The 57,671-nt window shown below is 58.8% G+C and carries 45 protein-coding genes, 6 tRNA genes and 1 rRNA gene (1 of these 52 running past the window's edge); 46 read left to right on the forward strand and 6 right to left on the reverse strand.

The genetic code is table 11. From position 1 onward, the window contains the following. Positions 1 to 208: 208 nt before the first annotated feature. The 4 genes from rrf to uvrB all read left to right on the forward strand — a co-directional run bounded on the left by rrf (position 209) and on the right by uvrB (position 4,021). A 5S ribosomal RNA gene (gene rrf, locus AAAX31_RS05010) occupies positions 209 to 324 on the forward strand. Between the two features lie 189 nt (positions 325 to 513). Further along, positions 514 to 1,155 (forward strand): dephospho-CoA kinase, encoded by a 642-nt coding sequence (gene coaE / locus AAAX31_RS05015; protein WP_117746700.1) that lies wholly within the window; start codon positions 514 to 516, stop codon positions 1,153 to 1,155. Further along, positions 1,148 to 1,729 (forward strand): lytic transglycosylase domain-containing protein, encoded by a 582-nt coding sequence (locus AAAX31_RS05020; protein ID WP_349076386.1) that lies wholly within the window; start codon positions 1,148 to 1,150, stop codon positions 1,727 to 1,729. The genes coaE and AAAX31_RS05020 overlap by 8 nt, the downstream gene beginning before the upstream one ends. Before the next feature lie 51 nt (positions 1,730 to 1,780). After that, on the forward strand, positions 1,781 to 4,021 hold the full coding sequence (uvrB, locus tag AAAX31_RS05025; RefSeq protein ID WP_117746698.1) for an excinuclease ABC subunit UvrB: 2,241 nt from the start codon (positions 1,781 to 1,783) through the stop codon (positions 4,019 to 4,021). A gap of 65 nt (positions 4,022 to 4,086) precedes the next feature. On the opposite strand, the gene AAAX31_RS05030 is transcribed toward uvrB, so the two are convergent. The 4 genes from AAAX31_RS05030 to AAAX31_RS05045 all read right to left on the reverse strand — a co-directional run bounded on the left by AAAX31_RS05030 (position 4,087) and on the right by AAAX31_RS05045 (position 10,209). Continuing rightward, the gene (locus AAAX31_RS05030) at positions 4,087 to 5,727 is read right to left on the reverse strand and encodes an FAD-dependent protein (RefSeq protein WP_349076387.1); all 1,641 of its coding nucleotides are present in this window, start codon (positions 5,725 to 5,727) and stop codon (positions 4,087 to 4,089) included. An 80-nt stretch (positions 5,728 to 5,807) separates the two neighbouring features. Next, complete coding sequence (locus AAAX31_RS05035; RefSeq protein WP_349076388.1) at positions 5,808 to 7,079, reverse strand: NAD(P)/FAD-dependent oxidoreductase; 1,272 nt, start codon at positions 7,077 to 7,079, stop codon at positions 5,808 to 5,810. Continuing rightward, positions 7,080 to 7,910, reverse strand: a complete 831-nt coding sequence (locus AAAX31_RS05040; protein ID WP_006236172.1) for an Mrp/NBP35 family ATP-binding protein — start codon at positions 7,908 to 7,910, stop codon at positions 7,080 to 7,082. It abuts the gene before it with no gap. Positions 7,911 to 8,055: 145 nt separating this feature from the next. Continuing rightward, entirely contained in the window at positions 8,056 to 10,209 is a 2,154-nt protein-coding gene (locus tag AAAX31_RS05045; RefSeq protein ID WP_349076390.1) for an LTA synthase family protein, read from the reverse strand. 193 nt (positions 10,210 to 10,402) lie between these two features. Here AAAX31_RS05045 and uvrA point away from each other — a divergent pair, with 193 nt between their 5' ends. The 39 genes from uvrA (at position 10,403) to folB (ending at position 54,102) form a co-directional block, all read left to right on the forward strand. Then, a complete protein-coding gene (gene uvrA / locus AAAX31_RS05050; protein WP_349076392.1) occupies positions 10,403 to 13,282 on the forward strand; it encodes an excinuclease ABC subunit UvrA in 2,880 nt (959 codons plus the stop codon). Between the two features lie 132 nt (positions 13,283 to 13,414). Next, positions 13,415 to 13,915: a Cys-tRNA(Pro) deacylase gene (gene ybaK / locus AAAX31_RS05055; protein WP_349076393.1), complete on the forward strand. Its 501-nt coding sequence runs from the start codon at positions 13,415 to 13,417 to the stop codon at positions 13,913 to 13,915. A gap of 105 nt (positions 13,916 to 14,020) precedes the next feature. After that, positions 14,021 to 15,601 carry a murein biosynthesis integral membrane protein MurJ gene (gene murJ, locus AAAX31_RS05060; RefSeq protein ID WP_349076395.1) on the forward strand — a complete coding sequence of 527 codons (1,581 nt, stop codon included), beginning with the start codon at positions 14,021 to 14,023 and terminating at the stop codon, positions 15,599 to 15,601. Between the two features lie 6 nt (positions 15,602 to 15,607). Beyond that, positions 15,608 to 17,548, forward strand: coding sequence for an excinuclease ABC subunit UvrC (gene uvrC / locus AAAX31_RS05065; protein WP_349076396.1), 1,941 nt, complete (start codon positions 15,608 to 15,610; stop codon positions 17,546 to 17,548). A 365-nt stretch (positions 17,549 to 17,913) separates the two neighbouring features. Beyond that, entirely contained in the window at positions 17,914 to 19,527 is a 1,614-nt protein-coding gene (locus tag AAAX31_RS05070; protein WP_099431431.1) for an ABC transporter substrate-binding protein, read from the forward strand. 157 nt (positions 19,528 to 19,684) lie between these two features. Next, positions 19,685 to 20,641 carry an ABC transporter permease gene (locus AAAX31_RS05075; protein WP_035138896.1) on the forward strand — a complete coding sequence of 319 codons (957 nt, stop codon included), beginning with the start codon at positions 19,685 to 19,687 and terminating at the stop codon, positions 20,639 to 20,641. Between the two features lie 3 nt (positions 20,642 to 20,644). Beyond that, positions 20,645 to 22,660, forward strand: a complete 2,016-nt coding sequence (locus AAAX31_RS05080) for a dipeptide/oligopeptide/nickel ABC transporter permease/ATP-binding protein (RefSeq protein WP_035138893.1) — start codon at positions 20,645 to 20,647, stop codon at positions 22,658 to 22,660. Continuing rightward, positions 22,661 to 23,488, forward strand: coding sequence for an ABC transporter ATP-binding protein (locus AAAX31_RS05085; protein WP_006236159.1), 828 nt, complete (start codon positions 22,661 to 22,663; stop codon positions 23,486 to 23,488). Between the two features lie 80 nt (positions 23,489 to 23,568). Beyond that, on the forward strand, positions 23,569 to 24,546 hold the full coding sequence (locus AAAX31_RS05090; RefSeq protein WP_117855075.1) for an acetylxylan esterase: 978 nt from the start codon (positions 23,569 to 23,571) through the stop codon (positions 24,544 to 24,546). Next, positions 24,539 to 25,390: an acetylxylan esterase gene (locus tag AAAX31_RS05095; protein ID WP_349076399.1), complete on the forward strand. Its 852-nt coding sequence runs from the start codon at positions 24,539 to 24,541 to the stop codon at positions 25,388 to 25,390. Before AAAX31_RS05090 ends, AAAX31_RS05095 begins: the two co-directional genes overlap by 8 nt. Positions 25,391 to 25,458: 68 nt before the next feature. Then, on the forward strand, positions 25,459 to 26,379 hold the full coding sequence (locus tag AAAX31_RS05100; protein ID WP_035138887.1) for a dihydrodipicolinate synthase family protein: 921 nt from the start codon (positions 25,459 to 25,461) through the stop codon (positions 26,377 to 26,379). A gap of 172 nt (positions 26,380 to 26,551) precedes the next feature. Further along, a complete protein-coding gene (locus AAAX31_RS05105) occupies positions 26,552 to 27,517 on the forward strand; it encodes an ROK family protein (protein ID WP_055286945.1) in 966 nt (321 codons plus the stop codon). 141 nt (positions 27,518 to 27,658) lie between these two features. Next, positions 27,659 to 28,345, forward strand: a complete 687-nt coding sequence (locus AAAX31_RS05110; protein WP_349076403.1) for an N-acetylmannosamine-6-phosphate 2-epimerase — start codon at positions 27,659 to 27,661, stop codon at positions 28,343 to 28,345. 102 nt (positions 28,346 to 28,447) lie between these two features. Then, positions 28,448 to 29,368, forward strand: coding sequence for an RNase adapter RapZ (rapZ, locus tag AAAX31_RS05115; protein ID WP_022094878.1), 921 nt, complete (start codon positions 28,448 to 28,450; stop codon positions 29,366 to 29,368). Positions 29,369 to 29,374: 6 nt separating this feature from the next. Beyond that, positions 29,375 to 30,304, forward strand: coding sequence for a DNA-binding protein WhiA (gene whiA, locus AAAX31_RS05120; protein ID WP_117800625.1), 930 nt, complete (start codon positions 29,375 to 29,377; stop codon positions 30,302 to 30,304). Between the two features lie 193 nt (positions 30,305 to 30,497). Then, on the forward strand, positions 30,498 to 31,523 hold the full coding sequence (gene gap, locus AAAX31_RS05125) for a type I glyceraldehyde-3-phosphate dehydrogenase (protein ID WP_006236151.1): 1,026 nt from the start codon (positions 30,498 to 30,500) through the stop codon (positions 31,521 to 31,523). A gap of 140 nt (positions 31,524 to 31,663) precedes the next feature. Then, positions 31,664 to 32,854 (forward strand): phosphoglycerate kinase, encoded by a 1,191-nt coding sequence (locus tag AAAX31_RS05130; protein ID WP_117848745.1) that lies wholly within the window; start codon positions 31,664 to 31,666, stop codon positions 32,852 to 32,854. Then, entirely contained in the window at positions 32,847 to 33,614 is a 768-nt protein-coding gene (gene tpiA / locus AAAX31_RS05135; protein WP_022094882.1) for a triose-phosphate isomerase, read from the forward strand. The genes AAAX31_RS05130 and tpiA overlap by 8 nt, the downstream gene beginning before the upstream one ends. A 5-nt stretch (positions 33,615 to 33,619) precedes the next feature. Continuing rightward, positions 33,620 to 35,173, forward strand: a complete 1,554-nt coding sequence (gpmI, locus tag AAAX31_RS05140) for a 2,3-bisphosphoglycerate-independent phosphoglycerate mutase (protein WP_349076405.1) — start codon at positions 33,620 to 33,622, stop codon at positions 35,171 to 35,173. 164 nt (positions 35,174 to 35,337) lie between these two features. Next, complete coding sequence (secG, locus tag AAAX31_RS05145) at positions 35,338 to 35,592, forward strand: preprotein translocase subunit SecG (protein ID WP_006236144.1); 255 nt, start codon at positions 35,338 to 35,340, stop codon at positions 35,590 to 35,592. Positions 35,593 to 35,885: 293 nt separating this feature from the next. Next, positions 35,886 to 37,562: an ABC transporter substrate-binding protein gene (locus AAAX31_RS05150; RefSeq protein ID WP_349076408.1), complete on the forward strand. Its 1,677-nt coding sequence runs from the start codon at positions 35,886 to 35,888 to the stop codon at positions 37,560 to 37,562. 156 nt (positions 37,563 to 37,718) lie between these two features. Then, a complete protein-coding gene (locus tag AAAX31_RS05155) occupies positions 37,719 to 38,756 on the forward strand; it encodes an ABC transporter permease (RefSeq protein WP_117877270.1) in 1,038 nt (345 codons plus the stop codon). A gap of 14 nt (positions 38,757 to 38,770) precedes the next feature. Then, entirely contained in the window at positions 38,771 to 39,706 is a 936-nt protein-coding gene (locus tag AAAX31_RS05160) for an ABC transporter permease (protein WP_055310513.1), read from the forward strand. 2 nt (positions 39,707 to 39,708) lie between these two features. After that, positions 39,709 to 40,800 (forward strand): ABC transporter ATP-binding protein, encoded by a 1,092-nt coding sequence (locus AAAX31_RS05165; RefSeq protein ID WP_022094887.1) that lies wholly within the window; start codon positions 39,709 to 39,711, stop codon positions 40,798 to 40,800. Continuing rightward, positions 40,800 to 41,828, forward strand: coding sequence for a dipeptide ABC transporter ATP-binding protein (locus AAAX31_RS05170; RefSeq protein ID WP_022094888.1), 1,029 nt, complete (start codon positions 40,800 to 40,802; stop codon positions 41,826 to 41,828). The genes AAAX31_RS05165 and AAAX31_RS05170 overlap by 1 nt, the downstream gene beginning before the upstream one ends. Positions 41,829 to 42,420: 592 nt before the next feature. Then, a tRNA-Leu gene (locus AAAX31_RS05175) sits at positions 42,421 to 42,510 on the forward strand. A gap of 59 nt (positions 42,511 to 42,569) precedes the next feature. Then, entirely contained in the window at positions 42,570 to 44,915 is a 2,346-nt protein-coding gene (locus AAAX31_RS05180) for a SpoIIE family protein phosphatase (protein WP_349076410.1), read from the forward strand. A gap of 78 nt (positions 44,916 to 44,993) precedes the next feature. Next, positions 44,994 to 45,740 (forward strand): anti-sigma factor antagonist, encoded by a 747-nt coding sequence (locus tag AAAX31_RS05185; protein WP_055286928.1) that lies wholly within the window; start codon positions 44,994 to 44,996, stop codon positions 45,738 to 45,740. A gap of 105 nt (positions 45,741 to 45,845) precedes the next feature. Next, positions 45,846 to 45,921: transfer RNA gene (locus AAAX31_RS05190), tRNA-Gly, on the forward strand. 34 nt (positions 45,922 to 45,955) lie between these two features. Continuing rightward, positions 45,956 to 46,029 (forward strand) — tRNA-Cys (locus AAAX31_RS05195). Positions 46,030 to 46,071: 42 nt separating this feature from the next. After that, a tRNA-Gly gene (locus AAAX31_RS05200) sits at positions 46,072 to 46,147 on the forward strand. Positions 46,148 to 46,483: 336 nt separating this feature from the next. Continuing rightward, on the forward strand, positions 46,484 to 48,217 hold the full coding sequence (locus AAAX31_RS05205; RefSeq protein WP_349076411.1) for a glycoside hydrolase family 13 protein: 1,734 nt from the start codon (positions 46,484 to 46,486) through the stop codon (positions 48,215 to 48,217). Positions 48,218 to 48,349: 132 nt separating this feature from the next. Then, a tRNA-Gly gene (locus AAAX31_RS05210) sits at positions 48,350 to 48,425 on the forward strand. 3 nt (positions 48,426 to 48,428) lie between these two features. Then, a tRNA-Val gene (locus AAAX31_RS05215) sits at positions 48,429 to 48,503 on the forward strand. A gap of 632 nt (positions 48,504 to 49,135) precedes the next feature. Further along, a complete protein-coding gene (gene nrdD / locus AAAX31_RS05220; RefSeq protein ID WP_055309732.1) occupies positions 49,136 to 51,358 on the forward strand; it encodes an anaerobic ribonucleoside-triphosphate reductase in 2,223 nt (740 codons plus the stop codon). A gap of 426 nt (positions 51,359 to 51,784) precedes the next feature. Further along, complete coding sequence (gene nrdG, locus AAAX31_RS05225) at positions 51,785 to 52,366, forward strand: anaerobic ribonucleoside-triphosphate reductase activating protein (protein WP_349076412.1); 582 nt, start codon at positions 51,785 to 51,787, stop codon at positions 52,364 to 52,366. Positions 52,367 to 52,432: 66 nt separating this feature from the next. Then, on the forward strand, positions 52,433 to 52,990 hold the full coding sequence (gene folE, locus AAAX31_RS05230; RefSeq protein ID WP_022094399.1) for a GTP cyclohydrolase I FolE: 558 nt from the start codon (positions 52,433 to 52,435) through the stop codon (positions 52,988 to 52,990). Position 52,991: 1 nt separating this feature from the next. Beyond that, a complete protein-coding gene (locus AAAX31_RS05235; protein WP_171021502.1) occupies positions 52,992 to 53,573 on the forward strand; it encodes an HD domain-containing protein in 582 nt (193 codons plus the stop codon). A 43-nt stretch (positions 53,574 to 53,616) separates the two neighbouring features. Then, positions 53,617 to 54,102 carry a dihydroneopterin aldolase gene (gene folB / locus AAAX31_RS05240; RefSeq protein WP_349076413.1) on the forward strand — a complete coding sequence of 162 codons (486 nt, stop codon included), beginning with the start codon at positions 53,617 to 53,619 and terminating at the stop codon, positions 54,100 to 54,102. Positions 54,103 to 54,108: 6 nt separating this feature from the next. On the opposite strand, the gene AAAX31_RS05245 is transcribed toward folB, so the two are convergent. Beyond that, entirely contained in the window at positions 54,109 to 54,885 is a 777-nt protein-coding gene (locus AAAX31_RS05245; protein WP_195521736.1) for a SprT family zinc-dependent metalloprotease, read from the reverse strand. 74 nt (positions 54,886 to 54,959) lie between these two features. Continuing rightward, positions 54,960 to 55,973 (reverse strand): membrane dipeptidase, encoded by a 1,014-nt coding sequence (locus AAAX31_RS05250; RefSeq protein ID WP_117640822.1) that lies wholly within the window; start codon positions 55,971 to 55,973, stop codon positions 54,960 to 54,962. Between the two features lie 120 nt (positions 55,974 to 56,093). On the opposite strand from AAAX31_RS05250, the gene AAAX31_RS05255 reads away from it, so the two are divergent. From AAAX31_RS05255 to AAAX31_RS05265, 3 genes are all read left to right on the forward strand, one after another. Continuing rightward, a complete protein-coding gene (locus tag AAAX31_RS05255; RefSeq protein WP_022094404.1) occupies positions 56,094 to 56,522 on the forward strand; it encodes a peptidylprolyl isomerase in 429 nt (142 codons plus the stop codon). A 3-nt stretch (positions 56,523 to 56,525) separates the two neighbouring features. Continuing rightward, positions 56,526 to 57,104: an urease accessory protein UreE gene (locus tag AAAX31_RS05260; protein WP_022094405.1), complete on the forward strand. Its 579-nt coding sequence runs from the start codon at positions 56,526 to 56,528 to the stop codon at positions 57,102 to 57,104. Between the two features lie 81 nt (positions 57,105 to 57,185). Further along, positions 57,186 to 57,671, forward strand: partial view of an HAD family hydrolase gene (locus AAAX31_RS05265; protein ID WP_217107720.1) — the 5' portion only. The gene runs 312 nt beyond the window's last position; the window shows 486 of its 798 coding nt (coding positions 1–486); the start codon lies at positions 57,186 to 57,188; the stop codon falls past the right edge of the window.

Consider the following 57,671-nt stretch of genomic DNA (forward strand, 5'->3'; position numbering starts at 1 on the left):
GGTGCAAGGGCGGCGACGTCCTCAGCCGAGCCGCACTAATCGCCCGAGCTCTTCCGGAACCGCACCTCGCGGCCCGCGGGACATGCGCTCTGAAGCGCGGTCCGGGCACGAGGATGCCCCCGAGTCAGTTCCCTCCCCTATGCGCCATGCGGCCCCCAGGGCACGTGAGTAGACACCCGGACACCGTAACGGTGGGCGCCGCCCACCGGTCAGCGGCCAGAGCATGGGGGGCACGCCCGGTCCCGTTCCGAACCCGGAAGCTAAGCCCCATCGCGCCGAGAGTACTGCGGGGTCAGCCCGTGGGAGGCCAGGGCGCCGCTGACCGGTGGACGGCACCGAGCCGTCATCGAACTTGGAAGGGGGAGGTCTCGCGGCCTCCCCCTTTTTGCGTTATATACATGTTGTGCTTTGGGACCTAGCTTCCCCGTATGCGCTCTTACTGTTTGGCTGTTTTTTGAGTCCATCTAGTTTATTTGAGCGATAATTACTCGCATTGGCGTTAGGGAGGGCTTGATGTTTACCGTATTTGTCTTGGGCAATATTGCTTCGGGTAAGTCGACTGCCTGCCGCTATTTCGAATCTCGTGGCGCTATGCTTATCGATCTGGATGAGCTTGCAAAATCGCTGTATGTGCCGGGCTCTGATATCGTCAATGCTCTCGCGGATGAATTCGGTTGGGACATTTTGGATGAGGAAGGCGGCATTCGCCGCAGTATCCTCGCTTCTCGAGCTTTCGCTTCTCCTGATTCGGTCGCACGGCTCAATGGCATCGTGCATCCCGTTCTGATTGAACAGCTTTCGCTTAGGATTCTCGATCCGGTTTGTTGTACGGTTTCATCTCCCCGTTATCCCTTTGCGGTGGTCGAGGTTTCAGCTCCGACTGGTTTTGAGGATGCATTTGGCTTGGCTGATGAAATTCTGGTCATTAGCGCCCCTTTGTCAGTTCGTCGCGAGCGCGCTATTCAACGTGGCATGGAGCCATCTGATTTCGATGCCCGTTCTGCTTGCCAGCCCGATGAGTCTGCGCTGTGCAATCTCGCTACAACGGTGATTGATAATTCGGCAGCCGATAATTCGCTCTTTGAGCAGCTTGACTCATGGCTTGCATGCCACGGGTTTATAGATACTCCGGATAAGGAGGAGGCCGATGCCTAAGGCACGTTTCTTTACGTGGTATCGCGTGGCGCCACTTGCCGTTGTGTTCGTCTTCGGCCTTATTTCGCTCGTCTACTCGTGTGCTCCTGCCGCTTTCTTTAAGCCGCTGTATCCGATTGACTACGAGGCGTATGTAAAGCAATCCAGTATTTCGCATAATCTGGATCCGTATCTGGTGTGCGCTGTCATTAAGTCGGAATCGAATTGGGATCCCGAGGCCGAGTCGAATCAGGGTGCTCAGGGATTGATGCAGCTGATGCCCGAGACTGCCCAGGACATGATCGCCAAGGGCCTTGTCGACGGAGGGGAGTATTCGGTCGACAATCTTAACGATCCGGCTACGAATATCGAGTTTTGCTGCGCATACCTCTCGTATCTTCTCGCCTATTTCAACGGGTCGACGGATAGTGCCATCGCCGCCTATAACGCCGGTATGGGCAATGTCGACGGATGGGCGCAGCAGAACACGTCACTCCATAATGCGATTACCTTCCCTGAAACTCAGGCTTATCTGATTCGCGTCAATAATGCCTGGGTTCGATATAAGACTCTCTATCCCGATCGGTTCGTATAGGACTAAGCCCACCGCCTGCGTATACTGCAGATGTACGAGTTAGGAGTATCCATGGCGGAATTTGAAGTAGAACGCGTTGGTGGTGAACTTAAGCGCTTTGGCGTTGAGGGCGCTGATGTGCCGTTTAAGGTCGTGTCTCCATACGAGCCCGCTGGTTCCCAGCCTAAGGCCATTGAGTCACTTGTGCGGGGCGTGAGGGACGGAGACCGCTATCAGGTTTTGCTGGGTGTGACTGGTTCGGGCAAGACCTTCACGATGGCAAAGACTATTGAGGCCCTGGGAAAGCCGACGCTGGTCATGGCCCCCAATAAAACGCTCGCTGCTCAGCTTGCGAGCGAGCTCAAAGAGTTCTTTCCCAACAACGCTGTGGTCTACTTCGTCTCGTACTACGACTACTATCAGCCCGAGGCGTATGTGCCGCAAAGCGATACATATATCGAGAAAGACTCCTCGATTAACGAAGAGGTCGAGATGCTGCGCCATCAGGCGACCGCGTCACTGCTCTCTCGACGTGATGTGATCGTTGTCGCATCGGTCTCGTGTATCTATGGCATTGGCTCTCCTGAGGACTATGCGGGTCTGGCTCCAAACGTCGACAAGAAGGTGCCGCTCGAGCGCGATGACTTTATCCATGCACTTATCGACATTCAATATGATCGCAATGACTATGACCTGGCACGTGGCACGTTCCGCGTGCGCGGCGATGTTGTCGACGTGTATCCGCCTTATGCCGAGCATCCGTTGCGGTTTGAGTTCTTTGGCGACGAGGTCGAGCTGATTGCCGAGATCGATGAGGTCACCGGTGAGATGCTTCGTGAGTACGAGGCCATTCCCGTATGGCCGGCATCGCACTACGTGACCGAGAAGCCGAAGGTCAAGGCGGCTCTGAAATCGATCAGCGAAGAGTGCGAGAAGCGCGTGGCGGAGCTCAAGGCGACCGACAAGTTGCTCGAGGCGCAGCGTCTGCAGCAGCGTACCGATTATGATCTTGAGATGCTCGAGACGATGGGCTTTTGCAACGGCATCGAGAACTACTCGCGTCATCTGGACGGTCGCAAGCCGGGTGAGCCGCCGTTTACCCTAATCGATTACTTTCCCAAGGATATGCTCTGCATCATCGATGAGAGCCATGTGACGGTGCCGCAGATTCGCGGCATGCACGAAGGTGACCGCTCGCGTAAGGTGACGCTGGTGGAACACGGTTTTCGCCTGCCCTCGGCGCTCGATAACCGCCCGCTTCGTTTCGATGAGTTTGAGGCAAGGATCCCCCAGTTTATCTATGTTTCGGCCACGCCGGGCGACTACGAGCTGCGGGTGAGCCAAAACGACGTGGAGCAGATTATTCGTCCGACCGGCCTGCTCGACCCCAAGATTGACGTGCGTCCAGTTCGCGGTCAGATTGACGATCTTGAGGACGAGATTCGCGAGCGCGTTGCCCGCAAGGAGCGCGTGCTGGTGACCACGTTGACCAAACGCATGGCCGAGGACCTGACCGACCATCTGCTCGACGCGGGCATTAAGGTCAATTACATGCACTCTGATACGGCGACAATGGACCGTGTCGAGATCCTGCGAACGCTGCGCGAGGGCAAGATCGATGTTCTCGTTGGCATCAACCTGCTTCGCGAGGGCTTGGATCTTCCCGAGGTCTCACTGGTGGCAATTCTCGATGCCGATAAGGAAGGCTTCTTGCGCAACCGCCGTTCGCTGATTCAGACGATTGGCCGTGCGGCCCGTAACGCCGATGGCGAAGTCATCATGTATGCAGACGTTGTGACCGATTCGATGAAAGAGGCCATCGAGGAGACGCAGCGCCGTCGCGAGATTCAGATGGCATATAACGAAGAACATGGCATTGTGCCCAAGACGGTGCGCAAGGCCATCAACGACATCTCAAGTTTTATTGCCGAGGCCGAAAAAACTGTGGGCTCCAAGGGTCGCTCGAAGGGCGACTCTCTTGGCCATGGCGCATTCTATACGCCCGATGAGTCGGGCGAGGGCGGTGTGCCAGAAACGGTGGCGCCCGAGCAGACACTTGCGGAGCAGTTGGAAGAACTGCCGCATGACGAGCTTGTGCGGATCGTCGAAACCATGGAAGAGGATATGCGTAACGCTTCTGCCGCCATGGACTTTGAGGAGGCGGCGCGCCTGCGCGATGCTGTCGTTCAGATTCGGGCGATGCTCGAGGGTGCGTCTGAGGACGAGACGATCGAGCGCTTACGTTCGCAGGCCCGCAAGGGTTCCACGTTCGCATCGGGCAGAAAACGCCAGGGTGCACGGTTTAAGAAATAGCGAACAGGCCCCGAGTTCCCTGTCGAGCTCGGGGCCTATGTCTTTTGCGCGCTGGAATTCGTGCGTTAGAGGTCTGCGATCAGGGCTTCAGCACAACGGATGCCGTCGGTGGCCGCGCTCATGATGCCGCCGGCATATCCAGCTCCCTCACCACAAGGGTAGAGGCCCGGGGTCGACACGGCATGGCACGTTCGGTCTCGGGTGACAGTGACCGGTGAGCTCGAACGAGTCTCCACGCCGGTAAGAACGGCATCGGGACGGTCGTAACCTCGTAGCTTTTTTCCGAGTAGGGGAAGTCCCAGGCGGAGCGACTCGACGATATGCTGCGGCAGGGCTTCGTCAATTGCCGTCCAGGTCACACCGAGCGGATAGGTGGGCTTTACCTTTCCGGGCGCCCTGCTGGCGCGTTCTGCGAGGAAATCTCCGACGAGTTGTGCCGGTGCGTTCCAGTTGGAACCGCCCAGGCGATAGGCGGCCGCCTCGCAGGCACGCTGGAGCTCGATGCCGGCGAGCGGGTCATCGTTGGGAAGGTCCTCAGGCGTGACGTTAACGAGCAGGGCGGCATTTGCGTTGCGTCCGTCGCGGGCATTGAGACTGGCCCCGTTGACGCACAGATGGCACGGTTCTGAAGAGGCGGCAACAACCTGTCCGCCGGGGCACATGCAAAACGAGAACACGCTGCGGCCGTTGGGGAGATGGGCGACGAGCTTGTAGGGGGCTGCCCCGAGCGCTGGATGTCCCGCCGAGGCTCCATATTGGGCTCTGTCGATGTCGCGTTGCGGATGCTCGATGCGAACGCCCATGGCAAAGGTCTTTTGTGCGAGGGCCACGTTGTGGTCCTTAAGGAGCTCAAAAATATCGCGAGCAGAATGCCCGCAGGCGAGGATGAGGTGCTTTGTCTCGATTGGCTCGTAAGCGGCGTCTTGGGACGATTGGACATCAATACCGGTGATGGCGCCAGACGCGTCGATGTGAATGTCGACGAGCTTTGTTCGATAACGGACGATACCTCCGAGCTGCTCGATGCGCTGGGATATAGCGGTGACAACCGTGGGAAGGATGTCGGAGCCAATGTGCGGCTTGGCATCCCACAGAATATCGCGGGGCGCACCCGCCTCGACGAAGGTTTCGAGGATAAGGCGATGGGCGGGATTTTTTGTTCCCGTATTGAGCTTGCCGTCCGAGAAGGTCCCCGCGCCGCCCAGACCAAACTGGATATTACTCTCGGGGTCGAGGATGCGCTCCTTTAGAAAGAGGTCGATCGCATGCGAGCGGCGAAATGCCGGGTCGCCGCGCTCGATGAGCAAGGGCTTAAGACCTGCTTTGGCGAGCGTTAGCGCGGCGAAAAGGCCAGCGCATCCGGCGCCGACAACGACAGGGCGTTCTTGAGGTGCGTCGGAGACGGGGGTGGGGAATGAAGACCCATCGTCTTTTATCGCGCGTACGCGCGAGCGGTCACGCTCGGAAACGCTGTCGACCGCTTCTCGCTCGAGGTGGGGACTGGTCAGCTCAACACGAAAGCTCAGGATAAAATGGACGTCTCGTTTTTTGCGAGCGTCGATTGACTTGCGGTGGAGCTCGATGGACTTGATCTCGGAGTCTTTGCAACGTAGGACGCGCTTGGCGACTCGCTTGCCAACAATGAGGCAGGCATTTTCATCGCCGGCTTCATCGAGCGACGCGTTGACTTGGGTGATTTCAATCATCGAGGTCTCCTTAGAGGCAAGAAAGAGGCCGTCCGGTATCCCAGACGGCCCGAATGCGTTTTTGATTATAGACTGCGCGGCTACAGGCTGCTTGCAGCGCGAATGCCCGAGAGCCATGCCCACGCAAGGTTAAAGCCTCCGCAATCGGCGTCGATGTCGAGCGCTTCGCCGCAGACGTAAAGCGGGGTGTCGACAACGCTGCGCGCGCGTAGACTGGGTGTTGAGATGCTCTCGACAGATACGCCACCACGCGTGACCTGCGCCGAGCGCTCCTCGGCGGTTCCTTCGACGAGCAACTTAAAATGCTTGAGGATCGAGACCAGGTGGATGACATCGTTGGAGCCTGGATGGCACTGCTCGAACGCTGTGCAGACGACGCGGGAGAGTTGCGGGGCGAGTATGCCGTCGAGCCAACGGGGATCGCGGGGCGAAAAGCCGCCGAGCAGCTTAACGCGCCGGTTAAGCATATCGAGCAACTCGTCTTTAGAGAGGTCGGGGAAAACGTCGAGCAGGATCGTATCGCCGCGCTGGATACGACGGGAGAGGTTGAAGACAGCGACGCCCGAGATACCGAAGGTTCGAAACAGGACTTCACCGTCTTCGTGCCAGAGCTCATTATGATTGCGGGCGAGCGTCAAGCGGGCGCGGACGCGCAGGCCGTCCAACGTCTTGAGTGCCGCCCGATCGCCGACGACCGTTGCCGATACGGGGCAGAGGATGGGGCGCAGCGAAGTGAGGGGGAGGCTAAACGTATCGGCGATACCGGTGGGGTTGCCACCCGTGGCGATAATTACGGCATGTGCCTCCAGGGCCTCGTTCTTGCGAGGGACATCGGCGAGCGCTTTCCGAAGCGAGCGGAGCTCCGATTTTCGGTCGTCGTGCTTTTTTGCCTTGAGCGCCCGCGCTGGACGGTCTATTTGGAGTGTCCAGCCTTCGGAAGCTTTGTGCGCCGAGGCAACGTTGGCTCCGCAGATTAAGGTAATACCTAGGCGGTCGCAAACGTTGAGAAGCGCGTCGCGCACCGATTCTGCGCGAAGGGAGCGCGGGTATAGCCGGCCTTCCTCGGAGGTTGTCATGATGCCCAGCGAGGAGAAGAAACCCATAAGCTCTTGTTCGGGTTGGGGGCCCATGACAGATTCGACGAATGCGGGGTGGTTATACCGCTGAGGATCAATCGATTCGTTGGAGAGGTTGCAGCGGCCGTTACCGGTCGCAAGGAGCTTTAGGCCGCAGGCGACATCGCGCTCAACGATGCAGACGCTTTTGCCAGCACGTGCGGCCGTAATGGCGGCGGCGAGGCCTGAAGCCCCGCCGCCGATTACCAGGACGTCATAGAAGGCGCTCGTGTTCACTTAGGCCTCGTCGGTCTCGTGCGGGGTAATAGCCTCGACGGCAGAGACTGCCTTGGGCAACATGCCATCGGGCAGCGCGGTCTCAACCTCGCCCTTATCGCAGGCCTCGGCGAGTGCCGGATTAATGGGAAGCGTGCCCAAGATGTCGAGGTTATAGCGCTCTGCGACCTCGGGGAGCTTGCTTTTGCCAAAGACCTCGATCTTCTTGCCGCAGTCGGGGCACTCGATATAGCTCATGTTCTCGACGATGCCCAGAATGGGGACGTTCATCTTCTCGGCCATGTTGACCGCCTTGGCGACGATCATCGAGACCAGATCCTGCGGGCTCGTGACGATGACGATGCCGTCGACGGGCAGCGACTGGAAGACGGTGAGCGCGACGTCGCCTGTTCCCGGAGGCATGTCGACCAGCAGGTAGTCGATGGGGCCCCACGAGGTCTCGCTCCAGAACTGCCTAATGGCGCCTGCGATGACCGGACCGCGCCAAAGGACGGGGTCGGTCTCGTTTTGGAGCAGCAGGTTGGAGCTCATGACCTTGACGCCGTGCTCGGAGATTTCGGGCAGCATAAGGTTGCCAAGGGCATGGACGTGGCGTCCGCTCATACCGAACATCTTGGGGATAGAGGGACCGGTAATGTCGGCATCGAGGACGCCGACCTTGTGGCCGTGACGGGCAAGCTCGGTGGCGATGGCACCGGTGACAAATGACTTGCCGACACCGCCCTTGCCGGAAAGCACGGCGATGACGCGCTTGACCTCGGACAGCGTGTTCTCCTCAAATTGCGACGGCGACGTTTGTCCGCCGGCGGCCTGTGCGTGTTCGCAACCCATGTATGACTCCTTTGTATATGCTGGGGCCGGGGCCCCGCGATGTGACACGAGCGTCATTGTACCCTCGTTTGCGAGCGGGAGTCATTTGCGATGCGTTTGGGCCGAGCGTGCTTGCAATACGATGGGCCCAAGCGAATGGGTGGGCTTACTGAACTTTGCTGGCGAACTCGAGGTATTGCATGCGCTGCAGCTTGTCGATCGTCGAGGCGTAGGGGCTGTCTTCCGATTCCAAGTCGTAGCGCAGCCCGTCGGCACCGAGATAGCCGGCGACATTGATGGTGGGCACATCTGACCTTGTCGCAAGTAGGGCCTTTTGGTAATTGGTGAGCGGGACGCCGATCTTATTAAGGGTAATGGCTGCAATCTCGTTTGCCCCGACGGTGTCGTAGACGTTGAGCTCGGTATTGCCGGCGATCTCATAGTTAGCCCAGACGAGATATGTCGACTGATAGATACGGAAAGCGTGGCTTGCCGTATCTTCCTGAGGGTACAGCTCGTCGTTGAGAGTCGTCGCGGCGCTCGGCTGATGGTCGCCAAAAAAGACAAGAACAACCGGTCTGCCGATATTGCGGAGCTCGTTGATAAAGTACTCGAGGTCCCGGTCGGATGCGTTGATGCAGGTGAGATAGGTGTTGAGCGCGCTGTTGGCACCCTCACTGGCTCCCTCGACCCAATAGTTTGTCAGCTCTTCGGCGGGAACGGTGCCATAGTCGTAGCCGCCGTGATTTTGCATCGTGACGTCAAAGATGAACTGCGGGGCTTCGTCGGTTCTAAGCAGGTCGAGTATCTTGTCGTAGGTGGCGTAGTCGCATACGCCGGCATGGTAATAGGACGCACCTTCGAAATCGCCGATTGAAAGAAAGTTTCCAAAGCCAAGCTGCTGATAGATTTTATCTCGATGGTAGTTGACGGGGTTTTGCGGGTGCATAGCGGTAGTGGTATACCCAAGCTCTTTAAGGTCCTTTGCCAGGCTGTTGACGCCATTCATCTGATACAGCTGATAGGGAATTTTGCCTAATCCGACAAAGGCCGTTGTCGCTCCGGTCAAAAATTCGAATTCGGAGTTCGCCGTTCCGCCACCGGCGACCGAAGCGAGCATGGTGCCGCGAACAAGTGTGTCGGGAAGCGAGTTGTAGAATGCGGGGCCGGTGTACCCGGCCGCCTGGAGCTGCTCAAAGCACGAAAGGTCGCTAAAACTCTCGTTCATGACGGCAACAATCGTCGGCCTGATTTCATTGAACTGGGCAACGGCCGCCGCGCGCTGCTCGCTCGAGCCATATGTGCTGTCGTAGACGGCGGCGAGCTCCTGCTCGATGCTCTGCGCCTCATCGGGCGTATAGTCTTCGGGCTTCTCAATGGGCAACTCGTTGACCATTTCGGTGAACGAAGTAATAAACCCCTGAGACGCATACGTGGTGATGGGCTGCCAACGGTCAAATCCAAAATTCAGTGCCTGCTCCAAGTCGATGCTGGAAAAGCCCGAGAGCCCCACAACGGTCACTAGCAGAAAAGCGCAGAGGTTGGCGGCGATTGCGGGGAAGACATGGGTGGGCGTACGGAGCTTTCGCGGTCGGATAAGCGAAAGAAGCCCCAGGGAAATCTCCAGCATGGCTAGAGAGGTTACGATTGCGGCGGTAAAGGTAAACTCGTATCCCTCGCTCACTTCCATTGCGGTGCCAAGGGCCAAGATATCGCTTGGCAGGATGGCTTCGCCTTTAAACGTTATGACGAAGTGCTCGGCAATGCCAAGGATGCAACAGACGACGGGCACGAGGGCCATGACGCCTCCATGACGCTGTCCCAGCAAATAAAGGGAGAGCAGAACCGTCGCGAGCAGCCCGACGGAAAACCCGAATGAGTTGGCGGGAATGCGATAGAACGTTTCATTGCAGGCAATTTCGAGTGAAACGAACGAGAGCGCTGAAACAGCGGCGATGACAAGGATGTCACGGCAAATACAGGCAACTGTTCCCGTCGCAAGGTCGGTTTGGTCGATAAGTCCCGAAACCAAGGGCTCGACAAGAAGCATGACGGCGGCAGCACCGAGCGCCGAATAAGAAAGGACCCATAGGGAGCTGCCCTCATTTACGAGCAATTGATTCGTAACCCATGCAGCTACCACGCCGAGCGGGATGAGGAGCGTCGCGCACCAAAAGACGCGGGCAATGGGTGGCTTTTCGTTGCGTTTGATTGAAAAATACACGCGCACGATGACGGCGGCTACGATAAGGACGGCGATGAATATGGGCAGATTGGCCATGTCGCTCGAAGTGATTTCAAGGGGGATATCTTCGGTCATGGACGTTCCTCTGGTACAGCAAATTAAGTTCAGTATTAGATTACTGTAACCTTTCCACGGCATTTCGAGAAACAAAGCGCCCGATACGCAAAGCTAAAGGTCTGCGAATCTTGTATTACGAACATCTGTGCGCGTCGAGTGCGCTAAACTCATCGGCAGTATGATTCGATGCAATAGGAGGCAAGGAGCTTCCATGTCTGATTCTTCTATCGTTATTCGCGGCGCTCGTGAGCACAACCTCCGTGATATCGATGTTTCCATTCCGCGTGACCAACTCGTGGTCATTACCGGTCTTTCTGGCTCGGGCAAGAGTTCGCTGGCATTCGACACTATCTATGCCGAGGGCCAGCGTCGATACGTCGAGAGCCTTTCGAGTTATGCGCGCCAGTTCTTGGGCCAGATGGACAAACCCGACTTGGATTCAATCGACGGCCTTTCGCCGGCTGTCTCAATTGATCAAAAGACGACATCCAAGAACCCGCGCTCGACGGTTGGCACCGTAACCGAGATTTATGACTATCTGCGCCTGCTGTTCGCCCGTGTGGGCACCCCGCACTGTCCCGAATGCGGCCGTGTCATTGAGCGTCAGACGACCGATCAGGTTGCCGACAAGGTCTTGGCGGCGGGGGAGGGCCGCCGCGCGTTTGTGCTGGCACCGGTGGTACGCGGGCGAAAAGGCGAGTACACCAAACTGTTTGAGGACCTTCGCGCCGAGGGCTTTAGCCGCGTGCGTGTCGACGGCGAGGTTCGCTCGCTTGATGACCCTATCGATTTGGATAAGAAATTCAAGCACGATATCGAGGTCGTGGTCGACCGCATCGTGATTCGCGAGAACTCGCTGGGCCGTATTGCCGAGTCCGTTGAACAGGCGACTGCGCTGGCGCACGGCAATGTGAACGTATACTTGCTGCCCGACCGCGACGCTCCCGAGGGGACCGAAGGCGAGTTGCTGGAGTATTCGCTGGCGTTGGCGTGCCCGGAGCATGGGCACTCCATCGATGACCTGCAGCCGCGTGATTTCTCGTTCAACGCGCCCTATGGCGCGTGCCCAGAGTGCGATGGCCTGGGCTTTAAGAAGACGGTCGATGCCGAGGCCCTAATCGAAGACCCCTCGAAGTCGATCGCCGACGGGGTTTTTGGCAGCCTGTTTGGCAACTCTAACTACTATCCGCAGATTTTCGCTGCGGTCTGCAAACACTTTAAGGTGAGCGTCGATACGCCGTGGGAGGATCTGCCTCCGCGGGTGCGTCGCGCGTTTTTAGACGGCATGGGCGACCAGAAGATTTCGGTCGACTATCAAAAGCTCGATGGGCGCCGCAGCCAGTGGGACACCAAGTTCTCGGGCGTGCGCAATATCCTGTACGAGCGCTATACCGAGACGACGAATGAGAACACCAAGGCGCGCTTGGAGAAGTACATCCGCGAGGAGCCGTGCGCGAGTTGCCATGGCGCTCGTCTGCGCCCCGAGATGCTCGCCGTTACCGTAGGCGGTAAGTCCATTTACGAGGTCTGCTGCCTATCGTGCCGCGAGTCGCTCGAGTTTTTTGAGGGCTTGGAGCTTACCGAGCGCCAACAATTTATCGGCGGGCGCATCGTTAAGGAAATCCTGGAGCGCCTGCGCTTTCTGGTCGATGTCGGACTCGACTATCTGACCCTCGACCGTGCCTCGGCGACGCTTTCCGGAGGCGAGGCCCAGCGCATTCGCCTGGCAACGCAGATCGGCGCCGGTCTCATGGGTGTCCTGTACATTTTGGACGAGCCATCGATCGGCCTTCATCAGCGCGATAACGAGCGCCTGATCAAGACACTTGAGCGCCTGCGCGATATCGGCAATACCGTCATCGTCGTCGAGCATGATGAGGATACGATTCGTGCTGCCGACTATGTGATCGACATGGGCCCCGGCGCGGGCGTGAACGGCGGACACGTGGTCGCCGCGGGAACGCCTGCCGATATCATGGCATGCCCCGATTCGATGACGGGTGCCTACCTGACTGGCAAGCGAATGATTCGGGTTCCCGATAAGCGCCGAAAGCCCGGTCGCGGCTGCCTTAAGATCACGGGCGCCCGTGCCAACAACCTTAAAAACGTTACCGCCAAGATCGAGTTTGGTACGCTTACGGTCGTTACCGGCGTGTCGGGATCGGGCAAGAGCTCCCTGGTTACCGACACCATTGCGCCTGCGCTTACGAATGCCATTCACCGTTCGACGCGTCCTGTGGGCCCGTACAAAAAGCTCGAGGGTATCGAGTGCATCGATAAGGTGATCGACATCGACCAGTCGCCGATTGGCCGCACGCCGCGTTCCAACCCTGCTACGTACATTGGCCTGTGGGATGATCTTCGCGCGCTGTTTGCGAGTACGCCGGAGTCGAAGGCGCGCGGCTACTCGCCGGGACGTTTCTCCTTTAACGTGAGCGGCGGTCGCTGCGAAGCATGCAAGGGCGACGGACAAATTAAGATCGAGATGCACTTCCTTCCCGATATCTATGTCCCCTGTGAGGTCTGCGGCGGCAAACGCTATAACCGCGAGACGCTTGAGGTCACTTACCGTGGTAAGACCATCTCGGACGTGCTCGACATGAGCGTCACCGAGGCACTGGCCTTCTTTGGGAATATCCCGCAGATTAAGCGCAAGCTCCAGACGCTGTACGATGTAGGCTTGGGCTACGTGAGCCTGGGCCAGCCCGCCACGACGCTCTCGGGCGGCGAGGCGCAGCGTGTGAAGCTCGCCAAGGAGCTTCATCGACGCCAGACGGGCAAGACGTTCTATATTTTGGACGAGCCGACGACCGGCCTTCATTTTGAGGACGTCCGCCAGCTGCTCGATGTGCTGCAGCGCTTGGTCGATGCGGGCAACACGGTGCTGGTGATTGAACACAACCTTGATGTCATCAAGGTTGCCGACCGCCTGATCGATATGGGCCCCGAGGGCGGTAACGGCGGCGGAACCGTTGTGGTTTCGGGCACACCGGAGCAGGTTGCGGACTGTCCGCAGAGTTATACGGGCAAGTTTTTGGCGCCGTTGCTCAGGCGTGACCGGGAGCGTCAGGCTCAACTTGATGCTCAATAAATAGGCGATTCAGTTTATGGGCGCCATCGACTCCTTGTGATTCGATGGCGCTTGCTGTGTCGAAGTGACGTATGCAGCCGAATTGGACATATACTTAATTCTTGCGTCCGAATGCGAGGGAAAGGATATGCCATGGCAAAGGCTGTAAAGACGCCAAAAACCAATGCGATGCGCGAGCTGGAAAGCGCCGGCATTTCCTATGTTCTACATACGTACGAAGACGATGGTGATGAGTCGGCGGGCCTGGGGGTCGCGATTTCGGAGCAGCTTGGCGAGGAGCCCGGTCAAGGATTTAAGACCTTGGTCTGCGTGACGCCGTCCAACGACCAAGTCGTGTGCTGCATCCCTGTTGCCGACGAGCTCGATCTAAAGTCCGCCGCGCGTGCCGCGGGGGAGAAGTCCTTGGCCATGATGCATGTGAAGGATTTGCTTGCGGCGACTGGCTACGTTCGCGGCGGCTGCAGTCCGGTCGGTATGAAAAAACGCTACCGGACGCTCATTGATGAGACATGTGTCCTTTGGGATACCATTTTTATCTCGGGAGGCAAGCGTGGTTATCAGCTCGAGCTTGCACCTGATGATTTAATTGCATTTTGCGGGGCGACAGTTGCCGCGATTACGAGAGAGGACTGAGCGATGCCGCAGGAAGAATTGAAGCGCGGAGCTCATTTTGCAGAAGAATCTGCGCCTCAGACACCCTCATCCGAAGTTTCTTCGTCGCGAGATGACACTGACGACATGGGTTCGTCGGACTACTCCACGGTTGGTCGTTCCGCCGGGCTTATGACCATCCTGACCATCGTGTCTCGCGTCACCGGTTTTATCCGCACGTGGGCAATGGCGGCCGCTATCGGCATGTCGCTACTCTCGTCCTCCTATCAGGTCGCCAACAACCTGCCAAATATGCTCTACGAACTCGTGATGGGCGGCATGCTCGTGACGGCGTTTTTGCCCGTGTACATGGGCGTGAGGCGTGAGCAGGGTCGCGAGGCCTCGAACGAGTACGTGGGCAACCTGCTTGGCATTCTGCTTTTGGTGCTGGGTGGCATTTCGTTGTTGGGGACCGTGTTCGCCCCGGGCTTTATCTGGACGCAATCGTTCCTTTCGGGTGACGGCGGCAGCATGGATACCGCTGCGTTCATGTTCCGTTTCTTTGCCATCCAGATTCTGTTTTATGGTTTGGGCTCGGTGTTTTCGGGCGTTCTCAACGCGCACCGCGACTACTTCTGGTCGACGTTTGCCCCGGTCCTCAACAATGTGATCGTCATTGCGAGCTTTATGGGTTTTGCGCCCGTGTCCGCACAGTTTGGCGAACGTGCCGGCATCATCTTGATTGCGGCCGGTACGACCCTCGGTGTTTTTGTTCAGATGGCATGTCAGATCCCCGCGCTTGGCAAGCACGGCGTGCATCCCCATATCCATATCGACTTTAAGGACCCCGCACTGCGCCAGACGATTGCGCTCGGTATCCCGACGCTGCTCGCCACGGTGTGCATGTTTGTCTCGACTTCTATCACCAACGCTGCCGCGCTGGTGGTCCAGCCCGAGACTGGTCCTTCCGTCATCGCCTATGCACGCCTGTGGTACACGCTGCCCTACGCGCTGATTGCCGCCTCGCTTTCGACGGCGCTCTATACCGAGCTCTCTCACGACGCACAGGAGAAGGATTACGACAGCGTCCGCACGGGCATTTCGCGTGGCGTCGCCCAGATGCTGTTCTTCCTGATTCCGTTCGCGCTGTACCTGATTGTCTTCGCGCGTCCGCTCAACATGATTTACTGTGCAGGCAAGTTTGATGAGTCCGGCGTGGCGCTGGTGTCCGAGTTCCTTGTCTACCTGGCGTTCTCGCTGCCGCTCTACGGCGTGGTCGTGTTGATGCAGAAGAGCTTCTCTGCCTTGCTCGACATGAAGCCCTATAGCCGCTATTGCCTGTATTCCGCCATCGGCCAGGCCGGCTCGGTTCTGGTGTTTGGCGTTGTGCTGGGCTTCGGTATGCCGGCAATCGCGCTTTCGTATGTCGTCGACTACGTGATCTTGGTCGGCTGTTCGCTGTGGTGGCTGCGTCGTCGCCTGCGTGGTCTTCAGGTCAAATCCATCCTGCATGGCGGTTTCTTTGGCCTTTTGCTCGGTGGCCTGGGTGCTGCCGCAGGCGCCGGCGTCATGTGGGCGCTTGAACACTTTGTCGGGGCACTTGGCGGCTCGATTCTGATTACTCTTGGCTACGTTTGCGTTGCGGGTGTCGTCTCGCTTGCTGTTACCTTTGGCCTTGCCGTCGTCCTTAAGATGCCCGAGGTTTCGGCGCTGCTTCGTCGCAAGTAGGTGCGCGTGGCCGGTCACGACAACATTCCAACGCTTGCCGAGCAGGTTTCGCGCGTTCCCACGCAGCCCGGCTGCTACCTTTGGAAAGACGCCAAGGGCGATGTCATCTACGTAGGCAAGGCGAAAAACCTGCGCGCCCGCATGCGTCAGTACGTGACGCTGCAGGACGAGCGCCAGAAGATCCCGTTGATGATGCAGCTGGTGGCGAGCTTTGACTATATCGTGGTGGAGACCGAACATGAGGCGTTGGTGCTCGAGCGCAATTTGATTGGTCAGTACCATCCGTACTTTAACGTCGACCTCAAGGATGACAAGAGCTACCCCTTTATCGCCATTACAAAGGGCGACCTGTATCCCGCTATCAAATACACGCGTGAGCGTCATAAGCCGGGAACGCGCTATTTTGGACCTTATACCGATAGCCGCGCCGCACGTGAGACGATAGATACGCTGCGCAAGGTTATCCCCATCTGCTCCGCATCCTGTGCGGAGTGGCGTCGTTGTCGCCGTATCGTCGAGTCCCACAAGGGCGAGGAAGACATCGTCAATATGATTTGCGCGCAAAACGGGCGCCCCTGCTTCGACTATCATGTCGGGCGCGGCCCGGGTGCGTGTGTCGGCGCGATTTCCCCGGCAGACTATGCCAAGAACGTCAAACGTGTCGAACGTTTTTTGTCGGGCCATCGCAAGGACGTCGTCGACGAGCTGACATCCGAGATGACGGAGGCCGCCGAGGCGCTCGATTTTGAGCGCGCCGCCCGCGTCAAACGTCGTTTGGAGGTCATCAGGGGTCTGGACGACCGTCAGCAAGTCGTTTTTCCCTCCAGTGTCGATATCGATGTTATCGGTTTCTATCGCGAGGAGACCATCTCCGCCGCTTGCGTCTTCGTCGTTCGCGAGGGCCGAACAGTTCGCACCTGCGAGTTCATTCTTGACAAGGGTCTTGATGTTGACGAGGAAGAGCTCCAGTCGGGCTTTCTTAAGCGCTATTACGACGAGACGGCTGATATTCCAGCTGAGATAAACCTCTCTGTCGAGCTTGAGGATGCGGAGACGCTGGGGGAGTGGCTTGCGGGCAAGCGTGAGCGTTCCTGCCATCTCCATAGGCCGCAGCGTGGCGAAAAGCATCGTCTGCTCGATATGGCATCCAAAAATGCGCGCCATGCCCTCATGCGCTACATGATGCGAACGGGGTACGCTGACGACCGCACCAATCGGGCACTCTTGGAGCTCGAAAGTGCGTTGGCGCTGCCATCGCCGCCGTTGCGTATCGAGTGCTTCGATATCTCTACACTGCATGGCACCTTTACGGTCGCTTCGATGGTGGTATTTACCAACGGACGCGCCGACAAGAGCCAGTACCGTCGTTTTAAAATTCAGGTCGAATTGGACGAGGCAAACGACTTCGTGTCGATGTCCGAGGTTTTGGGACGACGCTATGCTCCCGAGCGCATGGCTGACGAGCGCTTTGGCTCGCGCCCCGATTTGCTCGTTGTCGATGGCGGTAAGCCGCAATTGACCGCTGCGATCAAGCAACTTGAGGCTCTTGGGCTCGATATACCAGTTTGTGGCTTGGCAAAGGCCGATGAGGAGGTTTTCGTGCCTTGGGACGAGACTCCCGTCGTGCTGCCGACCGGGTCCGCGTCGCTCTATCTAATTAAACAGGTGCGCGATGAATCGCACCGTTTTGCCATCACGTTCCATCGCGAATTGCGCGACAAGGCCATGACGGTTTCGGTACTCGATGACGTTCCAGGCGTGGGACCCACCAGAAAACGTGCCCTTATGCGCCATTTTGGCTCGATGAAGCGTTTGCGCGCGGCGAGCGAGCAAGAGATCGCGGAAGCTCGAGGCATTCCTGCCGATGTCGCCAAAGCGGTTCACGAGGCGCTCGTTGCATGGAATGCCGAGCGCGCCGAGGCGGCGGCAAAGCAATCCGAAAACTAAACACGCCTCTAAACAACTGATATACATGATTGCGTGATTTTCAATCATTTATTTCACGGCGATTACCAGCCGATTTCGGGTTTTATTAACGCTAAAACGTTTGACTAGCCATGGTGAACAACCCTGCTATCCTGCGGGTTGACGAAGACTGATATCTCACCTCGGCGATACATACTGTCTGGCGAATCGTTTGTCAATGAATTCGGTGAACGGTAGTAAATACCGTTCAAGCGTATGTATGTATCGGTCGCCGAGCGCGGCACCTCAGTTGGGCTCGTCGGTAGGTAAGGTATATATCGTCCGCAAGTTGCGCGGGGGCACGTCTAGGTGCTCCCGGGTAAGATTCTCTATTGATAGGAGAAGACATGGCCATCATCAACAAGGGTATGTCCAGGCGTTCGTTCCTCGGCCTCACCGGCAGCGTCGCTGCTGTCGCAGGGCTTGGTCTCACCGGCTGCGGTGGCAACTCCAGCGACGAGGGTTCCGCTTCCGGTTCCACCGATTCCGCCAACCGTGGCGGCGGCGTGATCACCGCTGGTTCCGCTTACGCTCCGTCCAGCTTCGATCCCGCCAGCACCGGCTCCGCTGTGGGCCTGGGTGCTAACTGGCACGTCGTCGAGGGCCTCTACGGCATCGATTACCACGACTACAGCACCTTCAACGAGCTCGCCACCGACGATCCCAAGTCTGTGGACGACACCACTTTCGAGGTCACCATCCGCAAGGGCGCCAAGTTCTCCGATGGCACCGAGGTCACCGCTGACGATGTCGTTGCCTCCTACACCGCTTGCGCCGCTTCCGCTACCTATGCTCCGTTCTTCCAGCCCTTCGAGTCCATCGAGGCCAAGGACGCCAGCACCGTGACGGTCAAGACCAAGGTCCCCAACTTCTCCCTGCTCAAGGATCGTCTGGCCATCGTCCGCGTTACCCCGGCCACCCAGACCGAGGAGGATCGCGCCAAGCAGCCGATCGGCTCCGGCCCCTGGATGTACGACTCTATCTCCGATACCGAGATCACCCTGGTTCCCAACCCCGAGTACAACGGTGAGTATGCTGCCGAGGATAAGAAGATCCAGTACAGCATCCTGACCGACCCCACCGCTCGCGTTACCGCTCAGCAGGAGGGCTCCACGCTCGTTATGGAGCTCGTTACCGCTGACGCCGTCGACCAGCTCGAGAGCGCCGGCTGCAAGATCGATAACGTTCAGGGTTTTGGCACCCGCTTCATCATGTTCAACGTCGCCAAGGAGCCTTGGAACAACGTCAAGGTCCGTCAGGCTGTCATGTATGCGCTCGACACCGAGAAGATGGTCAGCAACACCTTCGCCGGCCTTGCCACCGCTGCCAGCTGCTACCTGCCCAAGAGCTTTACCAACTATCATGAGGCTTCCACGGTGTACAAGACCGACGCCAAGAAGGCTAAGAAGCTCATCGAGGAGTCTGGCATCACCCCGGGTGCTATCACCCTGCGCACCACCGACAACGAGCAGATTAAGGGCATGGCCGCCCAGGTCAAGAACGACCTCGACGCTCTCGGCTTCGATGTGACCATCCAGACCGATACCTCGCCGGCCACCTACGCTGCCATCGACGGCGGCGAGGCCTACGATATCCTCCTTGCCCCTGGCGATCCTTCCTGCTTCGGCGCTGACCCCGACCTGCTGCTCAACTGGTGGTACGGCGACAACGTCTGGATGCAGACCCGTTGCCCGTGGAAGGAGTCCGCTGAGTGGCAGAAGCTCCACAGTCTCATGGACGAGGCTCTTGCCGCCGAGGGCGACGAGCAGCAGAAGAAGTGGAACGAGTGCTTCGACATCATTGCCGACAACGCCGTTCTGTACCCCGTTGTCCACGTCAAGACCGTCTCCGCTTCCTGGGACGATCCGTCCACTGCGCCCAACGGCGAGGCCCTCGATGGCTTCAAGGGCATCGGCACGACGAGCATGTCCTTCAGGGGCGTTGCGACCGTCAAGGCGTAAGACTCGCTTGAGTCTGTATGCAGGATGTCGGTCGTTGGGACCGTATCCTCATAGTTGAAACAAAGACCCGGGCGGCAACGATGTCGCTCGGGTCTTGTAATGAGTATCCGTACTCATATACCAGTTGGTCCTACCGACAAAAGAAAGGGGAGAGAACGTGAACAACTTGCTACGTTTGATTGGAAGGCGTCTTGTGGCGCTGCCGATCATGGCATTGGGCGTCACCGTCCTGGTGTTCTTCCTTATGTCGTTCTCCAAGACCGACCCCGCCTACACGGCGTTGGGTGACGGTGCCTCGCCCGAGGCGGTTGCCGAGTACCATGAGAAGTATGGTCTGGACGACCCCTGGCCCGTGCGCTACGTGCGCTATATGGGCGATCTGATTCATGGCGACATGGGCACCTATGGTGCTGCTCGCAACTCCGTTGCCAAGCGCATCTCCACGGCCCTGCCCGTCACGATGCAGCTGACCTTCATCGGTCTTGCCATCGGTGCGGTCGTTTCGTTTTTACTCGGCGTCATCGCGGCACTGTATCGCGATAAATGGCCGGACCAAGTGATCCGCGTCTTTTCCATCGCCGGCTTGGCAACCCCGTCGTTCTGGCTTGCCGTTCTGTTGATCCTGCTGTTCTCTTCCTACCTTAAGGTGCTCCCGGCATCGGGTGCTCTGCCCCACTTCACCACGAATCCGGTTGGCTATCTGGGACGTATGATCATGCCCGCTATCGCCTTGGCATTTCCGCTGACGGGCCAGATGACTCGTATCGTGCGTACCGCCATGGTCGAGGAGCTCGACAAGGACTATGTCCGTATGGCCCGCGGCGCCGGCGTTCCCGAGAAGGTCGTCGTCGGCATCAACGTTCTTCGCAATGCGCTGATCACCCCGGTCACCACCCTCGGTCTTAAGATCGGTTACCTTATGGGCGGCGCCGTCGTCATCGAGGTTATCTTCAACCTCCCCGGCATGGGCACCGCGATTCTGCAGGGCGTTCAGGGCAACGAGGCGAACCTGGTTCAGGGCGTCGTTATCGTCGTTGCTCTTGCCTTCATCATCATCAACATCGTGGTTGACATGCTCTACCTGCTCATCAACCCGCGCATCAGGACGGTGTAGATTATGGTAAAGATTCGAGAGAAGCAAACCGAGCAGCTCGAGAAGGCTGCCTCCAAGGGGCTCAAGCTCGGTGGCTGGAAGAAGATGACGCTGTCTTCTAAGATTGCCGCCGTCGTGCTGGTGCTGGTCGCCCTGACTGCGATTCTGGCGCCCCTTCTTGCCCCCTATAGCCCGGTCGAGATCTTTACGGCTCGCCAGGCTCCCGGCAACGGATTTATCTTTGGTACCGACGATAAGGGTCGCGATATTCTGTCGCGTATGCTCTACGGTGGTCGTTACTCGCTGATTATCGGCTTTGGCGCCACTGCCATGGCTTTGGTCTGCGGCTCGGTCGTGGGCGCCCTTGCAGCGGTTTCGCGCAAGGCCGTCTCCGAGACGATCATGCGTATCTTGGACATCATCATGTCCATCCCGGGCATCGCCCTCGCGGCCGTCTTCGTCTCCATCCTGGGCAACTCCGTGCCGTCGATCATCTTTGCCATCGGCTTTATGTACACTCCGCAGATTGCCCGTATCGTGCGCGCCAACATCGTGTCCGAGTACGGCGAGGACTATGTCCGCGCGGTCATCGTTTCCGGCGCCAAGGCTCCGTGGATTTTGATCAAGCATGTTCTGCGTAACTGCATCGCTCCGATCATGGTCTTCACCGTTACCCTGGTCGCCGACGCCATCATCTTCGAGGCCTCGCTGACCTTCATCGGCGCTGGTATCCAGGAGCCCACCGCTACCTGGGGCAACATCCTCGCCGACGCCCGCGGCGGCGTGCTTGCCGGCCGTTGGTGGCAGGCGCTGTTCCCAGGCCTGGCCATCATGATCACCTGCCTGGCGCTCAATATCCTCTCCGAGGGCATTACCGACGCTATGGCCGCTGCTCCCTCCGCCGCCCTGGATCCGACCGATTCCTCCAAGCGTCGCGAGGCCGATCTGCTGGTCTCCGACCCCGTTCGCGCCTATAAGGAGCAAGCCCAGTCCCTCTCCGCTCGCCTTGGCGCCCTGCGCGATGTCGAGCTCAAGCGTGACGATCGCCATGTGCCCGACGAGTCTGTCGAACCGATTCTCTCGGTCCGTGACTTCTGCATCCAGTTTGAGCATCACGGTGATATCAACGTCGTCGACCATGTCAACTTTGACGTCCGTCCTGGTCAGACCATGGGCCTGGTGGGCGAGTCCGGTTGCGGTAAGTCCATCACCACGCTGGCCATCATGGGCCTGACCGACGATGACGAGCATCTTTCCGGCGAGGTTCTCTGGGAGGGTCGCGACCTGCTCAAGATGAGCAAGAAGGAGTGGTTCGGCCTGCGCGGTACCGATATCGCTATGGTCTATCAGGACGCCCTGTCCTCGCTTAACCCCTCCATGCTCATCTCTGCCCAGATGAAGCAGCTCACCAAGCGCGGCGGCACCCGCAGCGCCGAGGAACTCCTGGAGCTCGTGGGCCTCGACCCCAAGCGTACGCTCGAGAGCTACCCGCATGAGCTTTCCGGTGGCCAGCGTCAGCGTGTTCTGATCGCTATGGCCCTTACCCGCGACCCCAAGCTGGTCATCTGTGACGAGCCCACGACCGCTCTGGACGTTACCGTCCAGAAGCAGGTCATCAAGCTGCTCAACGACCTTCAGGCCAAGCTCGGCTTTGCCATGATCTTCGTCTCGCACGACCTGGCGCTGGTCGCCGAGGTCGCCCATAACATCACGGTTATGTACGCCGGTCAGGTTATCGAGCAGGCGCCCACCAAGGAGCTGCTCACCAACCCGATCCACGAGTACACCCGCGGTCTTCTGGGTTCCGTTCTGTCCATCGAGAGCGGTTCGGGCCGCCTGCACCAGGTGCCCGGCGCCGTTCCGAGCCCGCGCGATTTCCCCAAGGGTGATCGCTTCGCGCCCCGCTCGAGCCATCCGCGTATTGGCCTGGACACCCGTCCGGTCTTCAAGCGCGTTCCTGGCACCGAGCACTTCTATTCCGAGCTCCCCGACGAGGTGCTCAAGGCAAATGGTTTGACCCCTCACGCGGAGGTGATGTAGATGAGCGAGACCGCAGTCAACGGCGTCGAGCCGATCATCTTCCTTGATGACGTCCACGTCACCTTTAGGACCCGTACCGGTTCGATTCTCCACCCTAACCTGGTTCACGCCGTCCAGGGTGTAACGATTAAGCTCATGCCCGGTCAGACGATCGGCATCGTCGGCGAGTCCGGTTGCGGTAAGTCCACCACCGCCAACGTCATGTGCGGCCTGCAGGCCCCCACGAGCGGCAAGGTCTACTTTAAGGGCAAGGACGTTACCAAACGTACCGCCGAGGACCGTCGCCACATGGGTCGCGTCATCTCGGTCGTGTTCCAGAACCCGGCCACGGCGCTCAACCCCCGCATGGTCGTTCGCGAGCAACTGCTCGACCCCATGCGCGTCCACAACCTGGGTACCGAGGCCGAGCAGGAGAAGCGCGTCAAGGAGCTCTTGGAGCTCACCGGTCTGCCCAGCTCCGCCGCCGAGGTTCTTCCCGGCCAGCTTTCGGGCGGTCAGCGCCAGCGCGTCGCAATTGCCCGTGCCCTGTCGCTGAACCCCGATGCCATCATCGCCGACGAGCCCACCTCGGCTCTGGACGTTTCGGTCCGCGCGCAGATTCTGAACCTGCTGACCGACCTTAAGAAGGAGCTCGGCCTGGCCATGGTGTTCATCAGCCATGACATCCAGACGGTCCGCTATATCTCTGACGACATCATCGTTATGAATGGCGGCAAGATCGTCGAGCAGGGCGAGGCCAAGCAGGTCTTCCAGCACCCTCAGGACCCCTACACCAAGATGCTGCTCGGCGCTGCGCCGTCCCTGCTGCATCCCAAGCTCGGCGAGTAGCCTCGCTTTCCCTCCCGTGCGCCCGGTTCCCTTGCCGGGCGCACCTCCGTTGCGATTTCGAAAGGTTGGGTTCACGAGCCATGCCAAGCGCTCAGGAGCTGCAACATCAATTTGGTGAATATCGAGGCGCCATGCCCCGTCCATCAGATTTCGATCTCTTTTGGAAGGACCGCATGGCCGAGGCCGACGCCGTCGGGCTTGACTATGCGATCGAGACGGCATCGGTCACCGATGCCGTGACCTGCCAGCTTTTCGACCTCTGGTATACCGGCATGTGTGGCGCCCGCCTGCATGCCAAGTACCTTAAACCCGTCTCGGACGAGCCCGTGCCATTGGTACTTCAGTTCCATGGGTATCCGGGTGCAAGCCGCAGCTGGTTTGAGCAGGCGTCGTTTGCGGGCATGGGCATGGCGCTCATCGCGCTTGACTGTCCTGGTCAGGGCGGTCCCTCCGAGGATATTGGCGGATTTGAGGGTACGACGGTCGCGGGCCATATTGTCGCCGGTATCGACGGCGATCCGGCCAACCTCTACTATGTCCGTCTGCACCAGGACATTCGCATCCTGTGCCGCATCGTTCGCGAGCTTGAGGGCATCGATCTTGCCCGTGTGTTTGTGAACGGCGCGTCGCAGGGCGGCGGTTTGGGCATTGCGACCTGTGCACTTAACAGCGAGCTTATCAATCGCGCCGCCATCCTCTATCCCTTCCTGTCAGATTTCCGCCTGGTCTGGGATTTGGATGCCGACGATATCGCCTATGAGGGCCTGCGCTATTGGTCGCGTTGGTTTGACGAGGATTCGACTCGTATCGACGAAGCCTATGCCAAACTGGCGTACTTCGATTCCAAGAACTTTGCCCCTATGGTCAAATGCCCCGTGCTGTTTGGCACCGGCACAGCCGATACCGTCTGTCCGCCAGCGACGCAGTTTGCGGTCTATAACAACCTGACTTGTGAAAAGCGTCATGAGTTCTTTGAAGGCTTTGGCCACGAGGAGATTCAGGATTTTGACGATCTGATCATTCCGTTTTTCTGCAAGGGAGGGGAGGCTCATGTCTAAGTGCGAGAGCAATGTCAATGAGCTGATTGTCTCCGACCTTGTGGGGATTCCCGGAACGGTCTCGTCAAGGCTCGCTGATTTCCGGGATTGGCGCGGTGATGCTTTTGCGGATGTTTCCGAATTAGAGATAGCCGCTTCGGACCTTGAGGTTTGCGGGCCGAGTATTACGCCGATCGATTTCGCCAATCCGTATGCCCGCTACTCCGAGGTTTCCTTTGAGCTTGGTGGCGATGTGGTCCACGCACGTTTGATCGAGCCTGCCGGTCGCGCCCGAGCATCCGAGCTTGTGCCGCTATGTCTGATGTTTCACGACATCGACCGACCCGTGCGGGGATGGCATCACATAACGAGGTTTGCGGCCATGGGATATGCCGTGCTTGCGCTGGACGATGAGGCGATTGGACTCAGCGATCTGCGGCAGGGGATTACCTCGCCTGCTTTTGTCAGGCGCGTCCGTTGGGGCTGCGCGTTGGCGGAGGTCGCGCGCAATCTTGATGGCATGGACCCCGACCGCATCTTTGCATGGGGCGAGGGTCTTGGCGGCGGAGTCGCGCTGGCGGTTTCCGCTCTGGACGAGCGGGGCCTCGCCTGCACGGCGGTTGCCAATCTGCTTCCTGGCGGCCTCGAGGCGTTGTCGTCTCGGGTGCGCGGATCGGTGCTCATGGGCACATCGCTTATGGATACCGTGAGCGATCCCAAGGATCAGTTTGCCGTATTCAACGGTCTTGAGTGTGACCGGAGGCATATCATCTATGCAAAATACGCTCACGAGCGCATCAATGCGTTCGAAAACGAAGTCGTAGACTTTTTTAACCAAACGTTCTACTCGTGTTCTTTGGCCTAGACGGCCTGGACACTGCCAACAAGAGTGGGTGGCATAGGGCCGCCCGCCAGACAACTAAGGAGATTCTTGTGGCAACTCAGAAATTCACCGGCGTTATCCCTCCCGTCGTTGTTCCCGATACCGAAGATCACCAGCTCGATGTTGCCTCCTTTGAGCGCAGCATCAACCGCATGATCGATGCCGGCGTCGATGGCCTGTTCTTCCTGGGCTCTTCGGGTGAGGTCGTTTTCTCCACCGACGAGCGTCGTCGCCAGATCATCGCCGAGGCCGTCCGCATCGTCGACCACCGCGTGCCTGTTCTGGTCGGCATCATCGATACCGAGACCGAGCGCATGATTGAGCACGGCAAGGTCGCTCAGGAGCTGGGCGCCGATGCCCTCGTCGCCACCTGCCCGTTCTATGCCCTGCAGGGCATGACCGAGGTCGAGGAGCACTTCCGCATCCTGCACGAGGAGCTCGACCTGCCCATCTTTGCCTATGACATTCCCGTCTGCGTTCACACCAAGCTCCCCTGGAAGCTCCTTGCCAAGCTCGGCGCCGAGGGCGTTCTGGCCGGCGTCAAGGATTCCTCGGGTGATGACATCTCGTTCCGCTACCTCGTTCAGGAGAACGAGAAGAACGGCCATCCGATGAGCATTCTCACCGGCCACGAGGTTGTTGTCGACGGCGCCTACCTCGGTGGCGCCGACGGTTCCGTCCCGGGTCTCGCCAACGTTGAGCCCGAGGGCTACGTGCGTCAGTGGAAGGCCGCTCAGGCTGGTGACTGGGCTACCGTCAAGGCCGAGCAGGATCGCCTCAATGAGATTTCGCACATCTGGGATGTCACCTCGGGCGTCCAGGGCTATGCCGGTGGCGTCGGCGCCTTCAAGACCGCTATGAACCTCATGGGTATCTTCGACAGCCCGACCATGCCGCGCCCGGTGAAGGCCATGACCGGCGAGAACGTCGAGGCGATTAAGAAGGTCCTCCAGGACAACGGCCTCCTTTAAAGCTTTCCCAGGCACCCGACCTCGCCGTTCAACCGTGCGGCCATGACCCATTAGGTCAATGGCCACACGGTTTCTCGGCAATCTCGGGCACCTGGAAAACCTTTACCGCGCTGTGACGGCTAGCCTGACGGCGCATTTCCTGTAGTTGCTTATATCTCCTAAGGAGAGCGACATGGAGAACAAGTACGTTTGCTCCGTCGATATCGGCGGCACCAAGATTGCGACTGCCATTATGGAGTATCCGGCTGATGGCGGCGTGCCCCATCCGGTCTTTGAAGCCGAGGTTCCCACCGAGGCCCAAGAAGGCGGCGAGGCAGTTTTCCAGCGCATCGAGGCGTCCATCAAGGCTGCTCTCGAGGCGAACCCCGATGTCGAGGTCCTCGGTATCGGTATTGGCGCCGCCGGTGTCGTCGACCCCAAGACGGGCGCCATCGCCTACGCCAACGAGATCATGCCCGGCTGGTCTGGCGTTCAGTTGGGGCCGCGTCTGCGCGAGGACCTTGGTCTTCCCGTTGCCGTGGTGGGCGACGTGCAGGCTCATGCTCTGGGCGAGGCCCACTGGGGCGTCGGCAAGGGCAAGTTCTCCGTCTTGTGTCTGGGCATCGGTACGGGCATCGGCGGCGCATATGTCGAGAACGGCCGCGTGATGCAGGGCTTCCACGGTGCTGCCGGTCATATGGGCCACATCGAGTGCTCGGCTGCCGCCGGCATTCCCTGCGCCTGCGGGCGTTCTGGCCATCTTGAGTCTGTTGCTTCGGGCACTTCCATTGGTCGCATGTACGACGAGCGCTTTGGCCGCGTCGACCCCAGCCGTCCTTCGGTCGGTCGCGATGTAAACGACCTGTGCCGCGCGGGCGACGCAAAGGCGACTGAGGTCATCCATGACGCCGGCTTTGCGCTGGGTGCCAGCTTGGGCTCGCTCGCTAACATCCTGGACCCTGAGGTCATCGTGCTTTCGGGTGGCGTGATTCACCAAGGTCCCGATTGGCGTTCACAGACGTGGAAGGATTCGGTACACGAGGGCTATGCCAGCCAGGCGCTCGATCCGCTTCAGGACACGCCGATCCTCATCGGTTCTCTTGAGGGCGATGCTCCGCTCATCGGTGCCGCCGAACACCTTCTTGCGTCGTTGAAATAAACATAGCTACCAAGTGCGCCTTCTGAGGTGCCGCAGATTGACGTGAAAGAGGAGCGAAGCGTACTTCGGTACGCGAGCGACGGTTTGAACGTCAAGGTGCGGTGTCTCAGAAGGCTGTTTTTGAGAAAGGTTGAGTCGAACATGAGCGTTGATCCTTTGATCCAGTCCCTGAAGGGCAAGCTCGTCGTGAGCGTTCAGGCGTATATGGGCGAGCCGCTTCGTACGCCCGAGACCATGGCGCAAATGTCTCGCGCTTGCGAGCTCGGCGGCGCCGCCGCCATTCGCTGCCAGGGCCTTGCCGACATTGCCGCCATTAAGGGTCGCTGTGAGGTTCCCGTCATCGGCCTGTGGAAGGATGGGCACGAGGGCGTTTACATCACGCCGACGCTGCGTCACGCTCGCGCCTGCGTTGCTGCCGGTGCCGATATCGTGGCGATCGACGCCACCGATCGTCCGCGCCCCGATGGCAAGACGGTCGAGGATACCTTCCGCCCGCTGCACGAGGAGGGTGTGCTCCTGATGGCCGACTGTGCCACCATCGAGGATATTCGTCGTGCTGTCGACATGGGCTTCGACCTGGTATCCACCACGCTTTCTCACGGTGTCGCCGCCATCGACTGCACCATGGCCGATGGCCCCGACCTGCCGCTCCTGCGTCAGGCGACCGAGGAATTCCCCGGTCTTCCCATCATCTGCGAGGGCCGCGTGCACACGCCCGAGGAGGCTCGCGCCGCGATCGATGCTGGCGCCTGGGCCGTTGTCGTCGGCACCGCCATCACGCACCCCACGAGTATTACGAGTTGGTTCAAGGCTGCGCTTGAGGCGTAAGACAGGCCTCGTATCCGCTCGGGGCGGTATACTCAATATAGGCAATTGACCGCGCGGGATCCGGGTTGCTGGGTCCCGCGCTTGTTTTTTGGGAGGCAGCACATGCAAAAGGGAGATGCCATGGATGCGGCGGAGCGCTCGGAGCGCATCCCCGATATCGTCATCATCACCGGAATGTCCGGATCGGGCCGCACACAGGCCATGCACGTGTTCGAGGACATGGGCTATTTTTGCATCGATAACCTGCCTCCGCGTCTCATCGCCCAGCTTGCCGAGCTCGTCGGCATCAATACGGGCGTGGGCAGGCATCTCGCCGTCACCTGCGATTTGCGTAGCCAGGGGCTGTTTGACGAGTTGCTCGATGCGGTCGCCGCGCTCGAAGAGCGCGAGATGAGCTGCGACATCGTGTTCCTGGAGGCTTCTGACGAGGTGCTGATTCGTCGCTACAGCGAAAATCGCCGCCGTCATCCCATTGCCAAGCCGGGGGAGACTACGGCCGATGCCATTCAGCGCGAGCGCCTTCAGCTGCAGGGCGTGCGCGACCGAGCCGATATGATTATCGACACGAGCCGTCTGCGCACCTCTGCGCTGCGCAACAAGCTACGTATGGCATTTTCCGAGCTGTCCGACCAACAGCTCATGGACGTCCACGTATTCTCGTTTGGCTTTAAGCACGGCATGCCCGTCGAGGCGGACATTATGATCGATGTCCGCTTCCTGCCTAATCCGTTCTACGATCCCGAGATGCGCACGATGACCGGTCTCGATAAAAAGGTCTCCGATTTTGTTCTGGACCATCCCAAGACGCAGGAGTTTTGGAAGGCTTGGACACAGCTGCTCGATACGGTGATGCCGGGCTATATCGCGGAGGGCAAGCCGCAGCTTTCTATCGCCATCGGCTGTACAGGCGGCCAGCACCGCAGCGTTGCCATTGCCGAAGCCACGGCACGTTATTTGGAAGGTGCCCAATATCACGTGAGCATTTCCCATCGCGACCTGTCGCGCGCCAACACGAAGGCATAGGCCTGCATGTCGTTTACCGCCGAGGTGCGCGACGAGCTTGCGCGCTGCGAACCCGAATGTGAATACTGCGACTTGTCGACGCTTGCCGCCCTCACGCGCGTGAGCGGTACGCTCTCGCTTACCGGCTCTGGGCGGTATCGTTTGACGGTCGCGACCGAGACGGGCGCCGTCGCGCGCACGATGATCACACTGACGCATCGCATCCTTAAGCTCAAAACGGAGTTCACCGTCCGTAAATCTGTATTGCATAAGGTTCGAAACTACCTCATCACCTTGCCCGATCAACCCGACCTGGACAAGGCTCTGGTGCTGCTGGGCATTCTCGACCGCAGGGGAGGGCTCGTCGCCGGTGTTCCCCGGCACATCGTTGCCCGTCCCTGCTGCAGGCTTGCCTACATCCGCGGCGCGCTCATCGCCGGCGGTTTCGTGGCCGATCCCCGCGGCGACTTTCATTTGGAGATCGCGGTGCAGGGCGAGCAATATGCCAAGGGGCTTTGCGATCTGTTGGAGCAGATTGGGGTCCATGCTCGTGTTAATGCGCGGCGGGGGTCATATGCCGTGTACATTAAGAGCGCCGAGGAAATCGAGCATCTATTAAAGCTGATTGGTGCCAAGCGCAGCGTTGCCGAGATTGAGGAGGCGCGCGCGGTCAAGTTGGTTAAGAACGATGTGAACCGTCGCGTGAACGCCGAGCTCGCCAACCAGACCAGAAGCGCCGGTGCTGCCCAGCATCAGCTTGCGCTTATCGATGAGCTCGAGCAGCGAGGCCTTCGCGATGCGCTTCCGGATGCCTTGGCGGTCTTTTGCGACCTGCGCGAGCGCTATCCCGATCTTTCGCTGCGTGATTTAGGGGAGATGGCTGACCCTCCCTTGTCGAAGTCGGCCCTCTACCATCGTGTTTTACGGCTTGAAAAGCTCATTGAAGCAAACAGGTAGATTAAAGTATCGACTTATATATGGATTTAGCTGCTGTTTTAGTATTTAAAACGTTTTAACGTAAATTTGATTTTCAATTTCGAGCATTCTCGTGAAATTCAAGTCAAAAAAAAGGTATATTAGGCGAGTGGTTAGTTTGTGGGCCTCAACGGCGGGCGCTGTAGCTCGCGGGGGCCTTACGAAAGGAGACACAATGGCAGTAAAGGTTGCTATTAACGGCTTCGGTCGCATCGGTCGTCTGGCTTTCCGTCAGATGTTCGGTCATGAGGGCTCCGAGATCGTCGCTATCAACGACCTCACCTCTCCCGATATGCTCGCTTACCTGCTGAAGTACGACTCCACGCAGGGCAACTACGCTCGCGATCACGAGGTCGTTGCTGGCGAGGATTCCATCACCGTTGACGGCAAGGAGATCAAGATCTACAAGGAGGCCGACGCCAACAACCTGCCTTGGGGCGACCTCGACGTCGACGTCGTTCTCGAGTGCACCGGCTTCTACACCAGCAAGGCTAAGGCTCAGGCCCACATCAACGCTGGCGCCAAGAAGGTCGTCATCTCCGCTCCGGCTGGCAGCGATCTGCCCACCATCGTGTACAACGTCAACCACGAGACGCTGACCGCTGAGGACAACATCATCTCCGCTGCTTCCTGCACCACCAACTGCCTCGCCCCGATGGCCAAGGGTCTGAACGACTTCGCTCCCATCGTGTCCGGCATCATGACCACCATCCACGCCTTCACCGGCGACCAGATGCCGCTCGACGGCCCGCAGCGCAAGGGCAACTTCCGTCGCTCCCGCGCCTGCTCCGAGAACATCGTCCCGAACACCACGGGCGCTGCCAAGGCCATCGGCCTGGTTCTCCCCGAGCTCAACGGCAAGCTCATCGGTGCCGCCCAGCGCGTCCCGACGCCGACCGGCTCGCTGACCAACCTCTACGCCGTCGTTGACAAGAAGGTCACCGTCGACGAGGTCAACGCTGCCATGAAGGCCTACGCCGAGACCATCCCCGATACCTTCGCCTACAACGAGGACCAGATCGTCTCCCGCGACATCGTCGGCGAGACCCACGGCTCCATCTTCGACGCCACTCAGACCATGTGCTCTGACCTCGGCAACGGCCAGACCCTCGTTCAGGTCACCTCTTGGTACGACAACGAGAACTCTTACACCTCTCAGATGGTCCGCACCATCAAGTACTTCGAGAAGTTCGTTGCCTAATTTGGCTTTTAGCGAATAGCTCGTTGAGCGTCTAAAGAAGGGCGCGGCCTTATAGGGCTTACACCCTAGGGTCGCGCCCTTTTTATAAGAAATCGTCTGCCGTAATGGGAGGCAGACACGTACGAAAGGTAGAAGCAAACATGGCCTTTACCAAGAAGACCGTCCGCGACATCGATGTCGACGGCAAGCGCGTTCTCGTCCGCGTTGACTTTAACGTGCCTATCAAGGATGGCGTCGTTGGCGACACCACCCGTATCAAGGCTGCCCTGCCCACCATCAACTATCTCGTTGAGCACAACGCTCGCGTCATCCTCATGAGCCACCTCGGCCGTCCCGATGGCACCGGCTTCCAGCCCGAGCTGTCCCTCGAGCCCGTCGCCAAGAAACTCGCCGAGCTCTCCGGTCTCGACGTTACCTTTGTCGCCGACACTTACGGCGAGAAGGCCGCCGAGGCCGTTGCCGCCGTCGAGCCGGGCAAGGTCCTCGTTCTCGAGAACGTCCGCTTCGATAAGCGTGAGAAGAAGAACGATCCCGAGATCGCTAAGAAGCTCGCTTCTTATGGTGACGTCTTCGTTCTCGATGCCTTCGGCACCGCTCACCGCGCCCAGGGTTCCGTCGTGGGCCCCGCCGCTTACCTGCCTGCCGTCGCTGGCTTCCTGCTCGAGAAGGAGGTCGACACGCTGACCGGCATCTTCGCCGAGCCCGAGCGCCCCTTCGTCGCCATCGTCGGCGGTTCCAAGGTTTCCTCCAAGATCGGCGTTCTCGATCACCTTATCGACTCTGCTGACACCCTGATCATCGGTGGCGGTATGGCCTACACCTTCTTCCTGGCTCAGGGCCTGTCCGTCGGTCAGTCTCTCAAGGAAGAGGACTGGGTCGAGCGCGCTGGCGAAATGCTCAAGAAGGCCGAGGAGAAGGGCGTCAAGATCCTGCTCCCCATCGACAACCGTGTTGCCGATCACTTTGGTGAGGACGCTGTCCCCGAGGTTGTCGCTTCCGACGCTATCCCTGACGACCGTGAGGGCATGGACATCGGTCCTAAGACCGAGGAACTTTACGCCGAGGCTGTCAAGGGCGCCAAGACTGTGTTCTGGAACGGCCCCATGGGCGTCTTCGAGTTCGATAACTTCGCTCACGGCACCCAGGCTATCGCCGAGGCTGTCGCCGAGGCCGACTGCACCTCGATCATCGGCGGTGGCGACTCCGTCGCAGCTGTCAACAAGTTCAACCTGGCCGACAAGATGAGCTGGATCTCCACCGGTGGTGGCGCTTCCATGGAGCTCGTCGAGGGTAAGGCCCTGCCCGGAGTGGAGGCGCTTCTCGATGCCTAATCGCACCCTTCTTATCGCTGGTAACTGGAAGATGAACAACGACGTCGCCGAGGCCGCTAAGCTCGCCGACGAGCTGGCTCAGGCTCTGCCCGAGGTTCCGGCTGGCGTCGAGGTACTCGTCTGCCCTCCGACCATCGACATCACCACGGTTCATGACCGCATTCAGGCTGCCCCCATCGCCCTCGGTGCACAGAACGTGTACTGGGAGGCCAAGGGTGCCTTCACCGGTGAGTCCTCTTGCGACATGCTCAAGTCCGCTGGCTGCACCTACTGCATCATCGGTCACTCCGAGCGTCGCGACTACTTCCACGAGACCGACGAGGATCAGAACAAGAAGGCCAAGGCTCTCGTTGCCGCCGGTCTTGTTCCCGTCTTCTGCTGCGGCGAGTCCCTCGAGGTCCGCGAGGCTGGCACCTATGTCGAGCACGTCGTGAACCAGGTCAAGGCTGGCCTTGCTGGTCTTGAGATCACCTGCCCCAAGCAGGTCGTCGTCGCCTATGAGCCCATCTGGGCCATCGGCACCGGCAAGACCGCTACCGCCGAGGACGCTCAGGAGGTCTGCGGCGCTATCCGTGAGACCCTCAAGGAGATGTTCGGCGAGGAGCTCGCTAACGGCATCCGCGTTCTCTATGGTGGCTCTGCCAAGCCCGGCAACATCGCCGAGCTCGTCGCCAAGCCCGACGTTGACGGTGCCCTCGTGGGCGGCGCTTCGCTCAAGGCTGCCGACTTCGCCTCTATGGTCGTCAAGGCAGGCGAGTAGGACATATGGCACAACGTCATCTTCCTGCACTCCTGATCATCATGGACGGCTGCGGCCTGGCTCCGGCCGATGGCGAGAACGCCGTCGCCGCTGCTAAGACGCCCTTCCTTGATAGCCTGTACGAGAAGTACCCCCACACCACGCTCGGCGCTTCGGGCGAGGACGTGGGTCTTCCCGATGGCCAGATGGGCAACTCCGAGGTGGGTCACCTCAACATCGGTGCCGGCCGCATCGTGTTCCAGGAGCTTTCGCGCATCAACAATGCTATCAAGGACGGCTCCATCGCCAAGAACGAGGTCTTCGTCAAGGCTATGGACGACGTCAAGGCTGACGGCAAGACCCTTCACCTCATGGGTCTTATGAGCCCTGGCGGTGTTCATTCTCACATGAACCACGTCGAGGCCCTGGTCAAGATGGCTGCCGAGCACGGTGTCAAGACCGTTCGCGTCCACGCCTTCATGGATGGCCGCGACGTTGACCCGCAGTCCGGTGCCGGTTACATGAGTGAGTTCTGCGCCTTCCTGGCCAAGATCTCCGAGGAGACCGGTTGCGACGCTCGCGTTGCCACCGTCTCGGGCCGTTATTGGGCCATGGACCGCGATAATCGTTGGGAGCGCATCCAGCGCGCCTACGACGTCATGGTCAACGCTTCCGATGCCGATACCGACCCCGTTGCCGGTATCAAGGCCTACTACGAGAAGGATCCGCGCGGCGACGAGTTCGTCGAGCCCTTCGCTGCCCACAACGAGGGCATCCACGAGGGCGACGCGGCCATCTTCTTCAACTTCCGTCCCGACCGTGCTCGTCAGATGACCCGCGTGTTCACGGACAAGGAGTTCGACGGCTTTGAGCGCGAGCAGATCAAGCTTTCGCACTTTGTGACGATGACCGAGTACGATCCGACGTTTGACGTCGAGGTCGCCTTCCCCAAGACGTTCCCCGAGAACGTCCTGGCCGACGTTATCGCCGCCAATGGCCTGAAGCAGCTGCACACCGCCGAGACCGAGAAGTACGCCCACGTGACGTTCTTCCTCAACGGCGGCATCGAGGAGCCCAAGGAGGGCGAGGAGCGCGTGCTCGTCGCTTCCCCCAAGGTCGCTACCTACGATCTGCAGCCTGAGATGAGCGCTCCCGAGGTTACTGAGAAGCTTGTCGCCGCCATCAACGAAGATCGCGCTGATTTCTACATCGTGAACTTCGCGAACTGCGACATGGTTGGTCACACCGGTGTTTTCGACGCCGCCGTTAAGGCCGTCGAGGCTGTTGACGATGCCCTGTCTAAGGTTGTCCCGGCGATTCTCGCCAAGGGCGGCTTTGCGCTGATTACCGCCGACCACGGCAACGCCGATCACATGTTTGACGTTGCTTCCGACGGTTCCAAGCATCCGTTTACGGCTCACACCACCAACCGCGTGCCGTTCATCATCGTTGATGAGAAGGCCAAGCTCACCGGTATCGAGGACGGCCGTCTTTCCGATATCGCCCCGACCATGCTCACCATAGCTGGTATTGAGCCTTCCGCCGAGATGACGGGCCGCGTGCTCGCCACCGAGGCCTAGTAGAAAACAAATACCGTTTTCTAGTAAGGGGGTTGTCCACAACCGGACAACCCCCTTTTTGGTATTTCTGCCATTTCCACCCCGTCCTTGAGTGGCAGGTAGGGGAGAGCGGGGGATTGTGGTACAGTACTGGAGTTTGAACTGTTCTATTAAGGAGCTTATCTATGGGTCCGTTCCAGATTCTTCTGTTTGTCGTTTGGGCTGTCTCTGCCGTGGCGCTGACGATTCTCGTCCTGATGCATTCCGGTAAGGGCACCGGCGTTTCGGATATGATCGCTAGCTCGCTGTATAACTCCAGCTCTGCCACGGGCGTCATGGAGCAGAACCTCGATCGCCTGACGGTAATTATGGCCGTTGTTTTTGCCGTGTGCGTCGTCCTGTGCATGTTTTTCTTCCCGCAGGGCATCGTCGGCTACTAAGCATCGGTGTATATACGTTTGCAATGGGTCTCGCAGGTGCGGGGCCCTTTTTATTTACATATTTGTAACAGAGCCAGAATATCCCCACATACTTCGCCCAACTAAAGAAATTCTCGACCGTTAACCGGAATTAGCCCCAAATCGTGCATAAAATGCGCTACTATATTGCAAAACGTTGGTCCGTTGTGCATAACCAGCCATAGCAGCGGGCGGCGTTTTGATGGTTCGGATCGGATTGTCTCGACATATGTCCGACTGAACATTTCTTTGTCCTATCTCATAAGGAGGATGGCATGGCTGATTCTATGTTCCACCAGCCCGTTATGGGTCGTCGCGCCTTTGTTGGCGGCACCCTCGCTGCGAGCTCCATGGCTTTTCTTGCCGCATGCGGCAAGAAGGGCGGCGACGCTTCCGGTTCTGAGTCCGGTTCGACGCTGAACTTCTACATCAACAACCCGGTCTGCATCGACCCCTACAATGTCCAGGAGGACCAGGGCACTCAGGTCGAGTACCAGCTCTTTGACGCTCTGACCTCTTATGACGCCGAGAAGGGCAAGATCGTTCCGCTGGCTTGCGAGTCCTTCGAGGCCAACGACGACGCCACCGAGTTCACCTTCAAGATCAAGAAGGCCAAGTTCCACAACGGTGACGACGTTACCTCCAAGTCCTTCAAGCTCGGTTGGGAGCGTCTGGTCAACACCAAGTCGGCCATCGCTACCGAGTATGGCCCTTCCGAGGTCTCCTATCACCTTTCCATGGTCGAGGGCTATGACGATCTGCTTGCCGGTAACGCTACTGAGCTCAGCGGTGTTACCTGCCCCGACGATGAGACCCTCGTCGTCAAGCTGTCTTCCGCTTACGCCGACTTCCCCTTCGTCGCCTCTCACCCGGCTCTGGCCCCGGTTCCCGAGTGCGCCGAGTCCGATGCCAAGAGCTTCTATCTTGCACCGGTCGGTAACGGCCCGTTCATGATGGACGGCAAGTGGGAGGATGGTCAGGAGATCAACCTCAAGAAGTTCGACGATTACTATGGCGACAAGGCCAAGATCGATGGCATCCACTTCCAGGTCATCAAGGACATGGAGACCGCTTACAAGGAGTTCCAGGCCGGTAACCTCGACGTCTGCGACGTTCCCGTTGCTCAGATCGACGCCGCCAAGAAGGATCGCGGCGTGTCCAAGGACGGCTACACCATGGGCGACGGCGAGCGCATGCTGCTCGGCTCCGAGCCTTCCACCTACTACCTGACCTGCAACAACACGGCCGAGCCGTTCAACAACGCCGACCTGCGCAGGGGTATCTCCCTGGCCATTAACCGTGAGGCCATCTGCAAGACCATCTTCAAGGGTACCCGTACCCCCGCCGACGGCATTGTTCCTCCGGGCATCGATGGCTACAAGGAGGGCGCATGGGAGTTCTGCGCCTACGACGTCGACAAGGCCAACGAGTACCTCGACAAGGTTGCTCCCGCTGACGCTAACGGCGATCGTGGCATTAACGTGACCCTTTCCTACAACCAGGACGGTGGACACAAGGAGATCATGGAGTCCATCATCGGCGACCTCGCCAAGGTTGGCGTTACCGCTACTTCCGATACCCCTGAGTGGTCTGCCCTGCTCGAGCAGTATCAGAACTTCAACTATCAGTTCGGTCGTCTGGGCTGGATTGCCGACTACCCGATCATGGACAACTTCCTGTATCCGCTGTTCCACTCCGACTCCCTCGGTGGCGACAACCGCTCTGGTTACAACAACCCCGAGTTCGACGCCAAGGTCGACGAGGCTCGTACCACGGTTGACGACGAAGAACGCGTCGCTAAGATGCAGGAGGCCGACGCAATGGTCGCTGCCGACTGCCCGGTCATCCCGGTGATGTTCTACACGCACACCATCGTCGGCTCCGATCGCATCAAGCACCTCTATGTCGATCCGCAGAAGCATGCCGAGCTGGGTACCGCTGAGCTCGCCTAAGAGTTTGCAGCTTCCGTGAGGGTCAAGTATTTACGTAGACCTCATGGGAAACATACAGTTCTCCCTAACCTGGGGTAAACTGGCTGATGGTAATTTTGGGATGCCGGTCTGGCGATCGGCATCCCATTTAGGTTAATCCCTAGATAGGGGAGTGGTATGGGTAAGTACATCGTTAAACGTGTGCTTCAGTTCATCCCGGTGTTTTTGGGCGTTACGCTGATTCTGTTCGCCCTCCAGAATATCGTGCCGGGAGATCCGATCAAGCTGATCGGTGGAGACAAGGCTCTGTCCCCCGAGGTGGAGCTTCAGCTTCGCGTCCGCTATCACCTGGTCCAGTCGGACGAGGACGGCAACGCGATCCTTGACGAGAACGGCGACCCCGTTCAAACGTCGCTCGTGGACCGTTACTTGTATTACATGAACGGCCTGCTTCATGGCGATCTGGGCAATTCGTATCAGCGCAAGCTGCCGGTTACGGAAATCTTTGCCCAGAAGTATCCGTATACGGTCAAACTTGCCGCGTGCGCCATCGTACTCGAGGCAATCATGGGTATCGGTGCGGGTATCATTTCGGCGGTTAAGCGTTATTCCTTCTGGGATATTTTGGTAACGCTCACCACGTCGATTCTCGTTGCCGTTCCGGCTTTCTGGCTCGGTATGTTGCTGCAGCTGTTCTTTGGCGTCATTCTCAAGGACGCCACGGGCGGTGCATTCTCCATGCCGATCTCGGGTGCCGGCGGTTCCAGCTCTCAGTATCAGGATTGGATGCACTATGTGCTTCCGACCATTACGCTGGCTTCGGTTTCGACCGCTTACGCCGCCCGCATTATGCGCTCGCAGCTGCTTGACGTCATGAACCAGGATTACATCCGTACGGCAAAGGCCAAGGGTCTCTCCAATCGCGCGATCATCATCAAGCACGCGCTTAAGAATGCACTCATCCCCGTCGTTACCTATATTGGTGTCGACTTTGGCGGCATGCTTTCGGGCGCCATCCTGACCGAGACGGTCTTTAACTGGCCCGGTATCGGCTATGAGGTCTATCGCGCCATTAGCATGCGTGACTGGCCCATCGTTATGGGCGGCGTTACGCTCATCGTCGTCGTCGTCATGGTGATCAACCTGCTCGTCGATATTAGCTATGCATTCCTCGACCCGCGCATCCGCCTTGGCGGTCCGTCGGATAAGGCCTAAGGGAGGTACGTCTCATGCAGGAAACTGATTCTCAGTCTCAGGAGCAGGCTACCGCCACCAAGGCCGCATCTGCTCCCGCCAAGTCCCGCACGCTGTGGGGCGACGCTTTTAAGCGTCTTCGTAAGAACAAGCTCGCCGTTATCGGTGTCTGCTGGATCATCATCGTCGTTTTGGTTGCACTGACCGCGGATCTGTGGGCTAAGCCCTGGCTCGGTTCGCCGACGGCTTCCGACTCGACTACCATGGCCGAGACGTCGCTGCTGGCTCCGTGTGCAGAGCACCCGTTTGGCACCGACGCCCTTGGTCGCGACATTCTCGTCCGCGTTATCTACGGTGCACGCGTTTCGCTGTCCGTCGGCATTATGGCCACCGCGATCTCCACGGTGATTGGTCTGGTCATGGGCGCTCTGGCCGGTTTCTACGGCGGCATCTGGGATACGATCATCATGCGCTGCGCGGACATCTTCCTGGCGTTCCCGTACGTGCTGTTCGTTGTCGCCATGATCGCCGTTATCGGCCGTGGTCTTCAGAACGTCTTTATCGCCATCGGTATTCTCGGCTGGCCTTCGATTGCGCGCGTCTTCCGCTCTGCAATCTTGACGGTCAAGGAAAACGACTATGTTGACGCTGCGCGAGCGATGGGTGCATCTGACGCTCGTATCGTCGTGCGTCACATTTTCCCGAACTCCGTCGCCTCCATCGTGGTCTACGCGACCATGAACATTGGTGGCGCCATCCTGACCGAGTCCGCTCTGTCCTTCCTCGGCATGGGCGTTATTCCGCCTACGCCTTCGTGGGGCTCCATGATTCAGGACGGTCAGCAGTATCTTCTGACTGCTCCCTGGATGATGATCATGCCCGGTCTGGCAATTCTCTCGACGGTGCTCGCCTTCACCCTGCTGGGTGACGGTCTGCGCGACGCCCTCGACGTCAAGATGAAGGACGCATAAGGATGAAGAAGAACAAGAACTATGTGGACCTGAAGGACCAGCCGGTTCCCGAGGGCCAGCACCTGCTCGAGGTCGATGACCTTAAGATGTATTTCCACACCGAGGATGGCGTCGTTCGCGCTGTCGACGGTGTCTCCTACACGCTCGATCGCGGCGAGACCCTGGGAGTCGTCGGTGAATCCGGCTCCGGTAAGTCCGTGACCGCCATGACCATCATGGGCCTTATCTCGATGCCTCCGGGAAAGATCGAGGGCGGCGACGTTCGCTATCGCGGCCGCTCCATCCTCGAGATGACCGAGGAAGAGATGCAGCACATTCGCGGTAACGATATCGCGATGATCTTCCAGGATCCTATGACCTCCTTGAACCCGGTTTATAAGATCGGCAAGCAGGTGGGCGAGGGCCTTCGTCTGCACCGTGGCTACTCCAAGCAGGAGGCGCTCAAGCGTGCCACCGAGCTTTTGGACCTCGTTGGTATTCCCGAGCCCGAGAAGCGCGTCAATGAGTATCCGCACCAGTTCTCTGGCGGTATGCGTCAGCGCGTCATGATTGCCATGGCTCTTGCCTGCGATCCCGATATTCTGATTGCCGACGAGCCCACGACGGCTCTGGACGTTACCATTCAGGCTCAGATTATCGAGCTCATGCAGGAAATGCAGGAGAAGAACGGCAACGCCATCATCATGATTACCCATGACCTGGGCGTCGTCGCCGACATGGCCGACAAGATCATGGTTATGTACGCCGGCCGTCCCGTCGAGTTCGGTACTGCTGAGGAAATCTTCTACGAGAGCCGTCACCCCTATACCTGGGGCCTTATCCGCTCCATCCCGGAGCAGGCCATCGAAGAGAAGAAGCCGCTGACGCCGATTCACGGCAACCCGCCTTCGCTCATGAACCTGCCCGAGGGCTGCGTGTTCTCGCCTCGTTGTCCCTATGCGACCGATAAGTGCCGCAAGCAGCGCCCCGAGCGCGTTGTCACCGAGTCTGGTCATTACTCTGCGTGCCACTACTCCGGTGACCCCGAGTTTCTCAAGAACGCTCCTGAGACGTCCCGTACGCGCAAGGATTCCAAGAAGGGAGGCGAGGCGTAATGGCAGATACCAACGAGCGTACTCCGTTGCTGAAGGTCGAGCACCTCTCTAAGGAGTTCCCCGCTGAGTCCGGCATGTTCGCCAAGCGTTTTTCCAAGCGTGTCGTCTCTGCTGTAAATGACATCTCTTTTGAGATTTATCCGGGCGAGACCTTTGGCCTGGTTGGCGAGTCTGGTTGCGGTAAGTCCACCACGGGCCGCACCATCATGCGTCTGACCAAGCCGACCGCCGGTAAGGTGTTCTTCCAAGGCAAAGATGTTGCCGAGATGAGCAAACATGAGATCAAGGACATGCGTCGCGAGATGCAGTTTATCTTCCAAGATCCTTATGCTTCGCTCAACCCTCGTATGACCATCGGTGAGATCGTCTCCGAGCCCATGACCATTCACGGCGTGGGCACCAAGGAGGAGCGCATTGAGCGCGTCCGCGAGCTTCTCGACGTCGTTGGACTGAACCCCGAGCACATCAACCGTTATCCTCATGAGTTCTCCGGCGGTCAGCGTCAGCGTGTCGGCATTGCCCGCGCATTTGCGCTGAAGCCCAAGCTGATTATCTGCGACGAGCCGGTTTCCGCTCTGGATGTGTCCATTCAGGCCCAGGTTCTGAACCTGCTCAAGGAACTCCAGGACAAGTTCGGTACCGCGTATCTGTTTATCGCTCACGACCTGTCCGTCGTGCAGCACATTTCCGATCGCGTTGCCGTTATGTATCTGGGTAAGATGGTTGAGGTTTCGGACTGGAAGACGCTCTATAGCGAGCCTCACCATCCGTACACGCAGTCGCTGCTGTCTGCCGTGCCGGTTCCCGATCCGGATATCCAGAAGACCCGTAAGCGAATCATCCTCGCCGGCGATCCGCCGTCACCGCTGGATCCGCCGACCGGCTGCCGTTTCCACACGCGCTGCCCGATCGCGCAGGGCATCTGCTCCGAGAAGCTTCCCGAGTTTAAGGAAGTTGCTCCGGGCCACTGCTGTGCCTGCCACTTCGCCGAGCCGTTCCCGATCAAGGAATCGCACATCGACCTGTAGTCGATTGTTTGTCCGGGCCCGCCCTGGCGTTGCTTTTCAGAACGTCCTCGGACATGCAAGAAACCCCCGCTGCGCACTTCGTGCGGCGGGGGTTTCTTGCGTCCTGCGGGATGTTCTGAAAAGCAACGCCAGGGCGGGCCCTTCGGTAACTCGGCAGTGGGATGTGCGATTCCTTGATCGCTCACTTAATCTAATAGGAAAGTTAGTGAGGCCGGAGCTTTAGCTCCGGCCTCTTTATATAAGGGCTCCGCAAAGCCGAGCCACCAAATTTGCATCAGCCCCCAGAACATGTTTGAGAACTGTGCCTGAAGTATGCATTTGCAGGCCCCGAATCGGTGCTGCCTCCCGGCGCATTCCGCAGGGGGAGCGATATTTTGCAGCACGAAGTGCGCAACAAAATATCGCTCATGCCCGAGGACGCGCCGGGAGGCAACACCGATTCGGGGCCGAACATATAGATCTACCAGCGCATTTACAAATTCGTAAACTTTTTTGAAAAAAGTGCTTGCACAGTTCTCGAATCATAGGTTATTATCTTCCTCGTTGAACGCGCGGGTCCAACAAAACGAACCGTGAATCAACAATATAGCATGTCGGAGTGGCGGAATTGGCAGACGCGCTAGCTTGAGGTGCTAGTGACCGCTTTTTGGTCATGCGGGTTCAAGTCCCGCCTCCGACACCATCGCATTTGAGAAGCCTCTTCGGAGGCTTTTTTGTTACCGATAGACGGTGGGGTCCACGATGGAAACGCTTGAACGCAACGAGTGGGCAGACGTTGCCCAACTAGTCGAGATCACGAGCGATGCTGTCATCATCTGTGAGCTCGACGGAACCATTCTGCATGTGAATAATCGCTTACTTGGTTTGATGTGCGAGGAACGCGCCGACGTCATCGGTGGAGATGTTAAAGACGTCCTGTACTCGTCCGCTTTTGAACGTGCGACGGAACATCGTCTGCCATTTGAAACTGATGGCTCCGAGAGCGAACTGATGCTCAAGCTGAGCGATGGCTCCTTTATCCCCGTCTTGGTTCGTGCGGGCTCCGTAACGCCTCCACGCATCTTTGGGCGCCGCGCACCACGTGTCCTGGTGGCGCTTCACAGTATCGAGGAACAGTATTCACACGACCGTCAACTCAAACGTGCGTTATCGGAGCTTAGAGTGGCGAACAAGCGTCTCTCTGGCACGCTCTCGGTCATTATGAGCACTGTGGGCTCCGATGAGTTACCCAGCCTGCTTGATACCGTTTTGAACCAGCTTGTAGGAACGCTCGATGCTTCGGGTGCCGCTATCTATTTTTCTGAGAGCGGCGGTTTTAAGCTACGCGGTGTTTCCAAGGAGCTGTACGACAGCTACCTGCCCGAGTTCTTGCCGTATGGCGCTGGTATTCCGACGTATGTTCTTCGGGAGTCGCGTGCCTGTCGCTTGTCGATTCAACAGGACCTTGAGGGCGATAGGGCCGCCTCCGGTATGTTCATGGACCTGGATAATCGTTCTAAGCACCTGTTGCGCGTGCAGGATATGCCTCCGTACCGCAGCGAGATTTGTCTTCCCGTTTTTTACGGTACGCAGATCCTTGGCGTGCTGGAAGTTGGTTGGAAACGCCCCCAGGCACCGCTCGCCTATGACGTTAATGTACTCGAGGTCATTTGCGATTACCTGTCTATCCAGCTGGTCGGCATGGCATCGAGCCTTCGCTCTCGTCGTACGGCCGAGCTTGGCCGCTCGCTCAATGTCTTACGTGATGAGTTGTTTACCTTTCTAGACGATTCCGCCGCGGCTACCCAGGCGGTATCGTCCGAGATCTGCAATATGCTCAACTGCCATTTTTGTCCTGTTGAGTATGACGCCAGTCTGGACTCCTACGTCATAGATTTTGAAGGCGGCAGTCGCGTTGCTTTGCCGGACGATCCCGAGAAGCTATTCTTTTCCACGACGGCGCCGGCGGCACGTCTGGGGGCTGGCCCTGATGGCTTTGAGGCATCTGTTTTGGGCGGCACGAGTGCCGAGGACCTTAAACACGTCCGTATAACTCGCGTTGACGAATCGATGCCTATGGGAGGCTGGCTTAGGGTACATGGTCTGCCTTGTCAAGGTCTCTACGTCGACTCCGGCATCGAGGCTGGGCGCCCGCGCTCTGAGGGTGATGGCAAGCACAGTAACGACGCGATTGTTCCTGCTTCTGTTGCGAAGAGCCCGACAACGCGCGCGCTACTGCTTCGTGATGGTAGCCAAGAGCCGATTGATGACCTTGAATATGACTACTTGGTGCACTTGGCGCATGACTTTGAACTGATTTACGAAGGCGAATCTCAAAAGCGCGAGGAGCGCCATATCGCTCAGACCCTCCAGATCGGCATGAGAAATTCCCTGGGGGATGTTCCGGGTATCGCAACCGATTCGGTGTACCTGTCTGCCACGAATTCGGCGTTGGTCGGCGGCGATTTCTATACGCTCATTCGTCTTCCCGACGACTGCGCCGTCATGATTCTGGGTGATGTGTCTGGCAAAGGCATTGAGGCCGCATCGATGTCCGCGCTCGTCAAGACGGCCCTGACGGCATATGCCTGGGAGGGCGCTGGACCGGCCCGCATGGCACGCTCCCTTAACAGCATGCTCATGGGCTTTTCGAGGGTCGAGACGTTCGTGACAGCCTTTATCGCCAAGATTGACCTTAAAGCCGGACGCGCAACGTATTGTTCGGCGGGCCATCCTCCGACCATGGTCATCAGGCCAGAGTCGATGCCGCTGGGTGGCGGCGAGTCCCGTGGGGGAGAGGTCGAGCTGCTTGGATGCCAATCGGGCGTAATCGGTGCCTTTGAGAGCATGGTGTACGAGACGGGCGTGTTTACGTTCGCCCCCGGCGACATGCTCTTCATGTATACGGATGGAACGATTGAGGCCCGCGACCGCACCGGAGCGTTCTTTGGCGAGCAGCGCTTGCGCGACCTTCTGCTTTCTGTTTCGGGGGAGGGCGTGTCGGGCATTTGCGGCAAGGTCTTGGGCGAGCTTGACCGATTTACCGAATCGGCGCTGGACGATGACATTGCATTGGTGTCCCTTGAGTTTTTACGGGGTCGTTCATAGACGACGCTGGGTGGGCTGAATCCGTACGGTTGGGGAAACGAATGCATCGAGTGAGCTTTTTTGGGGAACCATGGTCGTATGAATGAGTGGAATGACATAGCGGTTTTGACGCCACCAGGCGATATCGACATCGCCACGGTGCCTGCGCTGCGTCGGCGGTTGGATGCTTTGATTGGCCGCGGCGTGCGTCGTGTCGTCATCAACTGTCAGGCTGTTAGCTTTATCGATTCGACGGGCTTGGCATTCCTGCTTACGCGCGCTCGTGAGCTCATGAGGCGAGAAGGCCTGCTTTCGCTCGTCAATGCATCAGGTGAAGTTGTTCGCTTTTTGGAGATTGCTCGTCTTGTCGATATCCTTCATGTCGCGGGGCCGGCACGGGAGTCTATTCCCGCTATTCCGGTGGGGGAGCTGCCTCGCTGGAGTAAGAGCGTCGAGGTCCGTCAGGGTATCGAGAATCTTCCATACTACCGACATCGCATCGCCGAACTCCTTGAATCGCTTCCGTTGCGCCGTGACGAGCGCTACGATGTCGCATTGGCGTCGGGGGAGGCGCTGGGTAATGCCTATGACCATGCGGGCGGTATCGGGTGCGTCCTGACGGTTCAGGCCTATGGCGATCGCGTTGTGGTTGAGGTGCTTGATCGAGGTGCCGGCTATTCTATCGATGAAACGAGCGAGCCGGTCGCATCTGAAGAACGCGGCCGTGGTATCAAGCTTATGCGTATGCTCGTCGATAACGTGGAGGTTGCTCGTCGTACGGACGGCGCCGGCACGCGCGTGCAGATGGTGAAGCTGTTTAGCGGGGCGCTGGAATCGTGTGCCTAGCCAATCGCTTTAGCGCGTTTGGCTACTAAGAACATGCGGCAGACAAGTTTTTTGAAAAAAGTACTTGCGTCTTTTGGACAACTCGCGTAAATTAATAACCCGCAAGCGGACATGGCTCAGTTGGTAGAGCACAACCTTGCCAAGGTTGGGGTCGCGGGTTCGAGCCCCGTTGTCCGCTCCATTGCATTCCCGGACCGTTTAGGCGGTCCTTTTTCGGCGAAGTGGCCAAGTGGTAAGGCAGAGGCCTGCAAAGCCTTTACCCCCGGTTCGAATCCGGGCTTCGCCTCCAGGCAACATCCGGGCGCTCCGGCGCCCGTTTTGTTTTACATATGCGGACATGGCTCAGTTGGTAGAGCACAACCTTGCCAAGGTTGGGGTCGCGGGTTCGAGCCCCGTTGTCCGCTCCAACTATCTTACGCGGTTCTAACGAACCGCGTTTTTTGTTGACGCTGCGCGAGCCCCGGGCACCCCATCTTGCCCCTCAATCGTCGGTCGCGTACATAAAGTACGCTTCCCTCCTCTTTCGCGGCAACCTGGGGCACCCGGAGCCCGCTCGCTGTCGTGGCCGGGGGAGTGGGTCTTCCGTTCTTTTTACTAATCGGTCGATTTGTCCCGGGAGGTTCGAACCCGAGAGGGAGCGAGCGTTTTGGGGCGTGGCTGTGGCGTTGTTTGCCGCGAATGTCCGCTTTGGGCGTATCATCGTGGGCATCTCGCAAAACCTCGTTGCAAGGGAGACTTATCCCATGGCTACAGAAAAGTCCTCTTCGCGCTCATGGATGTCCGATGCCGCGATCTATCAGATCTACCCGCGCTCGTTTAAGGATTCGACTGGTTCGGGTCTGGGCGATATCGCGGGCATTACCCAGCAGATGGACTATCTTGAGCGGCTGGGTATCGAGGCCATCTGGCTGAGCCCGTTTTACCCATCGCCTCTTGTCGATGGTGGCTATGATGTGGCGGACTACTGCGATGTCGATCCACGTCTCGGCTCGCTTGACGACTTCGATGATATGATCGCTGCGGCTCACGCGCGCGGCATCAAGGTCATCGTCGACATCGTGCCCAACCATTCATCCAGCCAGCACCCCTGGTTCAAAGCCGCTCTTGCCGCCGGCCCCGGATCGCCCGAGCGCGCCCGTTATATCTTCCGCGATGGTCGCGGCGAGCATGGCGAGCTGCCTCCCACCAATTGGAATGCCAACTTTGGCGGCCCCGCATGGACGCGTGTTGCGGACGGTCAGTGGTATCTGCACATGTTTACGCCCGAGCAGCCGGACTTTGACTGGTCATGCCCTGAGGTTCACGCGCTCTTTTGCGACGTCCTGGCGTTTTGGAGCGATCGAGGCGTCGACGGCTTTCGCATTGATGTGGCGCAGGGTCTCGCCAAGGATCTCGACCGCGATGACCTCGACCGGTGGCATCTCGCCGAGGGCGATGACATGGTTGACGACGGCACCCATCCGCTGTGGGACCGCAACGAGGTCCACGAGATCTATCGAGAGTGGCGCCGCGTGTTCGACCGCTATAATCCGCCACGCAGCGCCGTTGCCGAGGCGTGGGTGCTGCCCGAGCGCCAGTATCTCTACGCGCGTTCCAGCGAGCTTGGCCAGACATTCAACTTTGAGTTTGCCAAGGCCACTTGGACCTATGATGACATGCACACTGCAATCGAGAAGGGCTTGAAGGCAGCCGTCGAATCCGATTCCGCCTCGACCTGGGTACTCTCCAACCACGACGTGCCGCGCGTGGCGACACGCTATGCCCTGCCGCAAATCAAGGCGACGCGCTACCACCAGATTGCGCTCGACTGGCTCTTACGTGACGGGTCGTCTTATGACGAGGACCGTGAACTCGGCGAGCGCCGCGCGCGGGCGGCCCTTTTGCTTGAACTGGCGCTTCCGGGCTCGGCATACGTGTATCAGGGCGAGGAGCTCGGCCTTTTTGAGGTGGCTGATATCCCGTGGGCTGCACTCGAAGACCCTACTGCGACCAATACGCACGGACCGAAGCGTGAGAAGGGGCGCGACGGCTGTCGTGTGCCCCTGCCGTGGGTGGCGGCGGACGATCCCGCGCATGGCGGATCGTTTGGGTTTTCGCCGGCAGACGCCGATGCGGCGCCCCATCTGCCGCAGCCTGCATGGTTTTCCGATTATGCTGCCGATAGGGAAGAAGTGGACCCGACATCGATGCTTGCGCTCTATCGTGACGCCCTCTGGCTGCGGCGCAAGCTGCGCGGGTGCGCCAACGATCTTGCGTGGCTCGATCTTGACGGGCGCACCGGTCTTGCGGATGGTGCCGAGGGCGCTGAGGGCGGCGTCATCGCCTATCGCCGCGATAACGGCTGGACGTGTGTGACGAACTTCGGTGCAGCACCCGTGGAGCTGCCGGCGGGCAGGGTCCTGCTCACCTCATCGCCGCTTGCAGACGGCAGGCTCACGCAGGACAGCTCTGCCTGGATCATGCTCGGTGAGATGTAGGGGCATCTCGCTGCGAGCCTGCGTTTGTCCGTGCCTTTCGTGACGACTGATGCCCTCGCGAGAGCGTCGCAAAACTTTTTAAAAAAAGTTCTTGCATTTGGGTGGACCATCCCGTATATTAAATCCTCGCAGGCGGACATGGCTCAGTTGGTAGAGCACAACCTTGCCAAGGTTGGGGTCGCGGGTTCGAGCCCCGTTGTCCGCTCCATTTGGGCGTTTAGCTCAGGGGGAGAGCGCTTCCCTGACACGGAAGAGGTCAGAAGTTCAAATCTTCTAACGCCCACCAAATGTTCGCAGCTCAGAGGCTATGTCTCTGGGCTGTTTTGTTTTATGCCGCCAAGCACGCCGCCAAATAACCACCAAATATTGATCCAAGGTCTGTACGCGATGGTCTTCGCATCCCGTAGAGGTGCCGGCAGGTTGCATACGTCCTGGCCGACCGTGACCGCAACATGTTGGTCAAGCATAATCTTTTGGATTCTTTTGGCGTGAGCGGCTTGGTTTTGGTAGGATTTGTCAGCGGCTTGACTAAGGGGGTTTTATAACTGCCATGCAGGTAGCCGTGTTGGTAACGTTTTACCGACTTGCCAAGAACCCCTCATAATTAATGCGTCTGCAAAATGACTAATTGCTTTGACCTGCTGAAACACTATATGTTGTGTTTGACCTAAAAAAAGAATACAGGATATAGATGCCTCTTTGTCGTATGATAGATGGCGGACAGAGAACGAGGACCTTATTCGCCCCATTTGGATGGATCTTCGAGCCCCTTGATTGGCTGCGAGGATTGTCCGCATGAGGGCCTATGGTTTTCGAAAACACAGATTGCGCGACGGCGCCGCAAGACAGGGGCAAGCCCTGCCGGGCATCGTTTGGCTCTGAAGCGCAATACGATTTCGACGCGAAAGAGGCAAGAGGATGAAGATCATCAAGCGCAGCGGCACCGAGGTTGTCTTTGACATCGATAAGATTGTCAATGCCATCCGCGCCGCAAACTTGGAGGTCGAGGAGAGCTCTCGTCTTACCGACCGCCAGGTGGTTTACGCGGCACAAAACGTCGCCGAGGCATGCGAGAACGCGGGCCACACCGTGTCGGTCGAGGAGATTCAGGATCTGGTCGAGGACGAGATTATGCGTCTCGACTGCTATGAGGTCGCTCGCCATTACATCATCTATCGCTATGTTCAGAGCCTGAAGCGCCAGAAGAACACGACCGACGACAAGATTCTGTCGCTGATTGAGTGCAACAACGAAGAGGTCAAGCAGGAGAACTCCAACAAGAACCCGACCGTCAATTCCGTTCAGCGTGACTACATGGCCGGCGAGATCTCCAAGGACCTGACCCAGCGTGTGCTGCTGCCCCAGGAGATTGTGGATGCTCACAATGAGGGTCTGATTCACTTCCATGATTCGGACTACTTTGCCCAGCACATGCATAACTGCGACCTGGTGAACCTGGAGGATATGCTCCAGAACGGTACTGTTATTTCGGGCACGCTGATCGAGAAGCCGCACAGCTTCTCGACTGCCTGCAACATCGCGACGCAGATCATCGCTCAGGTTGCTTCCTCCCAGTACGGTGGCCAGTCGATTTCGCTGACCCATCTTGCCCCGTTCGTCGAGGTGAGCCGTCAAAAGATTCGCGGCGAGGTCGCCCGCGAGCTCGAGGAGCTCGGCGTTTCCGCATCTCCCGAAAAGGTCCGCGAGGTTGTTGAGGACCGCCTGCGTGACGAGATCCGTCGCGGCGTTCAGACGATTCAGTATCAGGTCGTGACCCTTATGACCACGAATGGCCAGGCGCCGTTCGTGACGGTCTTTATGTATCTCAATGAGGCCCGTACGCCCCAGGAGAAGCATGACCTTGCCATGATTGTGGAGGAGACGCTTCGTCAGCGCTATGAGGGCGTTAAGAACGAAGCCGGCGTGTGGATCACCCCGGCGTTCCCCAAGCTCATCTACGTGCTCGAGGACGATAACGTTCACGAGGATTCCCCGTACTTCTACCTGACTCAGCTGGCTGCGAAGTGCACCGCCAAGCGCATGGTGCCCGACTACATCTCCGAGAAGAAGATGCGCGAGCTCAAGCTGTCGAAGGGCGAGACCGCGGGCAACGGCGACTGCTATACCTGCATGGGTTGCCGCAGCTTCCTGACGCCCGACCGCTCCGGTAACGGATTTAACAACGTGGCCAACGCGCTGAACTATGACCCGAACAAGCCCAAGTACTACGGTCGCTTTAACCAGGGCGTTGTGACCATCAACCTGCCCGATGTCGCGCTGAGCTCGCATCAGGACATGGATAAGTTCTGGAAGATCTTCGACGAGCGCCTTGAGCTGTGCCACCGCGCCCTGCTGTGCCGTCATGAGCGTCTGATGGGTACGCTTTCGGATGCCGCACCGATTCTTTGGCAGTACGGTGCCCTCGCCCGCCTGAAGAAGGGCGAGACGATCGACAAGTTGCTCGTGGGCGGTTACTCCACCATTAGTCTGGGTTATGCCGGCCTGTATGAGTGCGTTAAGTACATGACGGGCCACAGCCACACCGAGAAGGAGGGCACGCCCTTTGCCATGGCCGTCATGCAGCGCATGAACGACAAGTGCGCGGAGTGGAAGGCCGAAAGCGATATTGACTTCTCGCTGTACGGTACCCCGCTTGAGTCGACGACCTACAAGTTCGCCAAGTGCCTGCAGCGTCGTTTTGGCATCATCCCGGGCGTGACGGACAAGGGCTACATCACCAACAGCTACCACGTCCACGTGTCCGAGGAGATCGACGCATTCGACAAGCTCAAGTTCGAGGGTATGTTCCAGCAGCTTTCGCCGGGCGGTGCCATCTCCTACGTCGAGGTTCCCAACATGCAGGACAACCTCAAGGCTGTCATTCGCGTGATGCAGTACATCTACGACAACATCATGTACGCCGAGCTCAACACCAAGAGCGACTACTGCCAGGTGTGCGGCTACGACGGTGAGATCAAGATTGTCGAGGATGACGGCAAGCTGGTGTGGGAGTGCCCCAATTGCGGCAATCGTGACCAGGAGAAGATGAATGTCGCCCGTCGCACGTGCGGTTACATCGGTACCCAGTTCTGGAACCAGGGTCGAACCGAGGAGATCCGCGACCGCGTGCTGCATCTCTAATAACCATCCCAGGCCGCCCCGTAGCGAGGCCCCGGGCCTTTACTCGCTATTTCGGACAGTCCTGGCTCACGACGGAGGCGCCACTGGCGCCTCCTGTTCGTGCGGAACTCATATCGAGCAAAGGCCCGGGGCCTCGCTACGGGGCAGCCAAGTTGATGTAGCTGAGATGCAGCATGCGGCCTGCTCACTCCTCGAAGTTCTTAGCGGAAATGAGTTGACTTGCAACAACGCTTTGCTTGCGATGGCGGTTGAGCTGCAACAAAGTTTTTATTGGACCTCGAACCCTATACTCGATGTTCGCTTCGTTCATTGAGTTACCCTTTGCATGAGGCCGGGACATATCGTCCCGCCCGCAGTTTCGCAGGCCGAAGGCCGAGAATGTTTGAGGACGGGATGATATGTCCCGGCCTCCCGGGAGAGTTACCTATGAACTACGCGAACATTAAGTATTTCGACATTGCTGATGGGGAAGGCGTTCGTACTTCTCTGTTTGTGAGTGGGTGCCGTCGTGGGTGCAAGAACTGCTTTAACTCTGTCGCGTGGGACTTTGCTGCGGGTGAGCCGTTCGACCGTGCCGTCGAGGACAAGATTATCGAGAGTCTCGACCATCCCTTTATTGATGGCCTGACGATTTTGGGCGGCGAGCCTATGGAGCCCGAGAATCAGGTGGGGCTTGTTGACTTTATCGAACGCGTGCGTGCGGCCTATCCCGCGGGGTCGGGCAAGACCATTTGGTGCTTTACCGGCGACGTGCTCGAGGAGCTTATGCCGGGTGGCCGTCATCATACCGAGGTGACGAACCGTATCCTGGCCTGCCTCGACATGTTGGTGGACGGCCCGTTCGTTCAGGATCTGTACGATATCTCATTGCGCTTTAGGGGCTCGAGTAACCAGCGTGTGATCGATATGAACGCCACGCGCGCCCGTGCTGTGCGCGAGGGCGTTGCGCTTTGCGACGCTGTGGAGCTTTGGCGGGACGATCCGGTCTATTCGACCCATACTATGTAGCTTGTGGCCGATGCCAAAGGGCGTGGTACCATAGCGCGAACGCAAAATCGGAAAAGTGAGGCCCAGATGGTCGATCAGGAAAAAGTCGAGGCCGCCATTAAGCTGTTGCTTGAGGGCATAGGCGAGGACCCAACTCGTGAGGGCCTGCTGGAGACCCCGGCGCGCGTTGCCCGTATGTATGGTGAGATCGCCGGCGGTATGGACCAGAGTGCCGAGGAGCACCTGTCCAAAACCTTTGCCGTCGCTTCGAACGATTTGGTTATCGAGCGCGACATCACGTTCTACTCGCTGTGCGAGCACCATCTGCTGCCGTTTTATGGCAAGGCCGCCATTGGCTATATCCCTAACGGTCGGGTGGCTGGGCTTTCCAAACTCGCCCGCACGGTTGAGGTTTATGCCCGCCGTCTGCAGCTGCAGGAGCAGCTGTGTGCGCAGGTTGCCGACGCTCTCATGGATTATCTCGCTCCCCAGGGAGCGATTGTGCTCATGGAAGCCGAGCATATGTGCATGACCATGCGCGGCGTGCAAAAGCCCGGCACCAAGACCGTGACGCTCGCTCGCCGCGGCGTCTTTGAGACTGATCCCGCGCTCGAGGAGCGGTTCTTTAGGATGCTGGGCCGTTAGCATGAGGGTCGTCAACGACTTTACATCGAAGACCGATGAGGGGACGTCGCGTCGCGGCTTTATGGCTTCGGGCTTGGCTCCCTTTGGTGCCATGCCTCGCATTGATTACATTTGCGCCAACGGGCTGTTCCGGCGGCACCTGGGTAACATTGCACAGTTGGAATCGGGGCGCATCTTCTGCCGCCACGGTATTGACCATCTTCTCGATGTCGCTCGCATTATGTGGATCAAGAATCTCGAGGAACAGCTCGAATTTGACCGTGAGGTCATCTACGCCACGGCACTTCTTCACGATATCGGCAAAGATGAACAGTATGAATCGGGTATATCCCATGATGTTGCAAGCGAACGCGTCGCTGATGCGATTCTCGGCGGCATGCCCGATGATGTGGCGTTTGAGCCGGCCGATGCCGCAGCCATTAAGACGGCCATTCTGGGCCATCGAAAGCTGCGTGTGAACAGCCAACCGCTTGAGCGTCTGCTCTATGCAGCCGACAAAGCGTCGCGCGCCTGCTTTGCATGCCCCGCGCGCAATGCTTGCAACTGGAGCGATGATAAAAAGAACCTGTCGATTCGCGTGTAGTTAGTTTGCGCGGTCGGGGTTCTAAACGAAGGAGACGATCGCGATGAGCAACAAGAAACTGCCCGAGAATGCAACCAAGACTGAAGGCGCCGAGCTCGCCCGCCGTGGAAGGGGCGAAATATCCACCGCAACGGCGGTGCCCCACGTGAGTTATGACGATCTGCGCCATGCTGACCGCATTACTATCGACGGTCTCGAGGTCTTTGCCAACCACGGCGTGTATCCCGAAGAGAACGCGCTGGGCCAGAAGTTCATCGTGTCCTTGGTACTCTATGCCGACCTGCGTGCAGCGGGGGAGCACGATAACCTGGACGCCTCGATTGACTATGGCTCGGTGTGCCACGATGTCGATGGCTATCTGCGCGAGCATACGTTTAAGCTCATCGAGGCTGCAGCTGAGGGTGTGGCCTCGATGCTGCTGCGTCGTTACCCCTTGCTGCTTGGCGTGCGCGTTAAGCTCGATAAGCCTTGGGCGCCCGTCGGTCTTCCCCTGGCAAGCTGCGGTGTCGAGATCGAGCGCGTGCGCTAACCGGTTCTAATATGTCTCTATGGGTGGCTGCTTGAGCCGCTGGGACAGTGCTCTATTGTTGGGGCAGTACGTGTCGAGCAGGGCGTGAAACCGCTGATTGTGGCTTGGCTCGAGCAAGTGGACGAGCTCGTGGGCGACAACCATGTCAAGGCACTCGACGGGGTAGGCGGCAAGTTCTCGTGCGATGCGAATGGCGCCGGTTTTGGGCGTGCATGATCCCCAGCGCGTTTTCATGCTGCGCACGGAAACGCGGGAAACGGCGACACCCATTGCGATTTCGTATGCGTGCACCATATCCCGCAGCGCCGATGTGACTTCGGACGTATAGAGCTGGTCAATATGGGCTTGGATCTCACTGGGCGTTAAGCCGTCGAGGGGCGCGTTCCACTTGGCCTGCGGACGTTCGTCTGGCTCGTCGGTACCCATAAAGCTTGCGAACGTGGCTTGTTTGGGCCGCGGTGCGGGTGACTTAAAGTTGTGATCGAGCGCATCTTGTACCGTGATGGGCTTGCCCCAAAGTGCAATGATGGACGAGGGGCTGAGCGGCTCTCGCGCCGTCGCCTGACGTTGCTCGCGCTGGGCAAGCCGGCTGATAATCCAGGCGCTGTTGCGCTTCACAAACGCTTCGATACGCTCGCGGCTGGCGCCGAGCGGTGCGCTGGCGTGGACCTCACCGCTCGATGTGACGCGCAGGTTGAAGTTTTTGACGCGCTTTTTGGTAACGACGACGGGGATGGGAGTCCCATCCGGTTGGGGTAGGAAAAGCGTAAATTGCTGTGTCAAAAGTGGTCCTTCAGATTGGGGACGGGCCGGCATGTCGACCGTTCGGCATGCCGGCCCGCTCAGGGGATGTGAAATTAATAACGCTCAAAGAAGGCAAGGGCATTATCGCTGCAGAGCTTCTGCATCACGGTCTTGCCAAAGTGCTTGGAGAGCATGTTCTGGAACTCGGGCATCTTGCTGGCATCGGAGAGGAAGGCGGGCACCGTGGCACCGTCCCAGTCGCCGCCGAGCGCGATGACGTCCTCGCCGCCCAGGTCGAGCCAGTGCTCGATATGTGCCGCCAGCTGGTCGAAGGTGACGTCTGCGGCTGTCTTGTCGGTTGCGTCGTTGGAAAGGAACTCGCTGCAGTAGTTGAGGCCGACGATGCCACCCATGTCGCGAATGGTGCGGAACTGGTCGTCGGTGAGGTTGCGCTTAACGCCGCAAACTGCACGAGAGTTGGAGTGGCTGGCGACGAAGGGACGTGTGGCGTGGGCGACAACCTCGTCAAAGCACTCATCGTTGAGGTGGGAGACGTCAAGCACCATGCCGGCGTGCTCCATCTGCGTAAGTGCCTCGATGCCGGCGGCGGTGAGGCCGGCGTGGGTATCGTGTCCGCTCGCGAGCGGTCCCTGCGCATTCCAGCTGAGCGATGACATGAGTACGCCCAAGCTCTTGAGCACCTCGATCAGCGCGGGGTCCTCGGCAAAGAACGTGGCGTTTTCGATGGTGTGGATGCAGGCGACCTTGCCGTCTTTGAGCGCGGGGCGAATGTCTGCCGCGCTGCGTACGTTGACCATGCGGTCGTGGTTGAGCATTGCCTGGCCGCTCATATGCGCCATGATCTGCGCCTGGAAGCGCGCGGCGTGGGCGGTGGGAATCTCATCGGGGACAAACGTGGCGAAGCACTGTGCCCATGGCGTGTTGCCGATCTTTGCGAGCGAGATGGCGCAGGCGTTGCCCTCGATGAGGTCGAAATCTTGCGGATGCGTTTCGTCGCCGGGGAAATAACCGTCGGTGCCGGCGGTAAAGCGCAGGTCGAGATCGAGCGTGGCCCAGCCGATGCGGTCGGCGGTGTCGCAGTGTAGGTCAAATACGGGATATGCCATGGTTCCTCCGGTTGCAGCGTTTCTTTGCAAACTGTCATTGAATTGTATGACTAGGGTATAGTTAGCGCCATATGTTCACGGCGGCCCGCGTTGTGCGCCGCCCTTATCACGGAGGTTACCATGTCCAACCAGGGCAAGAAGGTCAAGACTCATTATCGCGGCACGCTCGACGACGGCACGCAGTTTGATAGCTCCTACGATCGCGGCGAGCCGCTGGAGTTCACCTGCGGCGCCGGTCAGATGATCAAGGGCTTCGACGCCGCTGTTGTCGACATGCAGATGGGCGAGAAGAAGACCGTGCATATCCCGGCTGCCGATGCCTACGGCGAGCACAATCCCGAGATGGTTATTACCTTCCCGGCCGAGCAGGTTCCCAACATCGAGCAGATCGAGAAGGGCATGAAGCTCTTCCTGTCCACGCCGAGCGGCATGCCTGTCCCCGCCGTCGTCATCGACGTAACGCCCGAGGCTGTGACGCTCGATGCCAACCACGAGCTTGCCGGCAAGGACCTCAACTTTGATATCGAGCTCGTCGAGGTCGAGGGTTAGAGCATGCCTGAGCGCTTGGTTTCGACGACATGCTTGGGAAATCTCAACGATCCGTCCTATGAACTTCTGCTTCGCCGGAAGCTGGGCGGCGTCTTTGAAGTTGACGAGCTGCTGCTCGATTGGGACCAGGCTGATGTATGCGCGTTTGTGGGCGTGACGGAGCTGGGGCGCACGGTCGATGTTCGGCTGGATACTGCCGACGGCGGTCGTTTTGTCGACGGCGACGTGCTCGCCGTCGACCGTTCGGGCGTGGTGCCCGTGGCGGTTGTCGTGCGCCTGCGCAGCGCCGAGGTTTATTTGGTCGAAGTTGACCGCATGGACCCGATTGCGCTCGCGCATGCGTGCTGGGAGATCGGCAATATGCATGCGCCGCTTTTTCGAGGCGATTCGGACGAGTATACCGTGCGCATGTATACGCCGGTGCAGCCTGTTTTGGGCCGCATGCTCCGGGGCGTCGAGGGCGTTCGGCTCTCGACGGTTACCCGTGAACTCGATTCGGACCGGCGCTTTGCGTCGAGTGCGGCGGATGCCGTTGTGAGTATGGCACCAGACTTTACGATCGTAAAGAAGGCGCGCGGTTAACGTGCGTATAAGTAAGGCGGACTTTGAGAGACAACTATTCAAAGTCCGCCTTTCTGTTGATGAGATGCTGTGGGGGAGCATATGGGTCTTGAAGGAATCAAGCTGATTGCATGCGATTTGGACGGCACGTTGCTGCATCCGGGGGAGCGCGAGCCGCGTTCCGAGGCCTTTGAGCTCATCGATGAGCTGCATCGTCGCGGTATCGTGTTTATGCCGGCGAGCGGCCGTCAATATGCGAGCTTGCGCTACCTGTTTGCCCCGGTGGCCGATGAGCTCGCCTATGTATGCGAAAACGGAGCCCTGGTGATGAGCGAGGGACGTGCCGTTGTCAAGCGTTCCATGGAGCGTAGCCTTGCTATGGATATCGCGAATGCCGTGGTTGCGTATCCCCATGCCGACGTGACCCTTTCGTGTGAGGGACACCTCTACACCATGAGCGGCAACGATGCGTTCGTCGATCATTTGCGCTATGAGGTCCACTGCGATGTGGCGGTGGTCGCCCGCCCCGAGGACATCGACGAGGACGTCATTAAGATTGCCTTCCAGACGCCCGAGGTGGATCAGCCG

Source organism: Collinsella sp. CLA-ER-H5, assembly GCF_040092375.1.
Lineage (GTDB): Bacteria > Actinomycetota > Coriobacteriia > Coriobacteriales > Coriobacteriaceae > Collinsella.

Excerpts from the sequence above, each read along its gene's own strand:
- AAAX31_RS05165 (WP_022094887.1), top strand. The coding sequence starts at position 39,709 with ATGAAGAAGAACAAGAACTATGTGGACCTGAAGGACCAGCCGGTTCCC.
- nrdG (WP_349076412.1), top strand. The coding sequence starts at position 51,785 with ATGAACTACGCGAACATTAAGTATTTCGACATTGCTGATGGGGAAGGC.
- AAAX31_RS05235 (WP_171021502.1), top strand. The coding sequence starts at position 52,992 with ATGAGGGTCGTCAACGACTTTACATCGAAGACCGATGAGGGGACGTCG.
- coaE (WP_117746700.1), top strand. The coding sequence starts at position 514 with ATGTTTACCGTATTTGTCTTGGGCAATATTGCTTCGGGTAAGTCGACT.
- AAAX31_RS05185 (WP_055286928.1), top strand. The coding sequence starts at position 44,994 with ATGAATGAGTGGAATGACATAGCGGTTTTGACGCCACCAGGCGATATC.
- gap (WP_006236151.1), top strand. The coding sequence starts at position 30,498 with ATGGCAGTAAAGGTTGCTATTAACGGCTTCGGTCGCATCGGTCGTCTG.
- AAAX31_RS05020 (WP_349076386.1), top strand. The coding sequence starts at position 1,148 with ATGCCTAAGGCACGTTTCTTTACGTGGTATCGCGTGGCGCCACTTGCC.
- AAAX31_RS05205 (WP_349076411.1), top strand. The coding sequence starts at position 46,484 with ATGGCTACAGAAAAGTCCTCTTCGCGCTCATGGATGTCCGATGCCGCG.
- rapZ (WP_022094878.1), top strand. The coding sequence starts at position 28,448 with ATGCAAAAGGGAGATGCCATGGATGCGGCGGAGCGCTCGGAGCGCATC.
- AAAX31_RS05080 (WP_035138893.1), top strand. The coding sequence starts at position 20,645 with ATGGTAAAGATTCGAGAGAAGCAAACCGAGCAGCTCGAGAAGGCTGCC.
- uvrB (WP_117746698.1), top strand. The coding sequence starts at position 1,781 with ATGGCGGAATTTGAAGTAGAACGCGTTGGTGGTGAACTTAAGCGCTTT.
- AAAX31_RS05260 (WP_022094405.1), top strand. The coding sequence starts at position 56,526 with ATGCCTGAGCGCTTGGTTTCGACGACATGCTTGGGAAATCTCAACGAT.
- uvrA (WP_349076392.1), top strand. The coding sequence starts at position 10,403 with ATGTCTGATTCTTCTATCGTTATTCGCGGCGCTCGTGAGCACAACCTC.
- AAAX31_RS05070 (WP_099431431.1), top strand. The coding sequence starts at position 17,914 with ATGGCCATCATCAACAAGGGTATGTCCAGGCGTTCGTTCCTCGGCCTC.
- AAAX31_RS05130 (WP_117848745.1), top strand. The coding sequence starts at position 31,664 with ATGGCCTTTACCAAGAAGACCGTCCGCGACATCGATGTCGACGGCAAG.
- AAAX31_RS05085 (WP_006236159.1), top strand. The coding sequence starts at position 22,661 with ATGAGCGAGACCGCAGTCAACGGCGTCGAGCCGATCATCTTCCTTGAT.
- AAAX31_RS05180 (WP_349076410.1), top strand. The coding sequence starts at position 42,570 with ATGGAAACGCTTGAACGCAACGAGTGGGCAGACGTTGCCCAACTAGTC.
- murJ (WP_349076395.1), top strand. The coding sequence starts at position 14,021 with ATGGGTTCGTCGGACTACTCCACGGTTGGTCGTTCCGCCGGGCTTATG.
- whiA (WP_117800625.1), top strand. The coding sequence starts at position 29,375 with ATGTCGTTTACCGCCGAGGTGCGCGACGAGCTTGCGCGCTGCGAACCC.
- AAAX31_RS05170 (WP_022094888.1), top strand. The coding sequence starts at position 40,800 with ATGGCAGATACCAACGAGCGTACTCCGTTGCTGAAGGTCGAGCACCTC.
- AAAX31_RS05155 (WP_117877270.1), top strand. The coding sequence starts at position 37,719 with ATGGGTAAGTACATCGTTAAACGTGTGCTTCAGTTCATCCCGGTGTTT.
- AAAX31_RS05160 (WP_055310513.1), top strand. The coding sequence starts at position 38,771 with ATGCAGGAAACTGATTCTCAGTCTCAGGAGCAGGCTACCGCCACCAAG.
- AAAX31_RS05150 (WP_349076408.1), top strand. The coding sequence starts at position 35,886 with ATGGCTGATTCTATGTTCCACCAGCCCGTTATGGGTCGTCGCGCCTTT.
- secG (WP_006236144.1), top strand. The coding sequence starts at position 35,338 with ATGGGTCCGTTCCAGATTCTTCTGTTTGTCGTTTGGGCTGTCTCTGCC.
- tpiA (WP_022094882.1), top strand. The coding sequence starts at position 32,847 with ATGCCTAATCGCACCCTTCTTATCGCTGGTAACTGGAAGATGAACAAC.
- ybaK (WP_349076393.1), top strand. The coding sequence starts at position 13,415 with ATGGCAAAGGCTGTAAAGACGCCAAAAACCAATGCGATGCGCGAGCTG.
- AAAX31_RS05110 (WP_349076403.1), top strand. The coding sequence starts at position 27,659 with ATGAGCGTTGATCCTTTGATCCAGTCCCTGAAGGGCAAGCTCGTCGTG.
- AAAX31_RS05105 (WP_055286945.1), top strand. The coding sequence starts at position 26,552 with ATGGAGAACAAGTACGTTTGCTCCGTCGATATCGGCGGCACCAAGATT.
- AAAX31_RS05090 (WP_117855075.1), top strand. The coding sequence starts at position 23,569 with ATGCCAAGCGCTCAGGAGCTGCAACATCAATTTGGTGAATATCGAGGC.
- AAAX31_RS05255 (WP_022094404.1), top strand. The coding sequence starts at position 56,094 with ATGTCCAACCAGGGCAAGAAGGTCAAGACTCATTATCGCGGCACGCTC.
- AAAX31_RS05045 (WP_349076390.1), bottom strand. The coding sequence starts at position 10,209 with ATGACCGAAGATATCCCCCTTGAAATCACTTCGAGCGACATGGCCAAT.
- gpmI (WP_349076405.1), top strand. The coding sequence starts at position 33,620 with ATGGCACAACGTCATCTTCCTGCACTCCTGATCATCATGGACGGCTGC.
- AAAX31_RS05030 (WP_349076387.1), bottom strand. The coding sequence starts at position 5,727 with ATGATTGAAATCACCCAAGTCAACGCGTCGCTCGATGAAGCCGGCGAT.
- AAAX31_RS05095 (WP_349076399.1), top strand. The coding sequence starts at position 24,539 with ATGTCTAAGTGCGAGAGCAATGTCAATGAGCTGATTGTCTCCGACCTT.
- nrdD (WP_055309732.1), top strand. The coding sequence starts at position 49,136 with ATGAAGATCATCAAGCGCAGCGGCACCGAGGTTGTCTTTGACATCGAT.
- AAAX31_RS05250 (WP_117640822.1), bottom strand. The coding sequence starts at position 55,973 with ATGGCATATCCCGTATTTGACCTACACTGCGACACCGCCGACCGCATC.
- AAAX31_RS05040 (WP_006236172.1), bottom strand. The coding sequence starts at position 7,910 with ATGGGTTGCGAACACGCACAGGCCGCCGGCGGACAAACGTCGCCGTCG.
- folB (WP_349076413.1), top strand. The coding sequence starts at position 53,617 with ATGAGCAACAAGAAACTGCCCGAGAATGCAACCAAGACTGAAGGCGCC.
- folE (WP_022094399.1), top strand. The coding sequence starts at position 52,433 with ATGGTCGATCAGGAAAAAGTCGAGGCCGCCATTAAGCTGTTGCTTGAG.